Origin of the sequence: Cognatilysobacter bugurensis (assembly GCF_014652095.1) — a bacterium.
GTDB lineage: Bacteria > Pseudomonadota > Gammaproteobacteria > Xanthomonadales > Xanthomonadaceae > Cognatilysobacter > Cognatilysobacter bugurensis.
Genome location: NZ_BMYD01000003.1, coordinates 173,015 through 229,616, shown reverse-complemented (window position 1 = coordinate 229,616; position 56,602 = coordinate 173,015). Strand labels below are relative to the sequence as shown.

Here is a 56,602-nt window from a genome sequence, read left to right as displayed (position 1 = left end):
CGCGCGTGGCGCCGTGCGGCGCGCGCACCTCGTGCCGCTTTTTTGCCGCGTCGGGCGGCGTGGGAGCGGACGGCGGTGCGGCGGAAACGGAAGCGCTGGTCATAAGCAACGTCACAAGCAGAAGGGGGAAGGGTTTCATCGATAAGGTCCGGACGCGGTGATCGCAACCGCGACCGGTGGGCGCGGCGGTGAACCATCAGGGGAGAAAACAGAGCGCTCGGGCGTGGCCACTGCGTAGACGCCGGCGCTTGCAGGACCGGCGTGCGCCGCGCGAAGCATCACCGGCTGCACCTTCGGTGCAAGCCCATCGCCAGTCCCCGCTCGCAGGCGGGGACTGGCGCGTCGCAGAGAACGGATGGGCTTAGATCACGACGGATCGTTGAGCGCATTCCACAGGAACGTGAACGCAAGTGCGCTCATATGCGCGGCCTGGGCGTTGTTCGCCGAGCCGCCGTGGCCGCCTTCGATGTTCTCGTAATAGCGCACGTCCTTTTTGGCCTCGTGCATCTTCGCCATCATCTTGCGCGCATGGCCCGGGTGCACTCGATCGTCGCGCGTGGAGGTCATGAACAGCGTCGGCGGATAGTCTTTCTTCGCATCGAACAGGTGATACGGCGAGAACGTCTGGATGAACTTCCAGTCGTCGGTGTCGGGGTTGCCGTACTCGGCCATCCACGACGCGCCTGCAAGCATCTTGTGGTAGCGCTGCATGTCGAGCAGCGGCACCTGCACGACGACCGCACCGAACAACTCCGGGTACTGCGTGAGCATGTTGCCGGTCAGCAGGCCGCCGTTGCTGCCGCCCTGGATGCCGAGGTGCTCCGGCGACGTGATCTTGCGATCGATGAGGTCGCGCGCGACCGCCGCGAAGTCTTCATACGCCTTGTGGCGGTTCTGCTTGAGCGCAGCCTGGTGCCAGCGCGGGCCGTACTCGCCGCCGCCGCGGATGTTCGCGACCGCGTACACGCCGCCCTTCTCGAGCCAGCCCTTGCCGACGCTGCCCGAGTACCCCGGCGTCAGTGAGATTTCGAAACCACCGTAGCCGTACAGCAGCGTCGGCGTCGTGCCGTCGAGCTTGAGGCCTTTCGGCTTGACGATGAAGTACGGGACCTTGGTGCCGTCCTTGCTCGTCGCGAAGTGCTGTGCGATCTCGTGCTTGGACGCATCGAAGAACGTCGGCATCGTCTTGAGCACTTCGGGCTGCTCGCCGATCGTCGCAATCGACAGCGTGCTCGGCGTGAGGTAGTCGGTGACGGTGAGCCAGACCGCATCGCTCTCATCGGCATCGACGTCATCGACACCGATCGTGCCGAACGTCGGCGCACCGGTGAATTCGCTGCGCGCCCACTCGCCTTCGCTCTTCGGCGTCAGCACGCGCAGGCGGTTTTTCACGTCCTCCAGCACGTTGAGCACGAGGTGGCTTTTCGTCCACGTGAAGCTCGAGAGCGAGCTGTGCTCATCGGGTTCGAACAGCGTCGTGAACTCGCGCTTGCCGGCCATGAAGTCGTCGAACTTCGCGGCGATGAGGCTGCCGGCCGGGTACGTCTTGCCGCCGGCCGTGTACGGCTCGCGCAGCTCGAGCACGAGCCACTCCTTGTGGACCGACTTGTTCGCCGAATTCGGTGCGTCGACCTTCTTGAGCGTGCCATCGGCCGTGCGGAGGTACAGCTCGTCGTTGTAGAACGCGAGCGTGCGGCTGACGAAATCGCGCTCGAAGCCCGGCGTGTCGTCGTGGCCGGCCGCGATGTACATGTCATCCGGCTTGCCTTCGTAGACGGTCTTCGCCTGCGCGAGCGGCGTGCCGCGCCTCCATTGCTTGACGACGCGCGGGTAGCCCGATTCGGTCATCGAGCCGGCGCCGAAGTCGGTATAGACGTAGACGTTGTCGCGGTCGATCCAATCGGTGCCGCCCTTCGCCTCGGGTCGGAAGAAGCCGTCCTTGATCCACTGCTTCGTGGTCAGGTCGAACTCACGCGTGACGTCCGCATCCGCGCCGCCGCGCGAGAGCGCGATCAGGCAGCGCTCGGGCGCTTGGCTGCGGTCGGTCGGCTTGAGGCAGTTCGCGCCGTGCCAGACCCAGTTCTCGCCCTCGGCTTTGTTCAGGGCGTCGAGGTCGATCACCGTTTCCCACTTCGGGTTCGGCTTGCGGTACTCGTCGAGCGTCGTGCGCCGCCACAGGCCGCGCTCGTGCTGCTTGTCCTTCCAGAAGTTGTAGTAGTGCGGGCCGATCTTCTCGACGGCCGGGATCTTCGCGTCCGAATCGAGGATCTCGCGGATGTCGCCCTTGAGCTGCTTGAACTGGGGCGTCGATGCAAGCTCGGCTTCGGCCGCGGCGTTGCGCTCGCGCACCCATGCGAGTGCGCGGTCGCCGCCGACATCCTCGAGCCACAGGTACGGGTCAGTGGGGGTGTTCACAGTGGCCTCCTGGGCGCCGGAGGGCGACGGCCCCGCCGCGAACGACGGCGCGGCCGCGGCAAACGCGGCGACAAGGCCAATGCGGATCCAGACGGACAGGCGGGCCTGGGACTGCGGGGGCATGGCGACTCCGGCTACGGTGGAAAACCCGCAACCTAGCATGCGCCCCGCATCGGGCCGTGGCTCAGGCCGCCTGCGCGACACCCGCGCCGCGACGGCGACGGCGCGCCTGGGCAGGCCGCCGGGCGCTGTGCCGGACAGGCAGCAGGCGGCGCACGCCGGCGCCTGCTTCGGCCGGCACATGGAAGCGATGCAGTGCCCACCACGCGCTCGCCGGCATCGCCACGAGCCACAGCGGCCACCAGCCGAGCAGCGCATGGTGCCCGCGCGCCGCCGGCAGCAGCAGCACGAGCGCCACGCCGATGGCCACGAGTGCGCGCAGCGCTTCGTCGAGGCGCGCAAGCCGCGCATCGGCGGTCAGAGGACGGTCGGTCGGTGTCATGGGCAGCTCCGGCAAGGTCGGGGCAGCGACCTTCGCCGCCCGCGGTCTCACCGACTGCGACCTCGCTCCGCGGTGCGGAGCTGACGGGCTTCAGCGCTCGTAGTTGCTCAACGCGAGCGCGAGCAGTGCGCGGGCCTGTTCGCGCAGCACCGGCGGGTCGACGATCTCCGCGTCCGCGCCGTAGTGCATGACGTCCATGAGCAGCTCGCGTCCGGTGCTGTAGGGCACCTTGAGCTCGTAGCGGCCGTCGGGCAGGAAGCGCCCCTGCTGCTGCGAATGCCAGTGCTCGTCCGCGACCCAGCGCGCGGCCTTCGGACTGAACACGATCGTCGCCCAGCCCTTCGGGGGGCCCGAGAAAATGCCGTAGCTCGACGCGAGCTGGCGGTCGAGTTCTTCATCGGGCACGTCGCGCGCCGCGCCGTCGCCGAGCTTGGCGTTGAGGATGCGGTCGACCGAGAAACTGCGCAGGCCCTCGCGCTCGTGGTCCCACGCATCGAGGTACCAGTTGTCGCGGTAGTGAGTGAGCCGCTGCGGCGAGACGTGCCGGCGCGTTTTTTCGTCCGTCGAACGGGCGCGGTAATCGAACGTGAGCTGCTTGCGGTCGAGCACCGCCGTCGCCACTGTGCGGAACGAGACTTCATCGACGCTGCGCAGCCGGTGCGGCACCACGCGCACGCGCTCGATCGGCACGCGCCGCCCGCCCGCGTGCTCGTCGAGCAGCCGCTCGATGCGTTGCTGCAGCGGGGCCAGCGCGTTCGACAGCACACCGCTGCCGCTGCGCACGAGCAACTGCTGCGCGGCGATCAGCGAATGCAACTCTTCCGAGCTCAACCACAGTCCGGGCAGCTCGAAGCGCTCGCTCGTATCGTAGCGAAAGCCCGCTTCGCCGTTGCCGACGACCGGCGCCATCAGGTAGTCGCGCAGATAGGCGAGATCGCGGTAGACCGTCGCGCGCGAGCACTCGAGCTCCTCCTGCAACCGTGCAACCGTCACCGGGTAGCGGGCGGCGGCAAGGATGCGGTGCAGAGCGTGGATGCGTTCGATGCGTTCCATTTAGGGTCCGATGGCTGGCGTGAGCGACGTCCTGCGTTAAGCATGGCATTGGCCTTGTCGAGGCCGCCACTGCTTACGCCCCCGCGACTGCCCATGCTTGAGTTGGCTGCCCCGCCCCGCCGGCTTCGCCGGTGGCGGCTTTTGACCCGCCTCGTCGCGTGGCTCGGCGTCTGGCTGCCGCTGGCAGTCTGGGCGGCCGACCCGCGCGAGGAAGTGAACGCGGCCGTCGACAAGCTGCTCACCGCGCGCAGCTACCAGGCCGCACTGGTGAGCGCGGACGGCAGCGTGCAGCAACGGCTCGAGTTCGAAGCGCCGGGCCGTTACCGCATCCGCACCGGCGGCGAGGACCTAGTCGTGATCGGCGACGTGCTGCACCGCCAGCGCGACGGCGCCACGGCGCAGGCGCCGCTGCCGCAGGAAGTGCTGACGCGCTGGCGCGACCCAGCGCGGCTCGCCGAGCGCGTGAACGACATGGACATCGCGGTCGTCGGCGATGAGGCCGTGGCGGGCGTGCCCGCACGCAAGTACCGCATCGACACGCGCCCGCCCGCGGTCGGCGGCCTGGTGCTGTGGGTCGGCATCGACGGTTACCCGGTGCAAATCCTGGCCCGCGGCGCGCCCGGCGTGCCGGCCACGTTGATCCGCTATGCGCGCTTCAACGACGCCACGATCGACGTCGAGCCGCCGCGCTAGAACCCCAGCTCGACGAGCGCGAAGGTCTCGCCGCGGTTGCGGCCCCGGGTGCTCGCGTTCGACATGTGGCGCAGCCCGAGCCGCACCGGACCGATGTCGTAACCCACGCCGGTCAGGATCTGCGCGTGGCCGGACAGCACGTCGTTGTCGACGCTGACCCAGGCCACGCCCGCGCTTGCGGACCACTGCTGCCAACGGACCCGGCGGCCGAACGCGACAAACGCAGCCTCCGGCACGCGCGGCTTCGGGCCGTTGCGCTCGCGCTCGCGAATGAAGCCCGCCATCGTTTCCCACTGCCCGTGCGCGCCTCCCGACCACGCCAGCGTCGCCACGCCCGTGCGGCGCCCGTCGATCTCATCGGCGATGCCGCCCCCCACCCGCCACTCGGCCCAGACGGTCGGGGCCGCGGCCAGAAGCAGCAGCGCCGCGGCGGCACGTCGTAAGCCGGTCGACATCGGGCGGGCCTCCCTGCCGGCCGTGCCGGCGATGACGGTGCGACGGGTGACACGTGACAGACCGTGGATCGCGAACGTGAGCTGTCGCGCGCGTGCGCGCGGCGTCGGCCGTGGCCCGCGATCCGCTAAGCTGTCGACCGTTTGCCGTTCCCGACACCCGGCTTCCATGCGCGAGCCCGAGCTCGATCTCTCGCCGACTCCGGGTGACGAGGTCCGCACCACCACCTGTTACATGTGCGCCTGTCGCTGCGGCATCAAGGTGTGGCTGCAGGACGGCAAGATCCGCTACATCCAGGGCAACCCGGCGCACCCGGTCAACCAGGGCGTGCTGTGCGCGAAGGGTTCGGCCGGGATCATGCAGCACTACTCGCCGGCACGGCTTGAGAAGCCGATGCTGCGCGTCGGCCCGCGCGGCTCGGGCGAGTTCCGCGAGATCGAGTGGGACGAGGCGCTGTCGATTGCGGCCGGCTGGCTCGGAGACATCCGCGCGCGTGACCCGAACGAGCTCGCGTTCTTCACCGGCCGCGACCAGAGCCAGGCATTGACCGGCTGGTGGGCGCAGCAGTTCGGGACGATCAACTACGCCGCGCACGGCGGCTTCTGTTCGGTGAACATGGCCGCGGGCGGGCTGTACACGCTCGGCGGCAGTTTCTGGGAGTTCGGTGAGCCCGATTGGGAGCACACGAAGCTGCTGATGCTCTGGGGCGTGGCCGAAGACCACGACTCCAACCCGATCAAGCTCGGGCTGGGCAAGCTCAAGACACGCGGCGCGAAGATCATCACAGTCAACCCGGTGCGCACCGGCTACGGTGCGATCGCCGACGAATGGATCGGCATCCGTCCGGGCACCGACGGGCTGTTCGCGTTCGCGCTGATCCACGAGCTGCTGCGGATGGACCGCATCGACCTCGACTACCTCGTGCGTTACGCGAATGCGCACTGGCTTGTCGTGCGCAACGAAGGCGGCGCCGACGACGGCCTGTTCGCCCGCGACGAGGACGACGCGCCGCTGTGCTGGAACCGCGCGACGAACGCCCCGGCGCGCGCCGATGCGATCGACGTGCAGCCCGCGGTCGTCGGCGAGGTCACCCTGCCCGACGGGCGCCGCGCGGTGCCGGTGTTCCAGCTCGTCGCCGAGCGCTACCTCGATCCGCAGTACGCGCCCGACGCGGTGAGCGAGCGCTGCGGCATTCCCGCCGCGACGATCCGCCGCATCGCGCGCGAGCTCGCCGACACCGCATTCGAGCAGGCGATCGAACTGCCGATCAAATGGACGGACACGCACGGTCGCATGCACGCGACGATGACCGGCCGGCCGGTCGCAATGCACGCGATGCGCGGCATCAGTGCGCACAGCAACGGCTTTCACACCTGCCGCGCGCTGCACCTGTTGCAGCTGTTGCTCGGCGCAGTCGACACGCCCGGTTCGTTCCGCTACCAGCCGCCGTTCCCCAAGCCCATCCCGCCGCCGAACCGCCCCGGCCGCACGCGCCAGCCCAACGGCGTGCTCGACGCCGCACCGCTCGGGTTCGTGCACGGGCCCGAAGATCTCGTCGTCGACGAGCACGGCCACCCGCGCCGCATTGACCATGCGTTTTCGTGGGCGTACCCGCTCAGCGCGCACGGGATGATGCACACCGTGATCCGCAACGCGTGGGCCGGCGATCCGCAGCGCATCGATACGCTCATGATGTTCATGGCGAACATGGGCTGGAACTCGTCGATGAACACCGCCGAGACGATCGGCTGGCTCACCGACAAGGACGAGGCCGGCGAATACCGCATCCCGCGCATCATCTACGCCGATGCGTACGCGTCCGAAACCGTTGCCTACGCCGACCTCGTGCTGCCGGACACCACGTATCTCGAACGCTTCGATGCGATCAGCCTGCTCGACCGGCCGATCTCCGATGCCGACGGCGCCGCCGATGCGATCCGCCATCCGGTGTTCGACCCGGCCACGCAGCCCGGCCCGTCGGGCGCGCAGCGCGATGTGCGCGGCTTCCAGTCGGTGCTCATCGACATCGGCGCGCGGCTCGGCCTGCCCGGCCTGATCGACGAGACCGGCGCGCCGCGCTACCGCGATTACGCGGATTTCCTCATCCGCCACGAGCGAGCGCCCGGCGTCGGCCTGCTCGCCGGCTGGCGCGGCGAGGACGGCACGCTGGAAGCGAAGGGCGCGCCGAATCCGCAGCAGCTCGATCGCTACATCGCCAACGGCGGCTTCTGGCGCAGCGAGATCCCCGAGACCGCGCGCTATTACAAGATGGCCAACCGCGGCTACCTCGACTGGGCACAGCGCATGGGCTTTCTCGCCTCGGGCGAGCCGATCGTGCTGCAGCTGTATTCGGAGACGATGCAGAAGTTCCGGCTCGCCGCGCAGGGCCATGGCGCGCACGTGCCGCCGCCCGAACACCGCGAGCGCGTGGCCACGTACTTCGATCCGCTGCCGATCTGGTACGAGCCGTTCGAGAGCGCGCAGGTCGACGATGTCGACACGCGTTTTCCGCTGTCAGCGATCACCCAGCGTCCGATGTTCATGTACCACGCGTGGCATGCGCAGAACACGTGGCTGCGGCAGATCGCGGCGCGCAACTGGCTCTACCTGCACCCCGACACCGGCGCGCGCTTCGGCGTTGTCGATGGACAGTGGATCGCCGTGCGCTCGCATATCGGCGAGATCCGCGTGCAGGCGAAGTTCGCATCGAACGTGCAGCCGGACACCGTGTGGACGTGGAACGCGATCGGCAAGCGCCGCGGCGCGTGGCGGCTCGCGAAGGACGCGCCCGAAGGCCGCGAGGGCTTCCTGCTCAATCACCTGATCTCGGACATCACCCCGCGCGGCGATTACGCGAACGCCGACCCGGTGACGGGCCAGGCGGCGTGGTTCGATTTGCGCGTGTCGATCGAGCCGGTGGCCGCGGCCGACGCGAGCGCGCCGCAGTTCGCCCCCATCGCATTCACCGGCGCCGACAATAAGCCGCTTCGCTACGGCGCCGACCTGCGCCGCGCGCGTGCGCTGGGAGATAAATCGTGAACCCGCAACGCATCCTCATGGGCTGGACGTGCATCGCCTTGGCCTTCATCGCGATCGCGCTTGTCGCCACCGGCCTCGTCGAACCGCCGGGCCTGCGCGACGTGCGCGGCGGCGCGGACTTGCTCGCGGTGTTCGGCTCGGCCGTGCTCGTGCCGCTCGCGCTGTTTGCGTTCGGCTTGTGGCTCATCAAGGCTCCGCGCAAGCAATGACCGCGTTGCCGCCACCGTCGCCGAAGAAGCTCGGCCTCGTCATCGACCTCGACACCTGCGTGGGCTGTCACGCGTGTGCGGTCGCGTGCAAGCAGTGGAACGCGGCGGGATTCGCGGCGCCGCTCACCGATGAGCAGCCGTACGGGCGCGATCCGGTGGGCGTGTGGTTCAACCGCGTGCACAGCTACGAGCTTGCCGCCACCGACTTCGACACGCCCGCGCACGATCCCGGCGCGCACGACGCGCTCGGCATGTCGACGTCGAACACGCATGCCTGCGCATCGACCGTGCCGCTCGCGCAGCTCGACGCGCAGCCGGCGATGACGCTGCACTTTCCGCGCAGCTGCCTGCACTGCGAGACGCCCGCCTGCGTGACCGTGTGCCCGACCGGCGCGAGCTACAAGCGCGCCGAGGACGGCATCGTGCTCGTCGACGAGAGCAAGTGCATCGGCTGCAAGCTGTGCTCGTGGGCCTGCCCGTACGGTGCGCGCGAGTACAGCGCGGTCGAGGGCGTGATGAAGAAATGCACGCTCTGCGTCGACCGCATCTATAACGAGCAGCTCGACGAGGCCGAGCGGCAACCCGCCTGCGTGCAGGCCTGCCCGACGCGCGCGCGCCACTTCGGCGACCTCGGCGATCCGGAGTCCAAAGTGTCGAAACTCGTCGCCGAGCGCGGCGGTGTGGGCCTCATGCCCGAACTCGGCTACGAGCCGGTCAACCGCTATCTGCCGCCGCGGCCGCGCCGCGCGGGGCCTGTGGACGAGGCGCAGGCGCCGGCCGAAGAAACGCTTGATGCGAACGCATTGCCGCCCGTGCTGCGCTGGCTGGATCGGGTGCTGTCGCGATGAATCCTGCGTTCTCCGTGATCGTGTTCAGCACGCTGTCGGGCACCGGTTACGGACTGCTCGCACTGATCGCGCTCGCAACGCTGATGCAGGCCGCGCCCGCGCGCACGCTGCTCGTGCTGCTGCCGATTGCGCTCGCGCTCGTCACGATCGGCCTGCTGAGCTCACTCGCGCACCTCGGCAAGCCGCAGCGCGCGTGGCGCGCGTTTTCGCAATGGCGCACCTCGTGGCTGTCGCGCGAGGGCGTGTTCGCGGTCGCCACCTACGTGCCGGCATTCGCGCTCGCAGCCGCGCTGCTGCCGCAGGCGATCGACGGCGGCGGCGTCGCGACGGCGTCGCGCGGGAACGCCTGGGCGATGCTCGCGGCGGCACTGACGCTGCTCGGCGCGATCGCGACCGTCGTGTGCACCGCGATGATCTACGCCTCGCTCAAGCCGGTGCCGGCGTGGCGGCACGCGCTCGTGCTCCCGGGCTACCTGTTGTTTGCATTGCTCGGCGGCGCGGCCGTGCTGGTGGCCGGCCTCGCGGTGTCGGGCGGCGCCGTCGGGTTCTGGGCCGCGCTGCTCGCCCTCAGTGCGCTCGTCGCGCTTGTCATCAAACCGGCGTACTGGCGCGCGATCGATGCGTCGCCGCTGCCGCTCACGCGCGGCGACGCGGTCGGTCTGCCCCAGCGCGACGTGCGTGTGTTCGAGCGTCCGCACACACAGGGCAACTTCCTCACGCACGAGATGGGCTTCGTGCTAGCACGCAAGCATGCGCGACGGCTGCGAATGATCGCGCTGGTGCTGTTCGGCGCCGTGCCGCTGCTCGCGGTCGCACTCGCGCTCGCATGGCCGGCCAGCGCGCCCGCCGCACTGCCGTTTGCGGCATTCGCCGCATTGATCGGCACGTTCGTCGAACGCTGGCTGTTTTTTGCGCAGGCCAGGCATCTGGTGGCGTTGTACTACTGATCGCCACGGCGGTGGCGTCACACACGCCGCATGCGTCGAGATCCGCACGTCATTTCAGCATGGCGCGTTTGCGCGAACGCGCGGCGGCGTGCATGTCGCCGGCGGCACGCGGTCGTTGAAGTTCCTTCTTCGAAGGCTGGCCGACTTCGAGCAACCGGCGCGGCCACACGAAGCCGCTGGGCGACACCTGTGGTCGCCGGGCTTCGACTGCTTCGCATGATTGAAGCGACGTGCGCTACGCCACCGCGAGCTAATCAGGACCGAAACGGCCCGGTGTCGGGTTCGGCTTCGAGCGCGATCAGCGCTCCGGCCCCCTGCTCGAGCAGCGCGTGGGCAATCTCCGCGCCCAGCGCTTCGCCGTCCGCGGCCGGGGCCTGCGCCTCGGCGCGCACCAGCCGTCCGTCGCTCGCCGAGCCGACGAGCCCCTGCAAGTGCAGGCGCCCACCGTCGAGCCGCGCATACGCAGCGACCGGCACGTGGCAGCTGCCGTGCAACGCGCGGTTCATCGCACGCTCGGCCTCGCAGCGCGTGCGCGTCGGCGCGTGGTCGAGCGCGGCGCACAGCGCGGCGGTGTGCGCATCGTCGTCTTTGCACTCGATCGCGATCGCGCCCTGCGCCGGGGCGGGCAGCCAGTCGGGCGCATCAAGCCGCGTGCGAATGCGTGCGTCGAAGCCGAGCCGCTGCAGGCCCGCGCACGCGAGCACGATCGCGTCGTATTCGCCCGCATCGAGCTTGCCCAGCCGCGTGTTCACGTTGCCGCGCAGGTCGCGCAGCACGAGGTCGGGCCGGCGCGCGCGCAGTTGCGCCTGGCGACGCAGCGACGCGGTGCCGACGACGGCGCCCTGCGGCAGCGCGTCGATGCTGTCGAAGCGATTGCTGACGAACGCATCGGCGTGGTCCGCGCGTTCGAGGATCGCCGGCAACGCGAATCCGGGGTCGAGCTCCATCGGCACGTCCTTGAGCGAATGCACGGCGCAGTCGGCTTCGCCGCGTTGCATCGCAAGTTCGAGCTCCTTGAGGAACAATCCCTTGCCGCCGATCGCGGCGAGCGAACGGTCGAGCACCTCGTCGCCGCGCGTGCTCATCGGCACCAGCGTCACTTCAAGACCAGGATGGGCCGCGCGCAGGGCAGCGGCGACGTGCTCGCTCTGCCACAGGGCGAGCGGGCTCTTGCGGGTGGCGATGCGCAGGGTCGACATACGCCGATTATCGGCGATCGCGCTCCAACGCGGGCGCAACGCGCGCGACGTGGACCCCCACAACGCGCAACCGCCTGCGGTCAGATGCGCTGCAGTTCTTCGCGCAGCGCGGTCAGGCAGCGCCGGCTCACCTCGAGCGGCTGCTTCGCATGGCGCAGCACGGCTTGCACGTGGCCGTCCGGCACCCGGCGCAGCTCGACGAGCTCGTGCCGCGCGACGAGGCAGTTGCGGTGGATGCGCACGAAGCGGTCACCGAACTCGTCCTCGAGCGATTTCAGCGATTCCTCGATCAGGTCCTCGCCGCGCGCATGGTGCACGACGACGTACTTCTCCTCGGCCTGCAGGTAATGGATGTCCTCGATCGGGATCAGACGCAGGCTGCCGCGCAGCCGCGCGCACAGGTGCTTGCGTGGACCTGCGCCGTCGCCTTCGCGCACGCGGCCGGCCGCGAACCGGCGCACCCGCTCGATCGCGGCCGCGAGCCGTTCGGCGCGCACCGGCTTGACGAGGTAATCGATCGCCTCGGCCTCGAACGCCGACAGCGCGTGCGCGTCGAACGCGGTGCAGAACACGACGGCCGGGCGCGGCTCGAACGCGGCCAGGTGGCGCGCGGTCTCCAGCCCGTCCATGCCCGGCATCGAGATGTCGAGCAGCACGAGGTCCGGCCGGTGCGCGTCGCAAGCAGCGAGCGCGGCGGGCCCGTCGGCCACAGAGGCCACGACGTGCACGCCCTCGAGGTCGGCGAGCAGCGCGCGCAGGCGTTCGCGCGCGAGCGGCTCGTCGTCGGCAATCACCACGTTCATGGCCCGCCCCATCCACTGGAACGACTCGATACTAGCGCTGCCGTGCCGCGGCGGTCACCCGCCGTCGGTCATGGATCGATCAACCGGCCACGCGACGCGCGAACCACGCGCGCAGGTCGGCCACCTGCTCGGCGCAGACCTGGTGCGCCATCGGGTAGGCGTGCCAGTCGACATCGAAACCAAGCCCGCCGAGCACGTGCGCGCTCTGCTGGCCGGCGGCATACGGCACCACCGGATCATGCGTGCCGTGCGCAAGGAACACCGGCTGCTGCCGCGCGGCGGCCGGCACGTCGACCTCGGTCGGCACCGTGGTGAGGTAGGTCGACAGCGCAACGAGGCCGGCTAGCGGCGTCGTGCGGCGCAGGCCCGCGGCGAGCGTGACCGCCCCGCCCTGCGAAAAGCCGGCGAGCACGATGCGCTCCGGCGGCACGCCGCGCTCGCCCTCGCGCGCGATCAGCGCCTCGATCTGCGCGACTGATTCCTCGACGCCCTGCCGGTCGGCGCGGTTCGCGAGGTTGAAGTCGACGATGTCGTACCACGCGCGCATGCGCGTGCCGTTGTTGATCGTCACCGCGCGCACCGGCGCATGCGGGAACACAAAGCGCAGTGACGGCCACGCGCGGTCGATGAGTTCGGGCACGAACGGCACGAAGTCATGGCCGTCGGCACCGAGGCCGTGCAGCCAGATCACGGTCCATTGCGGAGACGGGCCGGTTTCGCGTTCGACGGTTTCAAGCAGAGTGCGGGTATCCATCACCGCATTGTCGACGCTGCGCATCGACGTGGCCAGCACCGCGGGCTGAATACCACGCGCGGATCTGGGCCCACCAGGATTCGAACCTGGAACCAAGGGATTATGAGTCCCCTGCTCTAACCGTTGAGCTATAGGCCCGTGCACGCATTCTAGCCGCGCCAACGCCGTTGCCCGCGCCTCAAATGACGAAGCCCGCCGATGGCGGGCTTCGCGGTGCGACGTACCGGCGAGGCCGGCGCGATGCTTACTCGATGTCGAGGAACGAACGCAGCTGTTCCGAACGGCTCGGGTGACGCAGCTTGCGCAGCGCCTTCGCTTCGATCTGGCGGATGCGCTCACGCGTCACATCGAACTGCTTGCCGACTTCCTCGAGGGTGTGGTCGGTGTTCATGTCGATGCCGAAACGCATGCGAAGCACCTTCGCTTCGCGCGGCGTGAGGCCGGCAAGCACGTCGCGCACGGTTTCGGTGAGATTGATGTCCGTGGTCGCGTCGATCGGGGACATCACGTTCGTGTCCTCGATGAAGTCACCCAGATGCGAATCCTCGTCGTCGCCGATCGGCGTCTCCATGGAGATCGGCTCCTTCGCGATCTTCATGACCTTGCGGATCTTGTCTTCGGGCATGTCCATTTCCTTCGCCAGCTCCTCCGGCGTGGCCTCGCGGCCGTACTGCTGGAGCATCTGACGGGAAATGCGATTGAGCTTGTTGATCGTCTCGATCATGTGCACCGGGATGCGGATCGTGCGCGCCTGGTCCGCAATGGAGCGCGTGATGGCCTGGCGGATCCACCATGTCGCATACGTCGAGAACTTGTAGCCGCGGCGGTACTCGAACTTGTCGACCGCCTTCATGAGGCCGATGTTGCCTTCCTGGATCAGGTCGAGGAACTGCAGGCCGCGGTTCGTGTACTTCTTCGCGATCGAGATCACCAGGCGCAGGTTCGCCTCGACCATCTCCTTCTTCGCCTTGCGGGCCTTGGCCTCCCCGTAGGCCATCGCGCGGCTGATGTCCTTGATCTCGCTGAGCGACAGCTGCGCCTTCTGCTCGACTTCGATCGTCGCCTGCTGCTCGGAGATGATCCGGTCCTTGACGTCGCGCAGCGCCGACGACCACTTCTGCTTGCGCTTGAGCAGTTCGTCGACCCACTCGAGGTTGGTCTGGTTGCCTTCCCACGCGCGGATGAAATCCTTGCGCGGCATGCGTGCCTGACGCGTGGCGAGGTCGAGGATGCGGCGCTCGTGCTCCTTCACCTGCGACACCGTCTCGCGCAGGCTGCGCACGAGCACGTCGGTCAGCGGCAGCGGCAGCTTGAAGTTCACGAAGATCGCGGCCATGTCCTCGCGAATCTTGACGACGTTCTTGTGGCCCGCGCCGTACTTCGCGAACGCCTTGACGAATTTCGCGTACTCGTCGGCGAGCGCCTGCATGCGCGTGGCGACTTCGGCCGGGTCCGGCCCGGTCGGTGCCGCGTCTTCTGCGCTGTCGTCGTCGCCATCGTCGGCGTCGTCGTCCGAGTCGGCATCGGCATCGACCTCCACCGCCGGTGCAGCCGCGGCAGCCGCGGCGGCCGCATCGGCCTCTTCGATGAGGTCGTAGAAGCCAACGATGATCTCGGCGAGACGCTTCTTGCCGGACTTGTGCTGCTCATAGTCCTCGAGAATCGAAGCGACCGTCGCCGGGAACGACGCAAGCGCCGCCTGGACCTGCGACAGGCCTTCCTCGATGCGCTTGGCGATCGCGATTTCGCCCTCGCGCGTCAACAGCTCGACCGTGCCCATCTCGCGCATGTACATGCGCACCGGGTCGGTCGTGCGGCCGCCTTCGGTGTCGAGCGCGGTCAGCGCGGCGGCGGCCTCTTCGGCCGCGGTGTCGTCGACTTCGCGGCCGCTGCCGCTTTCACCGGCGAGCAACAGCGTTTCGGCATCGGGCGCAACCTCGTGCACCTGGATGCCCATGCCGTTGATCATGCCGATGATGTCTTCGATCTGCTCGGGATCGACGAGGTCGTCAGGCAGATGATCGTTGACCTCGGCATAGGTCAGATAACCCTGCTCCAGACCCTTGCTGATCAGTTGCTTGATGTCGGACTGGGGGGCCTGGGTTTCTTTGGCCATGGGCTGCGCTACCGCTCGGGAAGTGGGACACTGAACGTTCCAGTATAGCAGGCGGGCGAAACCCACCGCCTTGCGGGTCTCAGGCCCGCAGCAGGAACGTCACCGGGCCGTCGTTGACCAGGCTGATCACCATATGGGCACCGAAGCGCCCGGTTTCCACCGGGGTGGCGTGCCGCGAGCGGCATTCGGCGACGAGCCGGTTGAACACGGGTTCAGCGAGTTCGGGGGCGGCCGCCGTGCTGAAGCCCGGGCGCATGCCGCTGCGGGTGTCCGCCGCGAGCGTGAACTGGCTGACCAGCAGCAGACCGCCGCCGGCGTCGACGAGGCTGCGGTTCATGCGCCCGGCGTCGTCGCCGAACACGCGGTAGCCGAGCACGCGCTCGGCCATGCGGGCGACCTGCGCCTCGCCGTCGCCGGGCTCGATCCCAACGAGCGCGAGCAGGCCGGGGCCGATGGCGCCGACGACCTCGCCATCGACGCGCACGCTCGCTTCGGTGACGCGCTGGATCAGGGCGAGCATCGCGGAGTCCGGTCCGAACGGGCGCCGATCGTCGGCCGCGCGTACGCCGGGGTCAACCGCGGACACGCTCGGGGCTGCGCGTACACTGCCGCGATGACCGACGCGACCGCCCGCGTGCTGCACGCCATCGCCGCGCTGCTGATGCGCCTGCCGTGGCGCATGCTCGTGGCGTGCGCCGGTTTTTTTTCCGCTCGCACGCTGCGTCGCAACGGGCGCAGCGCCTGCGTCGCGCGCCGCAACCTGGAGCTCGCGTACCCCGATCGCCTCCCCGCCGAGCGCGAAGGCCTGGTGCACGCGATCGTCCATGGCACCGCGCAGCAGGCGCTCGAGACATTCCGCTTCTGGACCCGCCCCCACGCCGAGAACCTCGCGCTGATCCGCGAAGTGCACGGGGCGGCGCGGCTCGATGCGGCGATCGCCGCCGGCCGCGGCGTCATCATCGCCGCGCCGCACTACGGCAACTGGGAATTGCTCAACCAGTGGCTCGCCGCGCGCACGCCGCTCGCGGTGCTGTACGCGCCGCCGGAATCGAAAGTGGGCGAGGCGTTCCTGCAGCGCGTGCGTGCGGCCCACGGTGACCCGGACCGCGTGACCCAGGTGCGCGCCGAGGCCAGCGCCGTGCGCGAGCTGCTGCGCCGGCTCAAGGCGGGCGGCGTGGTCGGCATCCTGCCCGACCAGCAGCCCAAGCAGGGCGACGGCGAGTTCGCTCCGTTCTTCGACGTGCCCGCGCTCACGATGACGCTGCTGGGGCGGCTTGCCGCAAAAACCGGCGCGCGCGTGGTGGTCGCCTACTGCGAGCGCATCGACGCGCGGGGACCGGGCTACGCACTGCATTTAGAAGATGCGCCGGAAGGCATCGACGCCGCCGATCCGGCCGTCGCGGTCGCCGCGCTCAACACCGCGGTCGAGCGTGTCGCGCGGCGCGATCCGGCGCAGTACCAGTGGACCTACAAGCGCTATTCGCTGCGGCCCCCCGGCGGCGGCGAAGACAACCCGTACTGGCCGGACTGCTATTGACCATGGACTCCGCTGCTCCCGAAGCCGTGCCGACTCCGGACGCCCCGCTGGCGCCCGACGACCCGCTGCACGCCGGCTGGCAGCCCTTGCCGCCCCGCGCACGCGCGCTGTTCGTGCTGTCGGTCGCGCCGTCGTTTGCCGTGCCCGCGCTCGCCGCCGGCTTCGTGCTCGGGCACCTGGCCGATCAACGCGTGCTCGGCGCGGGCATTGGTGTCGCGCTGGGCGCCGCATTTGGGCTGTGGCTCGGCTTGCGCCAGTTCGATCGGCTGCAGTGGCAGCTCGATGAAAGCGGCTTGGCGGTGCGCCGCGGGCGCCTGTGGCAGCGCGAGACACGCGTACCGGCGACGCGCGTGCAGCACCTCGACCTCAAGCGAGGGCCACTGCAACGCAAGCGTTCGCTGGCGACGCTCGTCGTGCACACCGCCGGCACGCGACACGGCGCGGTGACGGTGCCTCACCTCGACGGACGCGACGCCGAGGCACTGCGCGAACGGCTGTCGCGGCAGATCGACGATGACGGCGCCTGAGATCGCACCCGCCGTCGCGGCGGACGCAGCAGCGGCCGAGCGCCGGCTGCACCCGATGTCGTGGCTGTTCGTGCTGCTGCAGCAGCTCAAGCAGTTCATCGCGCCATTGATCGCACTCCTGCTGTTCGGCCAGGGCGATCGCAACGAGCTGTGGCCGCTGATCGGCGTCGGCGTGCTCGTGGTGACGTCGCTGTGGCAGTACTTCACCTACCGCTACGGCGTCGTCGGCGACAGCCTCGTCGTGCGCAGCGGCCTGCTCGAACGCAGCCTGCGCGTGATCCCGTTCGCACGCATCCACAACGTCGCACTCCAGCAGTCGCTGCTGCATCGTGTCTTCGGCGTGGCCGAGGTTCGGCTCGAATCGGCCGGCGGCACCAAGCCCGAAGCGCAGATGCGCGTGCTCAAGCTCGACGATGCGCTCGCGCTCGAAGCGCTGGTGCGTCAGCGCGGACAAGCTAATCCCGTCACGGCCGATTCCGTGAGCGAGCCCGTCCCGCCGCTGCTTGCGCTTACCACCGGCGAGGTGGTGCGGCACGGTCTGGTGTCGAACCGGGGGCTGATTGTCGTCGGCGCGGGCGTTGCGGCGCTGTCCCAGACCTCGCCCCGCGCGCTGCCGAACCTGTTCGAAGCCGCCGGCGAGCGCGTGCTCGGCTGGGTCAGCGATGGCGGCGCGGACGCACTCGCGTCGGCATCGCCCGCCCAGTACGCGGTGGGCGCCGCGCTGCTGATCGCCACGGCACTGATTGCGCTGCGCCTGCTGTCCATTGTGCTGTCGCTGTTGCAGTACCACGGCTTCCGACTGGACGAACACGGCCGCCGCATCACCGTCGAACGCGGCCTGCTCGCGCGCTGGCGCACGAGCGCATCGCGCCGGCGCCTGCAGGCCTGGACGCTGCACGAGGGCGTGACGCACCGCCTGCTGCGCCGGCGCAGCCTCGACGTCGACACCGCGGTCGGCGAAGACGCGCAGCAGCAGCGTGCGCTGCGCGAGATCGCGCCGATCGCGACGCCCGATGCCTGCGATGCGCTGATCGAGCACTTCCTCCCGGCTGCTCATTGGCGCGCGCTGCAGTGGCAGGGACTGCCGCCGCACGCATGGCGGCTGTGGTGGCCCGATGCGCTGCTCACGCTCGTCGCCGCAGCCGTGGCCACGTGGCATTTTGGCCCCTGGGGCGTCCTCGCGCTGGTGTGGCTGCCGATCTCCTGGGTCATGGCGCGTGCGCGCGCCGCGCGCGCCGCCTACGTCGTCAGCAATGCGCTCGTCGCGGTGCACGAAGGTCGCTGGTCGCGGCACTGGCGGTTTGCGCCGATCGACAAGCTGCAGGCGCTCGAGCTCACGCGCTCGCCGCTCGATCGCCGCTGCGGCACCGCGACGCTGTGGTTCGACACCGCGGGCGCGGGTGCTTTCTCACCGTCGCTGCGCATCCGCTTCCTGCCCGAAGCCGATGCGCGCGCACTCCATGCGCAGCTCGCGGCGGCACTCGCGCGGCGCTCGCTGCGGGCCTGAGCGTGCCTGTTGTGCACGGGGCTCTGCCAACCGGCGCTCAGCGCCGCTCCAGCCCTGCCCGGTAGAACGCGTCGATGCGCGGCAGTGCGGCGTCGATGCGGTATGGCGTCAACGGGTAGGCGACGCGTCGAAGCCCGGCACCGTGCGCCGCTGAAATCGCGGTCGCCATCGCGTCGACATCATCGACCGGCACCAGCGGCGCGCCCATTAGTCCGGCGAGATGTTGTGCGCCTTCACTGCGGGTCGCCACAATCGGCAGGCCCGCCTGCATCGCCTCGAGGAGCACGAGGCCGAACGGCTCCGAGCGCGCGCAACTCACGAACAGGTCGAACGCCGCAAGCCAGTCGCGTGGCGCGTCTGTAAAACCGGGCATCACCACCGACGCCGGCGCGCGCTCGCGCATGCGCTTCCATTCGTCGCCGTGCCCGACAATCGCGAGCCGCGCATCGGGCAACCGGGCACGTGTAAACGATTCGAGCAGGACGTCGTGGCCCTTGCTGCGCTCCACTCGCCCGAGAGTGCCGATCAGGAATGCGTCGTCGGCGATGCCATGCGCACGGCGGAGGCGTTCGCGCGCGCCTGGTTCGGCGCGGCAATCGTGTGTCCAGTTGTCGATCTGGACCGTCCGCTCACGCAGCGACATGGGGATCTCGGCTAGTTGCCAAGGCGCGATCGCGATCAAGCCGTCGAGGTGCGCGTGCTGCCGCGGCTTGTAGCGAATATGCAGCGTCGCCACGCGCAGGCATGCCTTGACGCTCTTGAGCGCACGACAGCCACCGCTGAGGTGCGCGTGCGCAACGTCGGGCCGCAGTCTGCGCACGAGCCCACTCGCCTGCCATCCGGAGAGCAGGTCACCGACGAGGTGCACCTTCACGCCGGGGTCAACGCGATGCGCGATGGCGTCCGGTCGCGACTGGGAGGCGGCGCCTCGCAGGACCAAGGAGACGTCATGGCCGGCCTGTGCCTGCGCCGCGGCGAGCTCCAGGACATGGCGCTCGGTACCGGCGAAGCGGCGGGTCAGCAGCAGGTGGACGATGCGCATGGCGATGGGCCCGTAAATTCGCGACGTTATACTCGCAGCCCGCCCGAAACGCTGCGCCGCATGCCCGGTTCGCTCCCGCTCTCAGGCGTGGTCATCACGTTCAACGAAGCCGACCGCATCGCCCGGTGCGTGCACTCGCTTGCGGCGGTCTGCCATGAAGTCATCGTGCTTGATTCGGGCTCGACGGACGCCACGGTCTCGATTGCCGCTGCAGCCGGCGCGCGCGCGGAGCACCGCGCGTGGGATGGATTTGCGACGCAGAAGAATGCAGTGATCGCGCTCGCCACGCAGCCCTGGGTGATGTTGCTTGATGCGGATGAATGGCTCGAGCCCGAGGCCCAGGTCGAACTGCGCGCGCTGTTCAGCTCCCGCATTGAGGAAGCCGACGTCTGGCAGCTGCAGCGGCGCACCCACTACCTCGGACATGCGATGCGCGGAGGCAGCTTCGCGCGTGAACCCGTAGAGCGATTGTTTCGAGCGCATCTGCGTCATGCAATCCGACCTGTGCACGAGTATCTCGACGTAGCCGGCACCCGCCAAGCACTGTCGTCGATCCGCCTCGAACACGACACCGCACGAAACCCTGCCGAATACCGCAGCAAGCTTGCGCGTTACGCACGGCTGTGGGCCGAGGAGCAAGCCGCGCGCGGACGCCGTGCCACACCCGGCCGCGGCGTGCTCGCGGCGATCGCGTACGCCGTCAAGAACCTCGTCGTGCGCGGTGGCTTCGTCGACGGCGTGCCGGGGCTCCGCTTCCATTGGGAGCACATGCGCTATGCGCACTTGAAGTACACCCTGCTGCGCTCAATGGCGCGCTGATTGCGTCAGCGAGTGCGCGGCCTCCGGTGAACCCGCCGTGCTGCAGCCGGGCCTCCAGACAAGTCTCGATGCAGCTCACCTGTGAGCAAGCGCAGCGGCGACGCGCCACGGTTCTTTCGTTGTCGATGAGATATCGGCGCGGCGGCGAGCGCGATTCATTTGATGCTCAGGCGCTCCGCCCTCGGTGCGTGACGCTCACCGCGGGAAGTCCACCGCTCGAAGTTCATCGGTTGAATTTCGTCGATGGAATCTCAGCGCTTTCGCAGCCGCGCGTAGAAAAACCCGTCGTGACCGCGCTCGCCGGGCAGGCGCTGGCGGCCCGCACCGGCTTGGCGACCGAACGTCTCGGGCAGCGCCTCGGCGTGCGCGTCGGTCGTGCGCGCGAGGAACGCGTCGACCTGCGCCGCGTTTTCGGCCGCCAGCACCGAACACGTGGTGTAGACGAGCACACCGCCGGACGCGAGCGTCGGCCAGAGCGCATCGAGCAGGCGCGCCTGCAGCGCAAGCAGCGCGGCCAGGTCGGACTCGCGGCGGTGCAGCAGCACGTCGGGCTGGCGCCGCACGATGCCGGTTGCCGAGCATGGTGCGTCGATGAGCACCGCATCGAACGGCGCGCCGTCCCACCATGCATCTGGCGCGGCGGCATCGGCGGCGAGCAGTTGCGCATCGGCACCAAGCTGCAGTCGCGCAAGCGTGTCGCGCACGCGGTCGAGCCGGCGTGCATCCACGTCGAGCGCGGTCATGCGCAGCGATGCATCGCGCTCGAGCAGGTGCGCGGTCTTGCCGCCGGGTGCGGCGCAGGCATCGAGCACACGCGCGCCGCTCGTCAGCGCGAACGCATCGGCCACGCGCTGCGCGGCCGCGTCCTGCACGCTGACGGCACCGTCGGCGAAGCCCGGCAACGCAGCAACCGCGATCGATTCGGGCAGGCGCAGCGCGTCGGGCAGCATGTCGTCGATCTCCGCGTCGATGCCGGCCTCGGCCAGCCGCGCGCGGTACGCATCGCGCGTGACCTGTCGCGGGTTGACGCGCAGCCACAGCGGCGGCTCGCGCGCGCTTTCAACGAACACCGCGTCCGCGTCCTCGCCCCAGTCGGCTTCAATGCGCGTGCGCAGCCACGCGGGCCATGCGATGCGTGCATCACCCTCGGGCAGGCCGTCGCGCAGCGCGCGCCGCAGCAGCGCGTTGACGAGGCCGGCCTGATGGTGGCGACCGAGTGCACGCGCCGCCTCGACCGTCGCGGCCACAGCGGCATGGGCGGGCAGGCGCATCGGATCAAGCTGCGCAAAGCCCACGATGAGCAGCGCGCGCAGGTCGGCATCGCGGCGGCCCAGCGGCTTGGCGAGCCATGCGGCAAGCGCGGCGTCGTAGCGCGCCAGACCGCGCAATGCGGCAAAGCAGATCGCCTCGGCGAGCGCGCGGTCGCGCGCATCGGGCAGCGCCGGCAGTGCGGTCGACAGTTCGGCCTTGAGCGAGCGGCCGCGGTGCAGGACCGCATCGAGCACGCGCGCGGCAGCGGCGCGTGGCGCGGCTCCGGTTGGACGCGGCGCAGCCATCAGGCGCGTGCGAGCAGGTCGCGGCGGCCGTTGAGGTAGTCGGCCGCGGTGATCGCCTTGCCGCCCTCGCGCTGCAGCACGCGGACGCGCAGCGCGCCGTCGGCGCAGGCGATGTCGAGCCCGTCGCGGCTGGCGGCGAGCAGCGTGCCGGGCGCGGCGTCGTGTTCGGTCGGCAGCGCGGCCGCGCCGTGCACGCGCACGCGCTCGCCCCCGATCACCGCCTCGGCCATGGGCCAGGGATTGAACGCGCGGACGCGGTTTGCGAGTTCGACGGCCGGTCGCGCGAAATCGAGCCGTGCCTCGGCCTTGTCGAGCTTGTGCGCATAGGTCACGCCTTCGGCCGGCTGCGGCCGCGGCACTGGGCGGATCCCAGCCCTCAACAGCCCGAGGCCGTCGGCGAGCACCTGCGCGCCGAGTTCGGCGAGGCGGTCGTGCAGCTGGCCGCCGGTGTCGTGCTCGCCGATCGCAAGCGCCTGCGAGAGCAGCACCGGGCCGGTGTCGAGACCCTTTTCCATCTGCATCAGGCACACGCCGGTCTCGGCATCGCCGGCTTCGATCGCGCGCTGGATCGGCGCCGCGCCGCGCCAGCGCGGCAGCAGCGAAGCGTGGACGTTCCAGCAGCCGTGCACGGGAATGTCGAGGACCGATTGCGGCAGGATCAGCCCATAGGCGACGACGACCATGACGTCAGGCTCGAGCGCGCGCAGCGCGTCCTTCGAGTCGCGCGTCTTGAAGTTCTCGGGCTGCAGCACCGGGATGCCGCGCGTGATCGCTTCGCGCTTGACCGGCGACGGCGTGAGCCCGCGGCCGCGCCCGGCCGGGCGATCGGGCTGCGTATAAACGGCGACGACCTCGCCATGCCGCGCGGCCGCGCGCAGGCACGGCACGGCAAATTCAGGGGTGCCGGCAAAAACGATCTTCATAGGCGACGGGCTTCGCAATCGAAAGGGGGATCAGGCAGGCGATGCAGCGGCCCAGGCCGTGAAGCGCCGCCGCTGCGAACCGCCGCCTCGAACCCGAATCGCGCACCGCGCGCCGCGCTTACGCGGCGTTGCGCTTCGCCTTCGCGAGCTTCTTGCGCACCATCTCGCGCTTGAGCGGCGAGAGGTAGTCGACGAACAGCTTGCCGGCCAGGTGGTCCATCTCGTGCTGGATGCACACCGCGAGCAGGCCGTCGGCATCGAGCTCGTACGGCTGGCCGTCGCGGCCGAGCGCACGCACCTTGATCACGTTCGCGCGGGTGACGTCGGCAAAGATGTTCGGCACCGACAGGCAGCCTTCCTGGTAGACCTGCTCGCCTTCGCGCTCAAAGATCTCGGGGTTGATGAACACCCGCGGCTCGCTCTTGTCGTCGGACAGGTCGATGACCATGAACTGCTGGTGCACGTCGACCTGGCTCGCGGCGAGACCGATGCCCGGCGCGGCGTACATCGTCTCGAACATGTCGTCGAGCAGGGTTTGGAATTCAGGCGTGGTCACCTGCGCGGGATCAACGGGCTTGGCGACGGTGCGCAGCCGCGGATCAGGGAACTCGAGGATCGTCAGCAGGGCCATGGCAGCGAAATGGGGGTGCAGGTCACATCCACAAGATGCGCAGCGATTGTAGCTCCGGAAAGCGTCGGAAATGCTTGCAAGCACGAGCTTTCTCTGGGCTATAGTGCCCTCGCCTGACGTATTGCGTCAGGTTTCGCTCGGGGATTTAAGGCTAAGGGGCCGCTATGTTGAAACCCATTCGCACGGTGCTGACCGCGGCGGTGCTGACGGTCGCGACGTTCACGGTCGCGGCACAAATGCGCGAAAGCCATCCGGACACTTATGTGGTCAAGCGCGGCGACACTCTGTGGGACATCGCCGACCGGTTCCTGCAGAAGCCGTGGCTGTGGCCCGAAATCTGGCAGGCCAACCCGCAGGTCCGAAATCCCCACCTGATCTACCCCGGTGACGTGCTCTCGCTCGCCTACCTCGACCGCGTGTCGGTGGCGGTCGAGCCGGGCGCTCGCACCGAAGCGCCGGTGCCGGGCGTGCCGCTCGCGCAGATCGAGCCGTTCCTGAAGAACCTGCGCGTTGTCGACTCGATCGAAGGCCTGCCGTACGTGGTCGGCATCGAGGAAGGCCAGCTGCGTGCGTCGCAGGGCGAGGTCGTTTACGTCAAGGGTCTTGAAAACGCGCAGCCGGGTCAGCGCTACGCCGTGGTGCGTCCGACGCAGCTGTACACGCGCCTCGACCGCACGAACTGCTGCGACGGCTTCGACGCGCGCGACCTCGATTTCCGCGGCCGCACCGACGCCGGCATCGGTCCGTACTGGTCCTACCAGGTCAGCCCGTCGAAGAAGAGCGAGCAACTCGGCATCGAACTCATGCAGCAGAACACCGCCACGGTCAGCCGCGGCGCGGTGGGCGGCATCGAGGCGACCACGCTCGTGCTCGACGCCTCCGCGCGCGAAGTGCGCGTCGGCGATCGCCTGATGCCGGTCGACGACAAGCCCTACGATCCGTACTTCATGCCGCATGCGCCGAAGCAGCCGATTGAATACGGCAAGGCCCGCGTGATTGCGGTTGCCGACATGCTGACCACGGGCGGCCCGCGTGACGTCGTCGCGCTGTCGGTCGGTGCGCGCGACGGTGTCGACAACGGCACGGTGTTCTCGAGCTGGCGCGTGGGCAACACCGCAGGCGATCGCGTCAAGCGCGGCGCCGAGCGCAGCGAAGACACGCTGGGCCGCGCCGACAAGGTGCGCCTGCCCGACGAGTTCGCAGGCCATCTGATGGTGTTCCGCACGTTCGACAAAGTCAGCTACGCGCTGGTGATGGACAGCATCCGGCCGACCCGCGTCGGCTACGAGCTCAAGCACCCGGACGCGCCGTACTGATCGATCGCGGGGTTTTCTGACCGCTTTACGCGACGGCGCCCGAGGGCGCCGTCGTCGTTTGGGCGCCACGCTGGCCCGATGGACACCACCGCCGCGCCCGCTTCCGATCTGTTCCCGCCACTCGAGCGTGCTTCACCCGACGCACCGGGTGACGACGAGCTTCTTGCACTGCTCGCACTCGTCGACGCCGGTGGCGCGACCGCGTCCCGCCGGGCATTGCTCGAGGCCACCGGCAGTGCCGCCGCCGCGCTCGCGCTCGGTCCGCTCGGCTGGCGCGAGGCCAGACTGACCGACGCTCAGCAGGCGCGGCTGCGCCGGCCCGACGCCGCCCGGCTCGACGCGCACCGGGCGTGGCTCGACACCCCGGGCCGTCGGCTCGTCGGCTGGTGCGATCCCGACTATCCGCCGCAGCTCAAACGCAGCCCGTCGCCGCCGCTCGCGCTCTTCGTCGTCGGCGAGCCCGCGCGGTTGTGGCATCCCACCGTCGCGGTGATCGGCAGCCGCGCCGCGACGCCGGCCGGACGCGAGAACGCAGCGCGCTTCGCCGATGCGTTTGCGCGGGCGGGCTTTGCGGTCGGCAGCGGGCTCGCGGCCGGCATCGATGCCGCCGCGCATCGCGCTGCGCTTGACCGCGGCGCGTTGACGATCGCCGTGCTCGGCACCGGACCCGACGTCGCCTATCCGCCCGGCAATCGTGACCTGCATGCCCGTATCGCGACCGAGGGCGTGCTCGTCAGCGAACACCCGCCCGGAACCGGGCCGCGGCGCGAGCATTTCCCGAGCCGAAACCGCATCCTCGCGGGCTTGTCGCTCGGCGTGGTCGTGATCGAGGCGGCCGAGCGTTCCGGCGCCCTGATCACCGCACGGCTCGCCGCCGAGGCCGGGCGCGAGGTGTTCGCACTGCCGGGCTCGATCCATAACCCGCTCGCCCGTGGTTGCCACCGGCTGATCCGGGACGGCGCGACGCTCGTCGAAACCCACTCGGAGGTGACCGCGGCGCTCGCGAATCCCGCCCTAGAGCTTGCAAGCAACTTGCGCGGGCGGCTGGCGACCCCCATTCAGCATCACGGCGTTGCCGGTTTGAGCTCATCGGCCGCTGCACGGCCCGAGGGTCTGGAGGGTAGCGTTTGGGACGCGATCGGCGACGATCCGGTCGGGATCGACACCCTTGCGCTGCGGACCGGATTGACGCCTGCCGCCCTGTCCTCCATGCTGCTGGCCATGGAGTTGGACGGCCGGATCGTAACCCAGCACGGCCGTTACTACCGCGTTCGGTGACGATCGCGACCGCTTGCCAGCAGGTTCCGCCACCGCGCCGCCATCGGCGCAGGCCGAGGGGCAATGAAAGAAAGCATCCTGGACGTCCTGCTGTACCTGTTCGAGCATTACTTCACGACCGACGAAGCCGATTTCGCACACGACCACGCGTCGCTGCGCAGCGGCCCGTTGCCGAAGGAGCTCGCCGAGGCCGGCTTTTCGTCCGCCGAAATCCAGAAAGCGTTCGACTGGCTCGATGCGCTCGCGCAGCAGCGCCCGGCGTCCGGGCCCACGCGGGCCGGCGGGCCCGTGCGCGTGTTCAACGGCCCGGAACTCGACAAGCTCGACGTCGAATGCCGCGGCTTCCTGCTGTTTCTCGAACAGCACGGCGTGCTCAACGCCGACCAGCGCGAACTCGTGCTCGACCGCGCGATGGCGCTCGACCAGGACGCGCTCGAGCTCGACGACCTCAAGTGGGTCGTGCTGATGGTGCTGTTCAACCAGCCCGGCAGCGAAGCGGCGTATGCCTGGATGGAGACGCAGATGTTCGAGGACGAGCCCGAGATCGTGCACTGATCGACAGTCCGGCGCGAGCCGCGCTTGACGCCGCGCTCGCGGCGTGATTTGACTAAAAAAGCGAACCCCGAACGCCCGCGCCCTTTCGTGCCGCGGGCGTTGCCTTCTCTGCGTGATGAAAGGCGGGCCCGATGCGCCCGCGGAGCTGACATGGCCAAGAACCTCCTGATCGTCGAGTCGCCGGCCAAGGCGAAGACGATCAACAAGTACCTCGGCAAGGACTTCACCGTCCTGGCCTCCTACGGCCACGTGCGCGACCTGGTGCCGAAAGAAGGCGCGGTCGACCCCGAGCACGGCTTCGCGATGCGCTATGACCTGATCGAGAAGAACGAAAAGCACGTCGACGCGATTGCGAAGGCCGCGAAGTCCGCCGACCACCTCTTCCTCGCGACCGACCCGGACCGCGAAGGCGAGGCAATCAGCTGGCACATCGCGGAGATCCTCAAGGAGCGCGGCCTGCTCAAGGACAAATCGCTGCAGCGCGTAGTGTTCACCGAGATCACGCCGCGCGCGATCAAGGACGCGATGACGCGGCCGCGCTCGATCGCCGTGCCGCTGGTCGATGCGCAGCAGGCGCGCCGCGCGCTCGATTACCTCGTCGGCTTCAATCTCTCGCCGGTGCTGTGGCGCAAGGTGCAGCGCGGGCTGTCGGCCGGCCGCGTGCAGTCGCCGGCGCTGCGCATGATCGTCGAGCGCGAGGAGGAGATCGAGGCGTTCATCGCACGCGAGTACTGGTCGATCGAGGCCGAGTGCCTGCACCCGTCGCAGCCGTTCACCGCGCGCCTGACCAAGCTCGACGGCAAGAAGTTCGAGCAGTTCACGATCACCGATGGCGACACCGCCGAAGCCGCGCGCACGCGCATCGTGCAGGCCGCGGGCAACGCGCTGCAGGTCACCGACGTCACCAGCAAGGAGCGCAAGCGCCGCCCGGCGCCGCCGTTCACGACCTCGACGCTGCAGCAGGAGGCCGCGCGCAAGCTCGGCTTCTCGACCAAGCGCACGATGCAGGTCGCGCAGAAGCTTTATGAAGGCGTGGCGATCGGCGAAGAAGGCACGGTCGGCCTGATTACCTACATGCGTACCGACTCGGTGAGCCTGTCGCAGGACGCCGTGGCCGAGATGCGCGATCTCATCGCACGCGACTTCGGCACGCGCGCCGTGCCCGACCAGCCGAACGTCTACAAGACGAAGTCGGCGAATGCGCAGGAAGCGCACGAAGCGGTCCGCCCGAGTTCGGCACTGCGCACGCCGTCGCAGGTTGCGCGTTATCTCGAGGACGATGCACGCCGGCTCTACGAGCTGATCTGGAAGCGCGCGATCGCCTCGCAGATGGTGCCGGCCACGCTCAACACGGTATCGGTCGATCTGGCCGCGGGCAGCGAGCACAGCTTCCGCGTGTCGGGCACCACGGTTGTCGATCCGGGCTTTCTCGCGGTCTACGAGGAAGGCAAGGACACCAAGACCTCGGACGAGGACGACGAGGGCCGCAAGCTGCCGGCCATGAAGCCCGGCGATCGCATCCCGCTCGACCGCATCCATGCCGACCAGCACTTCACCGAGCCGCCGCCGCGGTTCTCGGAAGCCTCGCTCGTCAAGGCGCTCGAGGAATATGGGATCGGCCGCCCGTCGACGTACGCGTCGATCATCGCGACGCTGCTGTTCCGCAAGTACGTCGAGCTCGACAGCCGCCGCTTCCGTCCCAGCGACGTGGGCCGCGCGGTCAGCAACTTCCTGTCCGGCCACTTCGCGCAGTACGTCGATTACGACTTCACCGCAAAGCTCGAAGACGAGCTCGATGCGGTGAGCCGCGGCGAGGAAGAATGGGTGCCGCTCATGGAGCGGTTCTGGCAACCGTTCAAGCAGCTCGTCGACGAGAAGAAGGAATCCGTCGATCGCAACGAGGCGACCGGTGCGCGCGAACTCGGCACCGATCCGAAAACGGGCAAGCCGGTCAGCGTGCGGCTGGGCCGGTTCGGGCCGTACGCGGCGATCGGCAGCACGGCCGAAGACGCAGAGGACAAGCCGACGTTCGCGTCGCTGCGCCCGGGCCAGTCGATGCACACGATCTCGCTCGAGGACGCGCTGGAGCTGTTCAAGCTGCCGCGCAAGCTCGGGCAGGACAAGGACGAGGAAGTCAGCGTCGGCATCGGCCGCTTCGGTGCGTTCGCCAAGCGCGGTAGCACGTATGCGTCGCTGGCGAAGGAAGACGACCCGTACACGATCGATCTGGCGCGCGCGGTGTTCCTGATCGAGCAGAAGGAAGAGATCGCGCGCAACCGCATCATCAAGTCCTTCGACGGCAGCGACATCCAGGTGCTCAACGGCCGCTTCGGCGCGTACATCAGCGACGGCAAGCTCAACGGTCGCATTCCGAAGGATCGCGAGCCCGCGTCGCTGACGCTCGAAGAGGTCACGCAGATGCTCGCCGACACCGGCAAGCCGATGCGCGGTCGCTTTGCGAAGAAGGCCGCGGCGAAAAAGGCGCCGGCGGCGAAGAAGGCGGCATCGACTGCGGCCAAGAAGGCGCCCGCAAAGAAGGCAGCGAAGAAGACAGCAGCGAAGAAGGCCGCGAAAAAGGCTGCGAAGAAGGTTGTCAAAAAAGCCGCGAGCTGAGCCCGTGAGCGCGCTGCACTGGCAGCGCGCGTCGTGCACTGCCGTGCGCCGGTCGGTGCCGCAGCACGGAGGGCGGTCGGTCGCCACGGCGCCTGCGTGGCGGCGATCGAGCCTGGCAACCAGTCGCGCAGGTGGGGTGGCCTTTCGATCGCGTTGCGCGCATGTGCCGCGTCGCGCAGTACGTCCGACGTCTGCCGGCCTCCACCGCACGGGGTGCATCGCACGCGCGTTTGCAGTGCGCATCGCCCGAATGACCCATCGGTGACCACGATGCGGTTCAGCACGCACGCGGCCTCGCGCTAAGCTCGCCGCATGACCAACGCGCCGCTGCTTGCACCGATCGATGCCGCGCCGCAGCTGCGCCGCGGCGCCGTGCTCGCCTACCCGACCGAGGCCGTCTGGGGCCTGGGCTGTGATCCGTTCGACGAGGCGGCCGTGCTTCGATTGCTCGCGCTCAAGGATCGCCCCGTCGACAAGGGGCTCATCCTCATTGCGGCGGCGCGTTCCCAACTCGACGGCCTGCTCGACTGGGACCGCGTGCCGGCCGCGCGGCGGAACGAGATCGATGCAAGCTGGCCCGGCCCGAACACCTGGGTCGTGCCCGCGACCGCGCGCGTGCCGCGCTGGATCAGCGGCGTGCACGCGGGTGTGGCGGTGCGCGTGAGCGCGCACCCGGTCGTCATCGCGCTGTGCAATGCGTTCGGCGGCGCGCTCGTATCGACCAGCGCGAACCCCGCCGGCGCGCCGGCGCCGTCGACACTCTCCTCGCTCGATCCGGACCTGCGCACGCGCCTGGACGGGATCGTCGAGGGCGAGACCGGTGGGCTCGACCGGCCGACCGTGATCCGCGATGCGCTCAGCGGGGCCGCGCTCCGGCTTTGAAGACCCACCGCGGCGGCGGACGTCACGCGGGACACGCGCCCGGGAGCATTGCCTGCCATCGCCTGCGCCCGACGGCGGCATCGAACGCGCCGCCGAGCTGAACCGAGATCGAGCCCGCCGCGGCCGCGCCAGCGCTGTCGCTTCCCGCCGACGCGCTGGCGGCGCAGGATGCGGGTATGACGTTCGCTCGCCCCGCCGCGCTTCTTACGCTCACGCTCGCCTGCGGCGCTTCATCGGCGGCCGACGTGATGATCTACCGCTGCACCGATGCGCAGGGCCGACTCACGCTGCGCGACACGCCGTGTCGTGCAGGCGATCGCCAACAGGTGCGTCCGATGGTGCGCCCCACCGATCCGCCCCCGCGTGCGCGGCCAACTGTCGCCCCGACATCGACACCCGCGACCGTTGCGCCGGAACGCACGCGGATCGTGGTCGTCACCGCGCCGCGCCCGCTGTATGAATGCGTGACGCCCGAGGGCGACCGCTACACGAGCGAAAGCGCCGACGGGCGCCCGCGCTGGGTGCCGCTGTGGACGCTCGGCGTTGCGCCCTGGTCCGGTTATCCGAGCGGCTACGCGCACCGCGCCCATGGCGGCGTGTACGGCCGCATCGAAGGCCGCGTCGGCAACGGCAGCCACTACGAGTTGCGTGCGGGCGGCCGCGCCGTGGAGCCCCCGCTGCGGCCGCCACTGCAACCACCGCACAACCCCGGACCGGGCGGCCCGCCGCTCGGCGTAGGCGTCGTCGCCGTGCCGGCCGGCACCTGGGTGCGCGACGCGTGTCACCCGCTGCCGCAGTCGGAGGTCTGCGCGCGCCTGCGCGATGAGCGCTATGCGCTGGACCGGCGTTATCACAGCGCGTTGCAGAGCGAGCGTGTACGCATCACGACTGAACAGCGCGGCATCGACGCGCGACTGGCCAGTGACTGCGGAGGTTCCTGATGCACCTGCCCCGACCGGCCCTGCCCTTGATCGCCCTGATCGCCTTCTCGGCTGCACTGGCGGCGGCGCAGGAGCGCATGGTGATCTACCGCTGTGCGGGCGCCGACGGCGCCGTGATCGTGCAGAACGACCGCCCTTGTCCTTCGGGCACGGACCAGCAGGACCGGCGTGTGATCCAGACGCCGCAGGTTCCCGCCAACGCCCCGGTGGCGCCGACGAGGCCGCCCGGGCTGATCCAGGGCGCGCCGCGGCCCGGCATCCCGCCCGCGCCGGGCGCGCCCGGGATCATTCCGCCCACGGTGAGCCCGGGCATCGTGCCTGCGCCGGGCGCCCAGGGCGTGGTGCCTGCACCCGGGCCCGCCGGCGTCATGCCGCTTGGACCGGCGGGCGCGCCCGCCACGATCACCGTCCCGCCGCAGACGCCGGTCGTGCCCGGGCCCGCCGCACTGGCCACCGTGCCGGGCGTTGCGCCGACGGAGGACGCCGCCCCGCCGCCGCTGTACGCCTGTCGGGTCTTCGATGGCACCGTCTATTTCGGTGAGAACCCCGAGCCGGCGCCGCGCTGTGCGCAACTGGCGACGGCCGGGATCGGCGGCGGCGCGGCACCGGCCGCCGGCGATGCGTGCCAGGTCGTGCGCGACGAATGCGCCCCCGTGCCGGCGGCCACGCTCTGCGACAGCTGGCGCCAGCGGCTGCGTGCGATGGAATCTGCGCTGACGTTCGGCCGGCTCGACGAGCGCGAAACCGCACGTGTGGAGATCGACCGCGTCCGCGCGATCGTCGACGACAGCGCCTGCGGGTCGTAGACGTCAGCCTGCGTGCTGCGGCGCCGTGCGTCGGGTGAACCCCCGCCGTCTGCGATCGACGCGCTCGCGTTCGCATAAGGGCGCCTTCACCGCGACTCTTCCGGTGAATAACCCGGCGCTGCCTACTGTCGACCTGGGTCCGCCGCGCATAAGGCGGCGGCCCGATGGGCAACGGACCGGATTGACGGGCCGCGCCTGTCACTCCCAGCACAGATCAGGAGCACTTCCGTGGCCAGTAATCAAAACAATCGCGGCGGCAACGCCGGCCAATCGAACCGCGGCTTCGCGGGCATGGACGAAACCCAGCAGCGCAAGATCGCCCAAAAGGGGGGCGAGTCGGTAAGCCAGAACCGCCAGCACATGTCCGCCATCGGCCGCAAAGGCGGCGAGTCCTCGCGCGGCGGCGGCGGCAATCGCGGCGGCAGCAATCGTTGAGCGCCGGTGCGGCAACATCCGCCAGAACGCCCGCACTCAGCGGGCGTTTTTAATGGGCCCAATGGCGCGTCAGAAGCCGTATTGCAGGAATCCGCCGTCCACCGCGATGCACTCGCCGGTGACGTACGACGCGGCCGGCACGCAGAGGAATGCGACCGCTGCGGCGACTTCTTCAGGCTCGCCCACGCGCCCCATCGGCGTGCGCAGCAGCACGTCGTCGAGATAGTCGGGATCGGCCAGCTTCGGCGATGTGCGGCGCGTGCGGATGTACCACGGCGCGACCGCGTTGACGCGGATGCCGTCCTCGGCCCATTCGACCGCGAGGTTGCGCGTCATCTGGTGCAGCGCAGCCTTGCTCATGCCGTACGGCGCACCGGTGCGCACGTGCGTCACGCCGGACACGCTGCCGACGTTGACCACGCACGATGCTGCGTGCCGCGTGAGCAGCGGATGCGCATACCGCGCGAGTTCGAACGCGGAGAACACGTTGACCTCGAAGATCTCGCGCCACTCGGCGTCGGCGTAATCGGTGGCCGGCTTGCTGAGGTTGCCGCCGGCGTTGTTGACGAGGATGTGCAGCCCGTCGCCGAAGTCCTCGACCCAGTCGAGCAGGTCGCGCCGCTGCTCGTCGATGCCGACATCGGCGACGAACGCCTGCACCTCGCGATCGGGAAACTCGTCGGCGAGCTCGGCGCGCGCATCCTCGAGCGCCGACGCGTCGCGCGCGGCGAGCAGCACGTCGGCGCCGAAGCCGAGCAGTTCGCGTGCGATCGCACGGCCGATCCCGGCGCTGCCGCCGGTCACCAGCGCGAGTTGTCCATCCAGTCGCCAGCGGCCCGCGTTCATCGCCTCTCCGTTGCCAGGGAACGACCGCACCGCGGCCGCGCACGGCGGTCACCGCGCGGCGCGTAGCATAGCCGCCGACATCCGATGGAGCCTGCCATGCGCCGTCTCGCCCTCGTGCTCGCCGTCGTCGGCCTCGCCGCCTGCGACCGCCCTCCGCAGCCGCCCGATAAAACCGCCCCGCCCGAGCCGCAGGTCGCCGCGCGCGCACTGCAGGCGCCGCTCGATCGCGCCGCCGCGGTGCAGCAGACGCTCGACACCGCCGCTGAAACACGCGAAGTGCTGACGACTGCCGCAGGCGGCTGAGCGGCGGGAAGCAGGCGCGTGGCTTGATCGAAGTCGTTTCGCTCGGCGCTGACGCGCGCGAGTCAACAGGCGAGCGGACGCTGCAGCGCGCCATGCCGATCACGACTCAGCGGGACACTCGCGGTATTAGCTCGGGGTTATAGGCCAGGCGCCACGGCTTCGAACAACGACGCCAAAAAGCACACGGCCGCATCTGCGGCCGTGTGGATCGCCATCAATCGAGTCGTAGTCCTGCGGCGAGCGTCAGAACCCGCAGAAGCAATGCGACAGCGCGGTCACCGGAGTGCCGGCGCGGCGTTCGCGCAGGGTGCGCTCGAGGAACGCGAGGTCGTCGGCGGCCTGCGGCAGCATGCGCATGACGAGGCCGCGGGCGAGGTCGGAATCGCGCAACCAGGCCTGGCCCACGCGCGTTTCCGCGAAGCCTGCGAAGAAGCGCTCGAATGGCGTTGCGGGCTTTTCGACGTAATGCACGCGCCACGCGTCGGCCTTGCCGAGCTTTGCGCGCGCCGCGGCGTGGTCCACCGCCGCCTGCAGGCCGCCGAGTTCGTCGACGAGGCCGCGTTCGAGCGCCTGCGCGCCGCTCCACACGCGTCCACGCGCGACGGCGTCGACCTGGGCGATGTCGCGGCCGCGGGCCTCGGCGACCTTGCCGGTGAAATCGCGATAACCCTTGTTGATGACCGCCTGGATCACCGCGCCGACCGCGGGATCGAGCGGACGCGTGATGTCGAACGCGCCGGCGATGCCGGTGGTGCTGACGCCGTCGGCGTGCACGCCGAGCTTGTCGAGCGCGCGCGGGATCGTCGGAATCAGGCCGAAAATGCCGATCGAGCCGGTAATCGTCGACGGATCGGCGTAGATGCGGTCGGCGTTCATGCTGATCCAGTAGCCGCCCGACGCGGCCAGATCGCCCATCGAGACGACGACCGGCTTACCGGCGGCCTTGAGCGCGACGACCTCGCGGCGGATCTGTTCGGACGCGAACACCTCACCACCGGGTGAATCCACACGCAACACGACGGTCTTGACGTTCTCGTCGTCGAGCGCGTCGCGCAGCAGCGCGGCGGTGGACTCGCCGCCGATCGTGCCCGGCGGCTGCTCGCCGCCGGTGATCGAGCCCTCGGCGACGACCACGGCCACTTGCGGACGCAGGTCGGGCGCGGTCACGGCGCGATCGAGATGCGCGAGGTAGCCGTCGAACGACACCTGGCGGAAGCCGCTGTCCTCGTCGAGGTCCGCGATGCCGCGCTCGGCAAGCAATTCGTTGACTTCGTTGCGGGTCTTCAGCCCGTCCACGAGCTTGTGCTGCAGCGCGTACTGGGCGAGGTCACCGTTCGCGGCCTGCACCTCAGCCGGCAGCGACTGCACGCGCGCCGCGAGCCACTGCGGATCGAGCTTGCGCGCCTTCGCGACGTCGGTCAGGTAGCGCTGCCACACGTCGTTCATCCAGTACAGGTCGGCCTGCTTGGCTTCGGCCGATGCCGAATCGAGCACGTACGGCTCGGCGGCGGACTTGAACTCGCCGACCTTGAACAGGTGCATGTCGACGCCGAGCTTGTCCTCGAGCGCCTCGCGGTAATACAGGCGATAGCGCGACAGCCCTTCGAGCAGCATGCCGCCCATCGGATCCAGATAGACCTCGTTCGCCTGCGCGGCGAGCAGGTACTGCTTCTGGTCCATCATTTCCGAGAACGCGACAACCGGCTTGCCGGCCGCACGCACGCGCGCGACCGCGTTCGCGACTTCGCGCAGCGAGGCCATGCCGTCGGCCTGCAGGCCGTCGAGGTCGAGCACGACGCGTTCGATGCGCTTGTCGGTGCGCGCCGCGTCGAGCGCGCGGACGAGATCGCGCAGCTGCACCTCGCCGGTGTTCTCGCCGAGCGTGCGGTTGAGCGCGCGCGTGGCCGGGTCGAGGCTGTACTGCTCGACGAGCCGGCCTTCGGGCGCGAGCACGAGCGTCGTGCGATCGAGCAGCGGCTCGGCGCGGTCGCCCGCACCGATCGCGGCGATCACGAGCACGAGCAGCAGCAGGAACAGCAGGTTGAAGACGAGGCGACGGGTGAAGTTCACCGTGTCCCACAGGCCGACGAAGAACCGCGCGACCGGGCCGCGGCGACGAACATCATTCATTTCTAGAGACTCCTACAGACGTGCGCAGCGTACCGGCCATGCACGGGTCGGTCACCCGCCATTGGTCACCGCTGAATGTGCTGCAGGGCGCGGTTCAGCGCGCGCAAGGCGGGCGTTCAGGCGCGCCGGCTCGCTGGAGCGGATCAGCCGCGTGCCGAGCAGCACCGCGGCGACGCTGAGGCCGGCAATGAGGCCCAGCCACATGCCTTTCGGCCCCCAGCCCAAACCGAGGCCGAGCCCGGCGCCGAGCGGCATGCCGATCGCCCAGTACGCGATCGCCGCCAGCCCCATCGGCACGCGGGTGTCCTGCAGCCCGCGCAGCGCGCCGGCGGACAGCACCTGCACGCCGTCGGGGAACTGGAACGCCGCCGCATACAGCAGCAGCGACGCGGCGAGCGCGGCCACCGCGGCGTCGCGGGTGTAGACCGCGACGAGCGCGTCGTTGAACACCAGCATCGCCGTGCCCGAGAGCAACTGCGTGCCGATGACGATCGCCAGGCCCGCCGCCGCCGCGCGACGCACGCCGGCCACGTCGGCGCGACCGAGCGCATGGCCGACGCGCACGGTCGTCGCCTCGGCGAGCCCCATCGGCACCATGAAGCTCAGCGTCGCGACATTGAGCGCGATCTGGTGCGCCGCGGCCGGCACGTCGCCGAGCCGGCCGATCAGCAGCGCCGTGACGATGAACAGGCTGCCCTCCATGAGCACGGTCACGCCGATCGGGAGCCCGGTCGCGAGCAGGCCGCGGATCGCGGGCCAGTTCGGCGCATCGAACCGCTCGAACAGGTTGAGATCATCGAGCCGCCGCGCGTGCCGCAACACGAGCGCAAAGCCGATCGCCTGCACCCACAGCATCGCCGCCGATGCAATGCCGAGGCCGCCCGCACCGAGCTCGGGCAGCCCGAAGCGGCCGAATGTGAGCACGGTGCCCAGCGGCAGCAACACGAGCAGGCCGGCAGCGCTCACGAGCATCGTCGGCAGCGTCCAGTGCACGCCTTCAGCGAGATAACGCATGCAATAGAACAGCGTCAGCGCGGGCACGCCCCAGCGAATGCCGTGGAGGAATGCGGTGGCGCCCGGAATGATTTCCGGTGCGATGCCCATCGGCGCGAGTGCGTGCACGACAAACGTGAGGAACGCGAACAGCACGACGCCGAGCGCGAAGGCAAGCCACAGCGCCTGCCTGAACAGCGCACCGACCTCGCCGCGCCGGCCCGAGCCGTCAAGCTGCGAGACCGACGGCGGCAGCGCCATCAGCGTGCCCATCGGCACCACGACCGGCAGCCAGAACAGCGCGGTGCCGACTGCGACCGCGGCGAGCGTCTGAGTGCCGTGGTGGCCTGCGATCACGTTGTCGACGAAGCTGATGAGCCCGGTCGCAACGTGCCCGGCCACGAGCGGCGCGGCGAGCGTGCCGGTGGTGCGGATCTCAGCTCGCAGGCTGCGGGCGGGTACGTCGACGGACATGGCGGGCACGCGGCAGCGGGACGCGCATCTTAGCGAGCGCGTGCGGGCGCGACCGCGTCGACGCCGGGCGGGCGGCGTGCTGCAATGCGCGCTGCCGTCGCTGGGATGGGGATCGCCATGCACGCCGCCGAATTGCCCGCCGCCTGCGAGAACTGCCGCACGACACTTCACGGCGCGTACTGCCACGCCTGCGGCCAGCACGCCGCGAATCCGCTGCGCAGCTTCCACCACGCGGTCGAGGACGTCTTCGAATCGTTCTGGCACCTCGACGGGCGCGTGTTCCGCACCCTGCGCGAGCTGTTCGTGCCAGGTCGCGTCGCCTGCCACTACCTCGACGGCCAGCGCGCGCGGTACGTGCCGCCGCTGCGCTTGTTCGTGGTGCTCACTGTGCTGACGTTTTTCATCGGCCAGCTCGCGGTCGGCCTGGGCGGACGCGAACGCCCGGACGAGGCTCAGACGCGCGCGGCGCCGACGGCGGCTGCCAGCGCGGGCGTGAAAACGCAGTTTCCGCAGTTCGACGCTGCGCGCAGCGTGGCCGATGTGCAGCGCGTGCTCGCGGAGGAGCTCGCCGACCTGCGCGCCGCGCGCGAGACGGTCGCGTATGTGCCGGGCGGGCGCCAGGGTTTCGACGTGATCGAGCAGCAATTGCGCGCGACCGCGCGTGAGCGCATCGAGGCCCTTGGCGGGGACACGGCCCAGGCAGATGCCCTCGTAGCGCGCGCCGCTGCACCGCGGTTGGCGACCGCCGATGCCCCATCGTCGCCCGCGTCGGCGAATCGTGCGATCGATGCCGGTAACGACACCGCGACCAAGCCCGTTGCCGGAAACACGGGGCGTTCCGACGTGTCCGCCTTCGCGCGAGCGCTGACGGGCGGCCAGTTGCAGAACCCCGACCGCCCCTGGCACGAACACGACAACCCCCTGGCCGTCGGCTGGTTGCCGGCGTTCGCGAACCAGTGGCTCAACCGTCGTCTGGCGAACGCCGAGCGCAATGTTGCGCGCATCGACGAAAGCGGCGGCTTGGCGATGGCGAGCCTTGCACTCGCGTCCGTGCCGTCCGCGCTGTTCGTGCTGGTGCCGGTGTTCGCCTTGTTGCTGCGGCTGATCTACGTCGGCTCGGCACGCGGCTACCTCGAACATCTCGTGGTGGCGCTCTACAGCCACGCGTTCATGCTGATCGTGCTGCTCGCCGGGTTCTTGCTCGCGATCGCAAACGCGCTGCTGCCGGGCACCGCTGTCGACCAGACGATCGACGTCCTGCACGGCGCGCTGTGGCTGTCGGTGCCCGCATACCTGCTCGTGATGCAAAAACGCGTGTATCAGCAGCGCTGGCTCGTCACCGCAGGCAAATACCTGCTGCTCGGCGGCGCGTACTTCATGCTCGTGCTCGCCGCGGTCATCTACACCATGTTCGCCGGGCTCACGAGCGGCGGCTGAGGAGCTTGCATGCTGATCTACGAAGTCAATGTCGACGTCGACGCCGAGATCCACGCGGCGTACTTGGCCTGGCTGAGGCCGCACATCGACGAAATCCTCGCACTGCCGGGCTTCACCGGCGCGCAGATGTTCGAAGTGACCGAGCCCGCGCCGTCCGAAGGGCAGCGCTCGTTGTGCGTGCAGTACCGGCTCGTGGATGCGGCCGCGCTCGATGCCTACCTGCGCGAGCACGCGCCGCGTCTGCGTGCGGACGGCGTCGCCCGCTTTGGAACGCGGTTCCGTGCGCAGCGGCGCGTCATGCAAACGCTCGAGCGCTAGGCCATCGCGCACGTTGCCGATGGGGCCGCGCGCGGCCGACCGGCGATTGGCTCAGCGCTGCAGCCGCGCGTACAGCCACGCGTCGCGCTGCGCGGCCGACGTCGAGACCAGTTCGCGGCGCAGCCCGCTACGCTCGTGCGGCGGCGTGCGCTGGACCAGCATCGCCAGGTCCATGCGCTGCAGCGGCGTCATCGCGCGCAGCGTGCGCAGCAGCGGCGCGTGCTCGTCCTCGGGCACCTGTGCGAGCAGCGGCTGCAGCCGTACGTAGTCGGCGCCCAGCGTGGGGCCGAGCCGCCAGCCGCGGTGCAGCGTGCCGTCGAGCGCATCGAACCGCGCGCGCAAGGCCTCGCGCTGCGCGGGCTCGATCGCGCCAAACGCCGCGCGCGCCTGCGTCAGAAGAGCCCGCTCGTCCGGCGGCAGCGCCTGCCAGGCGGCGTAACGTTCGCGGCGCGCGGCGCGTGTGGCCGCTGGCAAGGCCTCCCACGCGGCCACGCGCTCCGCATGCGCGGCCCGCTCGGACGCACTCCAGCGGCGCAGGGTCTCGACCCGCTGCTCGAGGCGCGCGCGCTCGACGGGCGGCAGCAGCGGCAGCACGCGCTTGAATGACGACAGCGTCGGCGCGGCGTTCGCGATCGCGGCGGTGGCCAGCGACACCGCGAGCAACGCCCCGACGGCGCGGCCGAACCGACGTCGGTCAGAGCCCATCGAACGTCTCCAATGCAGCCTCGGGCATCACCGGCGCAAGCGCCGGCGCGGTCGACTCGAGTTCGGGCACCGCCGTCGGGCCCGGCGCCCCGGCCGCGAGCCAGGCGTAGAACTCCAGATCGTCCAGCCAGGGGGCTGCGTTTGCGTCGACCAGCAGCGCGAAGTCGCGATGCACGATAAGGCCGTCCGCCGCGTCGTAGCGCGCTGCCGGCGCGCTTTCGGGCAGCGGCGTGAAGTGCGCGCCGCGATCGTCGGTCTTCTGCGGGAAGAACGTGGCGGCAAATGCGACGACGCAGCCCGCAAGCAGCGTCCACAGCACCGCGAGCAGCCGCCGCGGGCGTTCGGGCGCGGGCTCGGCAGCCTCCTCGGCGCGCGTCTCGGGCGCGTGCTGCCGCGCCGGCTCGGGCGCGGCGAGGCGCGTGTCGACCTCGGCGTGCAGCGCAGGGGCGTTGTCGCCCGCTGCGTCGAGCGCGTGCCGCAGCGCGAGCCGGAACGTGTTCGCGCTGACGCCGAGCGCCTGCGCGGCCGTGGCGTCGTCGAGGCCGCCGGCCCAGCGCAGCAGCAGCGCGGCGCGTGGGCCGGGCGCGAGCGCATGCCAGCCGGACGAATGCGTGGCCTGCTCGCGCATCGGCGTCGCGGCGAGCAGCGCAGACCAGAAGCTCTGCGGCCACTGTGCAAGCGGACGATCGGCCGCGTCGAGCGCGAACACGCGCGTCGCCTCGGCAAGCACCTGATTGCCGGCATCAGCGTCACCGGCCTGAAGTTCGGCCAGCACGCGGGCCCGACGTTCGACGCCGTGCACGAACGCGGTGAGCGCGGAGGACGGCCCGGTGCGGGCGACTCGCGCAGGTGCAACGGACATCGATCGACCCCTTGGCAGCGCCGCGCATGATAGCGGGCGCGGCCGCAGCGCCGGTCGTGACGCCGGGTTGACTTTTCCGCGGGGAGCACCCGCAAAACCGCCCTTGCCGGCTCAACCATGAAGGCGTTGTGCACAGCGCCCAAAACCACACTCATCACATGCCCTTCACTGTCAAGGGTTCATGTCGATCTCATGTCGCTACAAGCTAACCCATTGATCCTTATGGTCTTTATGCGCATGGCACTTTTTTGACCAACGCGGGCGAAAGCCCGGAATGAGTGTGTGTCGACGGATCTGCCAACGCCCCATGCACAGTGTTATCCACAGGCTGTGTGGATAAACCAGAAAACGCTTTACGAACGCTGACTTGCGGTTTTTTTGTGACGGCGGCCGCAACAACGGCGCCCATCTAAGCGCGACCGTGCAGCCGCCGGGGCCGGGCTAGACTGGGCCATGTCCACGCCGTCACCCCCCGTCTGGACCGTTGCACTCCCGGTGCCGTTGCCGCGGCGGTTCGACTATCGACCGCCCGATGGCGAAGAAGCAGGCGTCGACGCGATCGGGTGCCGCGTCCGCGTGCCGTTCGGACGGCGCGAACTGGTCGGCCTCGTGGTCGGCTCCGGTGCACCGGAGCTCGCACCCGACGCGATCAAGCCGGTAATCGCGCGGCTCGACGAGACGCCGCTGCTGCGCGGCGAACTGCTCGAGTCGCTGCACTGGCTCGCGCGCTACCTGCACGCGCCGCTCGGCGAGGTGCTCGCGACCGCACTGCCGACGCTGCTTCGGCACGGCGAGCCGGTGCCCGACACCCGCGCGTTCGGCTGGCGACTCACCGCGACCGGCCGCGAAGCGCGCTGGCGCCCGGGCCGGCCGCAACGGCTCGCCGCGCGCCTTGGCGCCGACACCGTCGCCGAGACCGAACTCGATGCGTGGATGGACGGCTGGCGCGACGCCGCGCGCACGTTGGCCGGGCGCGAGCTGGCCGAGCGCGTCGAAGTCGACGCCAGCGATACCGCGCCGCTTCCGCTGCCCGGCCCGGAATTGCACGACGAGCAGCAGGCGGCGGTCGATGCCGTGCTCGAGGTGCGCGATCGCTTTGCCACGCTGCTGCTGGACGGCGTGACCGGCAGCGGCAAGACCGAGGTCTACCTCGCGGCGATCGCCGACTGTCTGGCCCGCGGCCGGCAGGCGCTCGTGCTGGTGCCCGAGATCGGGCTGACCCCGCAGACGCTCGCGCGGTTCCGCGCGCGGCTCGGCGTGCCCGTGCATGTGCTGCATTCGGGCCTGTCCGACGGGGAGCGCGCCCGCACCTGGGCCGCCTGCGCGCGAGGCGAGGCGCGGGTGATCGTCGGCACCCGCTCGGCCGTGTTCCTGCCTCTGCCGCAGGCGGGCCTCGTCGTCGTCGACGAGGAGCACGACGGCAGCTACAAACAGCTCGACGGGCTGCGCTACCACGCGCGCGATTTCGCGCTCGTGCGCGCGAAGGCGCTCGGCGTGCCGGTCGTGCTCGGCAGCGCGACGCCGTCGCTGGAATCGCTGCACAACGCGCAGCTCGGCCGCTACGCACACCTGCGCCTGAGCCACCGTGCCGGCGCCGCACGCACGCCGCGCGTGCGCGTGCTCGACATCCGCAAGCGCGCTCTGCACGCGGGGCTGTCGAACGAACTGCTCGACGCCATCGACGCGACGCTGCAGGCCGAAGGTCAGGCGCTCGTGTTCAAGAACCGCCGCGGCTACGCGCCCGTGCTGCTGTGCCACGACTGCGGCTGGACCGCCGACTGCGCGCGCTGCAGCACGCCCGAGCGCGGCAGCCCGATGACCGTGCATGCGCACGGCCGGCGCCTGCAGTGCCACCACTGCGGCGTGCGCCGACCGGCGCCTCCAGCCTGCCCCGACTGCGGCGGTCTCGCACTGCAGCCGCAGGGCGCGGGCACCGAGCGCATCGAGGAGCTGCTCACCGAGCGTTTTCCCGAGGTGCCGGTGCTGCGAATCGACCGCGGCACCACCCAGCGCCGCGACGCGCTCGAGCACCACCTGGCAAAGTTCGGCGACGCTCCGGGTGTCCTCGTCGGCACCCAGATGCTCGCGAAGGGACACGACCTGCCCAACCTTACGCTGGTCGCGGTGGTCGGCATCGACGAGGGCCTGTTCAGCGCGGACTTCCGTGCGCCCGAGAAGCTCGCGCAGCTGCTGATCCAGGTCGCCGGGCGCGCCGGACGCGCGCGGCGGCCGGGCGAGGTCGTGCTGCAGACCCATCACCCGGGCCACCCGCTGCTGCATGTGCTGCTCGAAGGCGGCTACCCCGCATTTGCGCAGGCCGAGCTCGTGCAGCGCGAAGCGGCGGGGTTTCCTCCGTTCGCCCGGCTGGCCCTGCTGCGCGCCGAAGCGCAGCGCATCGAGCACGCCGATGCGTTCCTGCGCGTCGCCTCCGGGCTCCTCGACGGGTTCGACGTGCAGCGCTTCGGCCCGCTGCCGGCGCCGCTGCCGCGCCGCGCGGGCTACCAGCGCCTGCAGCTGCTCGTGTCGGCGGCCGACCGCCCGGCGCTGCATGCCGCGCTCGCGTTTGCGGTGCCGGCGCTGTACGACGCGCCCGAGGCGCGCCGCGTGCGCTGGTCGCTCGATGTCGACCCGGTCGACCTGTATTGATGCAGGCCGTGACGTGCGTCGCCAATCGGGGCATTGCGCGCGCTGAGCCTGTCTGCGTGCCCAACACCTGCAGGCGAGCTAACGCTTTTTGGATGCCGAACGCGGTTGAATGGGGGACGGCCGCCACACGCGGCCGCGAAGGCCGGCCGAGCCGGCGCGACAGTCAGACGGAATCCGATCGGATGTGGAGCAAGACCTGGGGCCTGTGGTTGTGTCTGGCGGTTGCCGGTTGCGGCAGCGCCGACCGCGCGCCGCCGGTGACATTCGCAAACGAATCCGACGGCACGGCCGAACCGGTCGTCGACCCCGCCCCGCAGGCGGCTCCGGTCGACGTCATGACGAGCACGCACTGGCCCGACGCGCGCCTTGAAGGCGGCACCGCGCGCATCACCTGCAGCTTCGACTACGAGGCCGACGGCGAAGGCGAGCCGCTGGAATCGCTGACGTTCTTCGCGCTCGTCGATGCGCTTTCGCCCTGCCGCGAGACCGGCCGCGTACGAGTGCGCTACGAAGGCAAGATCGGCGCGGGCTTCACCGCGCTCGTGCAGCGCGTCGCGGCGATGGCCGACCGGATGGAGATCCAGTCGCGCGTGCTCGACATCTCCTCGACCGGTGGGCACGTCGAAGAGGCGATCCGCGCCGGCGACGTCATGGCCGACACGCGCTGGGACATCTGGGTGCGCGAGGACGCGATCTGCCACAGCGCCTGCGTGCTCGTGCTCGCTGGCGGCGACACCCGCTCGGTCAAGGGCAAGGTCGGCATCCATCGCCTGTTCCGCGACCGATCGCGCGCGAACTCGCGCGCCGAACTGCGCGCCGAGCTCAAGCAGGTGCACGGCGACGTGACCGAATACCTCGAGCGCAACGGCGGCGCCGCCGCGCTTGCCGATCTCATGATGACGGTGCCCAACCGCGACCTGCGCCTGCTGACGTCGGAGGAGCTCACGCTCTTTGGCCTCGCCGGCGTGAACGCGGCGCAGGCCGACCTCGATCGCATCCTCGTGATGCGCCGCTGCGGCAAGCCGTTCGTGCAGCGCCGCGACGCATTCGCGTATGCGTTCGAGAACCAGTGCCTCAAGGACCCCGGCGACGGCTTCGAGGAGCAGCGCATGTGCGGACTGGCGCTGCGCAAGCAGTTCGGCTTCCCCGATGCCACGTGTCCGAACGACGGCCCGCTCGCCGACCTCATGGAACCGGACGGCGACTTACGTCTGGCCCGTAAGGACGACGAAAAACGCGACGCGCCGCCGCCATCTGCGACCACGTCCGGCTCGACCGTTCGCAGCCGCTGACGGCGTCTGTCGCGAGCGCGTTCGACACAGAACCGCGGCCCGCTCGCGGCAGCCACGAGAGCCGCCTGCGCGCTCTGTGATCAAGGACCCCATACGCAAACGGCCCGGAGAACCCGGGCCGTTTGAACACCGCAGCGACGCGCCTCAGGCCGTGAACAGGCCGCGCATCTTCTTGAGCGCGTTCGCCTCGATCTGGCGAATGCGCTCGGCCGACACGCCGTACTCGTCGGCCAACTCCTGCAGGGTGACCTTCGAGTCGCCGTCGAGCCAGCGACGCTTGACGATGTCGCGCGAGCGCTCGTCGAGGTTCGCCAGGCCGGCGCGCAGCACCTGCAGCTGGCTCTCTTCCTCGTCCTCGCGCTCGTAGGCCTGCGAGGGGTCTTCCTCGGCGGCGCGCAGGTACGCGGCCGGCGACGGCGGCGCGTGGTCGTCGTCCGCGTCGTCGGGCATGTCGAAGCCGATGTCGCGGCCCGACAGGCGCGACTCCATCTCCATGACCTCGCGCTCGGACACGTTGAGGTCACGTGCGACCGCGCTGACCTCCTCGGCGTTCATCCAGCCCAGGCGCGTCTTGCTGCGGCGCAGGTTGAAGAACAGCTTGCGCTGCGCCTTGGTCGTGGCGACCTTCACGATGCGCCAGTTCTTGAGGATGAACTCGTGCATCTCCGCACGGATCCAGTGCACGGCAAAGCTCACCAGACGCACGCCCTGGTCGGGGTCGAAGCGCTTGACGGCCTTCATGAGGCCGATGTTGCCTTCCTGCACCAGATCGCCCATCGGCAGCCCGTAGCCGTTGTAGCCGCGGGCGACGTGCACGACGAAGCGCAGGTGCGAATGCACGAGCTCGCGGGCGGCATCGAGGTCGTTCTCGTCGCGGTAGCGGCGCGCAAGCGCCTGCTCGTCATCGACGCTGAGCACCGGGATGCGGTGCACGGCGTTGATGTACGCGTCGAGCGAACCAAGCGACGACAGCCCCGTCAGGGCCGGCACGGGCAGGTTGTTCGCGATCAGAGCTGTGGCGGTCTGGGTCATGGGCATGATTTTAGCAGTCGCAACATACGACTGCTAAATGAGGTGAGAGATCCCGAAGTGTTGCGTTCATGGAACGATGCCGCGCCCCTTCGCCGACAGTATGTGGAAGCGAACGTGGCCACCGGGTCAACTCGGCCGTAACAGCAATGGGGATGGCGCCGCGGTCGCGCAAGGGCGTCATGCATCGAGCTCGGCACGTGGCGGCAGGCGCCAGTCGATCGGCGCCTGGCCGGTGCGGGCGAGGTACTCGTTCGTCGTCGAGAAATGTCCGCAGCCGATGAAACCGCGGTGCGCCGACAGCGGCGAGGGATGCGGCGCCTTGAGTACGCGGTGGCTGCGCGGGTCGATCACCTTGCCCTTGGCCTGCGCGTAGCTGCCCCACAGCAGGAACACGAGGTTTTCGCGCTCGGCGTTGAGCACCTCGACGACGCGGTCGGTGAAGCCTTCCCAGCCGCGACCCTGGTGCGCGCCCGCGCGGGCGGCCTCGACAGTCAACACCGCGTTGAGCAGCAGCACGCCCTGCCGCGCCCACGGCAGCAGGCAGCCGTGGTCGGGGCGCGGCAGGCCGAGGTCGCGTTCGAGTTCCTTGAAGATGTTCACCAGCGACGGCGGCACGTCGATGCCCGTACGCACCGAGAACGCCAGCCCGTGCGCCTGGCCGGGGCCGTGGTACGGGTCCTGGCCGAGGATCACCACGCGCGTGCGCTCGAACGGGCAGGCATCGAACGCGGCAAAGATGTCCGGTCCGCGCGGATAGACCGTGGCGCCGGCCGCCTTGCGCTCGCGCAGGAACGCGGCGAGCGCGCGCATGTCATCGCGCTCGAACCAGTCGCCGACGCGCGCCTTCCACGAGGGCTCGAGCTGGACGCGCTCCGCGTTAGCCACGGCTCAGGGCGCGGCGGGCGCGTCGAACAAACGCGCGAGCCGCAGCTGGAACAGGGTCTTGGTGATCAGCAGGCGCTCCTCGATGGGCTTGAGCACCAGATCGTTCGCGCCCGCGCGCAGCAGCCCACTCTGGTTGTCGGGGTTCGCGTCGCCGGTCATCACCAGCACCGGCAGGCGGCGCTTGCCGTAGCCGAAGTCGCCGCGCAGCCGGTCGAGCAGGTCGTGCCCGCTGAGCTCGCCCTTGAGGTAGACGTCGGTGAGCACGAGGTCGGCGCCCGGGTCTTCGCCGTCGCGGTGCGCCTCCAGGTGCACGAGCGCTTCTTCGACACCGACGAAATGCAGCACCTGCAGGCCGTGGCGCTCGAGCATGCGCTTGGTCGCGAGCGCGACCACGCGGCTGTCCTCGACGTACAGCACGCGCGCACCCGGCATCGACTGCGGCTGCACGTAGCCGCGGATGAATGCGGCGAGCGGCCCGAAGCCGAGGCTCTTGTCGAAGTAGTCGGTGACGTCTTCGGTGAAGCGGCGCGCCTCGAGGTGCGACTGTGCCTCGGCAGACACCACGATCACCGGCACGTACGCCTGCCCAGCGGTTTCGCGCACGGTGCGCGCGAGCGCGATGCCGTCGCCGTCGGGCAATGCGAGCGAGGTGGTGACGAGGTCGACCGGTCCGGCGGCGAGCGCGGCGCGCGCATCGGCGATGCCCGCGCACGGCACGACGACCGCGTTCGCGAGTTCCTGCACGAGCACGTCGCCGATGAGCTTGCGCACGAGCTTGGAGCCATCGACGACCATGATGCGCGGGGCGTCGCTCGCGAGGTGGCGCAGGTCGGTCGGGCCGGTCGTCATGGGCTCAGGTCGAAGTCGGCCGGGTCTGACGCAGATAGTGGCCGGTGACGAGCGCCGCGCCAACCCAGCCGAGCAGCGTCGAGGCCGCCACCGCGGCGATCGCGGTCGACGGCGTCAGGCCCTGCAGTGCGAACGTGCTGCCGTAGCTGCGCGCGAGTTCGGCAATCGGCGCGCACAGCGCGAGATCCGCCGCGGCGAGCAATGCAACGGCTAGCGCGCCGGCGAGCGCGCCGTACGCCGCGCCGAGATAGAGGAACGGCCGGCGCACGAAGCCGTCGGACGCGCCGAGCAGCTGCAGCACCTCGATCTCCTCGCGCCGCGACTGGATATCGAGCCGGACCGTGTTGCCGACGACGAGCAGCGCGCCGAGGCCGAGCAGCACGCCGAGCACCGCGGCGAGCCGGGCGCCGAGGCGAAGTACGTCGCCAAGGCGCTGCCGCCACGCGGCGTCGTGTTGCACGCGCTCGGCTTCGGGCAGCGCCTGCAGCGCGGCGAGCAGCGCGGTCTCGTCGCCGCGCGGGGTGATCTGCAGCAGGCCCGGGAGCGGATTCGCCTCGAGCGCATCGAGCGCTTCGGCGAAGCCGCGCGAGCGCAGCATCCGGGCGCCCTCATCGGGCGAGCGCCAGTCGACGCCTGCGACATCGCTGCGCTCGTGCAGTCGCTTTGCCAGTGCCCGTGCGCGCGCCTCGGGCAGGTCGGGCGCGACGAAGACGTCGATCGCGCGCGTGGCCTGCACGTCGCCCGACAGCCTCCCGAGGTTCGCGAGCGCCAGGCCAAGGCCGAGCGGCAACGCGAGGGCGATCGCGAGCACTCCGACGGTCAGCGCGGTGGCCCACGGCCGGCCGACGAGGCGACCGATGCTCGCGACCACGCTGTAGGCGTGATGGTCGATCCAGGTGCGCATGCGCCCACCGCGTGCGGGACGGGCCGCGCTCATGCAAGTTCCTCCGGCGCGATGTCGTCGACGAGACGGCCGCCGTCGAGCACGAGCACGCGCCTGCGCATGTGCCGCACGAGCGTGAGGTCATGACTCGCGACGAGCACGGCAGTGCCGCGCGCGGCGAGCGATTCGAGCAGCGCCAGGATCTCGGCCGACAGCGTGGGATCGAGGTTGCCGGTCGGCTCGTCGGCGACGAGCAGCGCAGGCTCGCAGACGATTGCGCGCGCGATGCCGACGCGCTGCTGCTCGCCGGCAGACAGTTCACGCGGACGCGCCGTGCCGCGCTCGCCGAGGCCGACCTTCTCGAGCACGGCGCGCACGCGCTTGGCGATCTCCGCACGCGGCGTGCCGCGCAGCAACAGCGGCAGGCCGACGTTGTCGGCCACGCTGCGGTCAGCGAGCAGGCGGTGGTCCTGGAACACGACGCCGACTTCGCGGCGGTGCATCGCGACGCGACCGCCGCGCACCTTCGCGAGGTTGCGGTCGGCAAACAGCACGGTGCCGCGCGTCGGTCGCTCGCTGAGGTGGATCAGCCGCAGCAGCGTGCTCTTGCCCGCACCGGAGTGGCCGGTCACGAACAGCATCTCGCCGGGTTCGACCGCAAAACTCACATCGACGAGCGCATCGCGGCTCGCGTAGCGCTTGCTGACCTGGTCGAAACGCAGAAGCGGCATGGACTCGGCGGACGGCAACGACGGCCGGGAAGTATCGCAGAAGCGCAGCGGCGGGCCGCGCGCCGTGTCATGGCTTTGGCGATGTCAGCGGACGAAGCCCGGTGCAGGTGCGGCGGCGTTTCGCGCAGATGCCGGGGCAGGAAGCCGCGTCCGTCATCGAAGATCCGCGACCGATGCTTCGGGGCGCCGAGCCATGAGCCTCGCGTCCGTGATGCGCACGACGGCGCGATGGGCTCCGTCGAAGGCGCCGCGGCGGCGACGTCTTCGGACCGATCGGTTGAGCGCCTCGTCGCGAGCGGCTCGATGCACGCCCATGGGTCCAGCGCCGCGCTGACCGCGGCGCATGAACCTCCAGGCGCCTCAGTGCTGCGAGCGCGGTCCGCGCGTCACCAGCGAGCGCAGACCGCGGCCGATGCGGCGCAGCAGGCCCGGCTTCGCATCCGTCGGTGCCGCTGGCGCGGCGTTGGACGCCGCGCCAGCGGCAGGCTTGCGCGGCTTTGCGGCAGGCTTCGCTGCCGGGGCCGCCTTCGGCGCGGCGTCGGAGCCACGGGCGTCGGCCGCAGCGGCCGGCTGCGCGACGCCAGCGGCGTCCGCGCCTTCGCCCACGCGGCGTCCGCCACGGCGGCGACGGCGCTTGCGCGGCGCGCGCTCGGTCGTCTCGAGTCCCGTCGGCGTGCCACCGGCGTGTTCGACGTGCACCGCCGTCACGGCCACGACCTCGACGGGTGCTGCCGCCGCGGCCGCGCCGTCCGTCGTTGCCTCTTCGCGGCGCGGGCGCGGCGGACGCGGGCGGTCGCCGTCGCGCGGCGCACGCTCGCTGCGCGGTCCGCTGCCGCTGCCGCTGCCGCTGCGCGAACCGGAGCGGCTCTTGACGCCACGGCGCTCGTCCTCGGCCGCGCGCTGCTCGCGCGCTTCCTTGAAGATCGAGCCGATGCTCTCGCCGTCGTCGCCCTCGGCCTCACCGACCACGGGCTCGCGCTTGGGGCGCGGCGTCATGACCAGCATGTCGGCCGTGACCTGCTCGGTCGGCAGCTTCTGCTCGATGTAGGCCTCGATGTCCGGCAGGCTCATCGCGTAGCGCTCGCACGCAAAGCTGATCGCATCGCCTTCGGCGCCAAGGCGCGCGGTGCGGCCGATGCGGTGCACGTAGTCCTCGGCGTCGAACGGCAGGTCGTAGTTGTAGACGTGCGACACACCGTCGATGTGCAGGCCGCGCGCGGCGACGTCGGTCGCGACGAGGATCTCGAGCTGGCCGGCCTGGAACTTCTTGAGCAGCGACTCGCGCTTCTTCTGCGGCACGTCGCCGCTGAGCACGCCGACGCGGTAACCGGCCTTTTCGAGTGCGCGCGCGACGCGCTCGACGAACGCCTTGGTGTTGACGAACACCATCGTGCGTGCGCCCTCAGAGCGCGACAGCAGCGCGATCAGCAGCGGCAGCTTTTCCTCGTCCGAAGGGTAGTACACCTTCTGGCGCACCTTGGCCGCGGTGATGAATTCGGTCTCGACGACGAGCTTCTCGGGCTCGTTCATGTGCTCGTACGCGAGTTCGAGCACGCGATGGCTCAGCGTCGCCGAGAACAGCAGCGTCTGGCGCGTGGTGCGCTCGGGCATGCGGCGCAGCAGGAAGCGGATGTCCTTGATGAAGCCGAGGTCGAACATGCGGTCGGCTTCGTCGAGCACGCACATCTCGCAGGCGTGCAGCGACACCACCTTGTGCTGCTTGACGTAGTCGATGAGCCGGCCCGGCGTGGCGATGATTACGTCCGCGCCCTGCAGCAGCAGCTCGCGCTGCTTATCGTAGTCCACGCCGCCGTAGACGAGCGCGAACTTCAGGCCGAGGTCGCTGCCGAACTTCACCGCGTCCTTGTGGATCTGGATCGCGAGCTCGCGCGTCGGCGCGAGGATCAGCGCCCGCGGGTCCTCGGGCTTGCGGTCGGCGAGCGCGGGCTTCGTCAGCAGCCGGTTCATGACCGCGACGAGGAACGCGAGCGTCTTGCCCGTGCCGGTCTGGGCCTGCCCGGCCACGTCGCGCCCGTTGAGCGCCAGCGGCAGCGTCAGCGCCTGGATCGGGGTGGTGCGGGAGAAGCCCGCGGATTCCAGCCCGGCGAGCAGCTCCGGATGCAGGGGGAACGAAGAGAAGGTGATGTCGGTTAAGGGCTTGTCGCTCATGGCCTGTTCGGGTCGGCGCGCGGTGCGCGCGTGGGTCTGGCTTGCGTGGGTAGCGGCGGCGACGCAGACTGCCGGGGCCGTTCGGAATGCCACGCGGGCAGGAAAATCGGGCGGCCGGCCAGGCGCGATTCGCCGGCCAGGGCCGTGCACACGACGTGTCACGGCGACCCAGTCTACCGTATGCGTCCGCGCCCCTTGCGCCGGTGCCCCGGACGTGCGCGCTTTGGTCCCCCAGGAGAATTTTGTGAGCGAGAAAGTCAAGCACGTCGGCGACGCCGACTTTGAAACAACGGTGCTGCAGTCGTCCGAGCCGGTGCTCGTGGATTTCTGGGCCGAGTGGTGCGGCCCGTGCCGCATGATCGCGCCGGCGCTCGACCAGCTGGCCGACGATTACGACGGCCGCGTCAAGATCGTGAAGGTCAATGTCGACCACAACAAGTCGACCGCGATGAAGTACCACGTGCGCTCGATCCCGATGCTGCTGCTGTTCAAGGACGGCCAGGTGCAAGCCACGCAGATCGGTGCGGTCGGCAAGGCGCAGCTCGCGCAGATGCTCGACAAGGCGCTCTGAGCACCTGCGGTCCGCGGCCCAGCGGCCGCCGCCGAGGGCGCCGCCCTGCGCCGCCGGACCGTGCGCCCGGCCCCGGACCCGTGTGAACCGCGCGCCGGCCGCATCGCGCGGCCGCTTGCGTATGTGACGGGGGCGGTGCTAGCTTCCTGCGGCATCCGGCGCGTGCGCGTTACGCCCGCCGCACCCCGTCTCCGAATTCTGCCTCCCTCCCTCCGCTCGCACACCTGCGAGCGCTCGCCGCTTAGCGAGGATTCCACGCTTGTCCGAACAGACCCCTGACGCCGGCGAAGTCGCCGAGAAGCGCGTGCGCAAGCCGCGCGCCCCGAAGTCGGAAACCGCGGCGGCCGATGCCCGCCCCGAACAGCTTCCGCTCGAGACGCCGCGCAACGACGCGCCGCGCGCCGAGACGCCCCGCACTGAAGCGCCGCGCAACGAAGCGCCCCGTGCTGACGCACCGCGCTCCGAGTCCCCGCGCTCCGACGCGCCGCGCGAGTCCGCGGCGGCCGGCGATGGCGGCTCGAACGGCTCGTCGAACGACGCGTCCGGCCAGGGCGGTGGCTCGTCGAACGGGCAGCCGCAACAGGGCGGCCCGCGTGAGCAGGGCGACGGCCAGCGCGGCAACCGCCGTGACCGGTTCCGTAACCGCCGCGAGCGCCAGCGCGGCGGCGGTGGCGGAGGTGGTGGTGGTGGCCGCGATGGCGGCATGAGCGACGACGGCGGCCAGGACACGTTCGTCCCGCGCGCGCATCCGCAGGTGCCGGAAGGCTTCCCGCAGTACTCGCTCGGCGACCTCAAGCGGATGCCGGCGCCGAAGCTGCTCGAGATCGCCGACCAGCTCAACATCCATGAAGGCGTCGCCCGCGCCCGCAAGCAGGACGTCATCTTCGCGCTGCTCAAGGTGCTCACGCGCCACGGCGAAGGCGTCGCCGCCGACGGCGTGCTGGAAATCCTGCCCGACGGCTTCGGCTTCCTGCGCGCCGCCGAGGCGAGCTACCTCGCCGGCCCGGACGACACCTACATCTCGCCGAGCCAGATCCGCCGCTTCAACCTGCGCACCGGCGATCACATCTCGGGCCGTATTCGCTTCCCGAAGGACGGCGAGCGCTACTTCGCGCTCAACATCGTCGATACGATCAACGGCGAGCCGATCGAGGCGAGCAAGAACAAGGTCCTGTTCGAGAACCTGACCCCGCTGTTCCCGCGCCGCAAGTTCCGGCTCGAGCGCGGCGACGGCAGCACTGAGGACATCACCGGCCGCATCCTCGACCTGATGGCGCCGCAGGGCAAAGGCCAGCGCGCGCTGATCGTCTCGCCGCCTAAGGCCGGTAAGACGATGCTGATGCAGCAGGTGGCCACCGCGATCACGCATAACCACCCGGACGTGCACCTGATCGTGCTGCTGGTCGACGAGCGCCCCGAGGAAGTCACCGAAATGCAGCGCACCGTGCGCGGCGAAGTGGTGAGCTCGACGTTCGACGAGCCCGCCGGCCGCCACGTGCAGGTCGCCGAGATGGTGATCGAGCGCGCCAAGCGCCTGGTCGAGCACAAGAAGGACGTGGTGATCCTGCTCGACTCGATCACGCGTCTGGCGCGTGCGTATAACAACGTCGTGCCGTCCAGCGGCAAGATCCTCTCCGGCGGTGTCGACGCGAACGCGCTGCACCGGCCGAAGCGGTTCTTCGGCGCCGCGCGCAACGTCGAGGAAGGCGGCTCGCTGACGATCATCGCCACCGCGCTGATCGACACCGGCTCGAAGATGGACGAGGTGATCTACGAAGAGTTCAAGGGCACCGGCAACTCGGAAGTGCACCTGAACCGCCGCATCGCCGAGAAGCGTGTCTACCCGGCGATCGACATCAACCGCTCGGGCACGCGCCGGGAGGACCTGCTCATCGAGCCGGAGCTGCTGCAGAAGATCTGGATCCTGCGCAAGCTGCTGCACGGCATGGACGAGATCGCGGCAATGGAATTCTTGCTCGACAAGATGAAGACCACGAAGTCGAACGACGAGTTCTTCAGCTCGATGAAGCGCTGAGCCGATCGCGGCACGCTGAACGAAAACGCCCTGCAATGCAGGGCGTTTTTTATTGGCGCGGCATCCGTGACGGACGGCGGCGTTTGCCGCTCGACCGGCGTGGTACGTCTGCTCGCAGGCCCACGACATCGGACGCACGCATGCCGAACGAAGCCCTGCACCTCGGCCCCGCCTCGCAACTGCGGTACGAGCTCGTGCGCGAAGGCGAAGCGCGCATGCACATGCGCCTGCCGGAAGACGTCGAGAGCTACCTCGTGTTCGTGCTCCATCGCCACCAGGGCGACGCGCAACTCGGCGGCCGCACGATGGCGCTCGAGTGCCTGCACGGGCTCGAATGCGTCGGCACCGCGCGCTGCGATGCACTGCGCGACGTCGGCGATCGCTGCCTGTTGATCGCGGGCCTGTTTCCCGCGCTCGCACGGCGACGCAATGTCGGGCCCGATTACTACGCGTCGCTGGGGCAGGCTGCGTACCCCGAAGTCGCCGTGCTTGCCCGTGCCGGCCAAGCGTCGCTGTTCGTACAACTGGCACACGGCTTCGTCGCGATGCGGCACGTGCTTGCTGGCGTCGCGGCGCAGGTGCGCACCTGCGGCAGCCCGTCGTCGCGCGCGGCCCTGCTCGAGTCGGGGCCCAGCGCCGGGCACTGAGGCGTTCGCGTCGAGGGCCCGCTGCGGCGGGCCTCAGTCGCGGCGCGCGGCTTGGCGCAGCAGCAGGTCGATCACCGCGCCCGTGCCCGGCGTGGTGGCGACGACGACGCGGTTGCGCCCGTCGCGCTTGGCCCGGTACATCGCACTGTCGGCGCGCGCGAGCCATTCGCTGGCCGTGTCTTCCGGGCCGAGTTCGGCCGCGCCAACGGACATGGTGATCGGTCGCCCGCCGACCTCGACCTGGTCGGCCACGCGCTGGCGCAGCGTCTCGCACAGCACCGGCAGCGCGGTCGCGTCGATGCCCGGCAGCAGCAGCACGAATTCCTCACCGCCGTAGCGGAACAGCCGGTCGCCACGGCGCGTCGTCGCAGCGATCACGCGCGCGAAATCAACGAGCACACGATCGCCCGTTTCATGCCCGTGCTCGTCGTTGACGTGCTTGAAGTGGTCGATGTCGAGCACGGCCAGGCTTACCGGCGTGTCGTTGCGCCGGCTCGCGGCGATCGCGATCGGCAGTTCCTGCTCCATCGCGCGGCGGTTCGCGGCCGAGGTCAGCGCATCGCGCGTGACGAGCTGCTCGAGCTGCATGCGCTGGTGCTCGGTGCGATGCGCAAAGATGTAGGCGAACAGTCCCACGACGAGACCGGTCACCGCGAACGCGACGCGCATGTACGCGCTGTCGAACCCGGTGCCGACCGCGGCCACCGTGAGCACCGTCACGACGCCGTAGGCGATGGCCGTGCGCTTGCCGACGATCAGAAAGCTGGCGACCACCACGGCGTACACCCACAGCAGGCCCGCGAGACCCACGAGCATGGATACGACGATGACCCCGGCCGCGCCAATGCCGGCCGCGATCCGGCCCGCGACTTCGACGCTGCCACCGCGCCACATGTAGACGACGCTGCCGGCGATCACGATGACCACGCCAAGGTCGATGAATCCGGTGGCCGTCGCGCCCGTCATGAAACGGTAGACCGCGATCGGCACCAGGCACAGCGTGGCCAACGTACCGAACAGCGTGATCAGCGCGAAGCGGAAATCGGTCTGAAGGCGCTGCCACGGCATCGGTAAGTCCCCGTCATCCCAAAGCGGTGCGATGGCGCCGCGGCGCCCGGACAGGGACGCTCGGAGTCGATATCGGCGGTCCGCGACCGGACTTGAATCGGAACGTTCAGGTGTCAGCCGGTCGCAGGCGCCGGTTGATCGATGACGGCGCGGTCGCGCCCCGCGCGCTTGGCGCGGTACATCGCCCGGTCCGCGCGCACGAGCCACTCGCGGGCCGTCTCGTCCGGTTGCAGCACGGCTGCGCCGATCGACACCGTGACCGGTTCGCCGCCGACTTCGAGCCGCGTTCGCGTGGCATCGCGCAGCGCTTCACACAGCCGCGCGAGCGCGGTCGCATCTGCACCGGGCAGCACGAGCAGGAACTCCTCGCCGCCGAGCCGGAAGAAGCGATCCGTGCGTCGGGTGACATCGCGCACGGCGTGCGCGAATTCGATGAGCACGCGGTCGCCCGCCTCGTGGCCGTGCGTGTCGTTGATGTGCTTGAAGCGGTCCAGGTCGAGCACGATCAACGATGCCGTGCCCGCGTCGCTGCGCGCGGCGTCGATCGCCCGTTCGAGTTCCTGGCCGAGCGAACGCCGGTTGAGTGCGCCGGTGAGCGCATCGTGGGTGGCCAGGCGGTGCAGGTGCGCGTGCTGCAGTCCCGCGCGCTGCGCGAACACGTAGGCGAACGCGGCGCTCAGCGCACCGGTCGTCGTGTGGACCGCCGCCTGCACCGCCGACTCGTACGCGCCGGGCATCAGAAGCAGCGCCGCAAGCGTGATGGCCGACAACGCAATCGCCCAACGCCGCCCGGTGAGCAGGAAAACCGCGAGCACGTATGGATACAGCCACGGCGCGGCGAGCGGGCCCACGAGCGCCACGGTGCCGAGCACGCCGGCCCCGAGCGCCACGCTGACCAGCCGCGCGGCCGGCTCGACCGCGCCGCCGCGCCACACACGCACGATGGCGCCGAGCACGACCGCGATGATCGCCGAGTCGAGCATCGCGACCGCGACCGGGCCGACCATCGCGCGGTAGAGCGCAAACGGCACGACGGCCACGACGAGGCACGTCCCGGTCAGGACGAGGACGGCAAACGAAAAATCGGTGCGCAGGCGCTGCAGCGACATTCCGGGCTCGAATGTGATGGCGAACGGGCGTTCCACGGGCCGCGTATCAGTCTTCGCCGCCGACTATGCCACCGTTCCGACCGCGAGCTTCACGCCCCGTGGCCGGGTGCGCCTCGACGATCGGCCGTCCCCGCTGCCGATCGAGGTCCGCCATGGCGATTCAACGTGTCCGCCCGCCGCTGCATGCACTCGCCGTCGGCGCCCTCGCGCTCGCACTG

53 protein-coding genes and 1 tRNA gene (2 of these 54 cut by a window edge) are annotated in these 56,602 nt (G+C 70.1%); 26 read left to right on the top strand and 28 right to left on the bottom strand.

Translation table 11 applies throughout. From position 1 onward, the window contains the following. From IE075_RS10480 to IE075_RS10465, 4 genes are all read right to left on the bottom strand, one after another. Positions 1-139: the beginning of a S9 family peptidase gene (locus IE075_RS10480; RefSeq protein ID WP_189456271.1), read on the bottom strand. It extends 2,012 nt beyond the left edge of the window; the window shows 139 of its 2,151 coding nt (coding positions 1-139); it begins with the start codon at positions 137-139; the stop codon falls past the left edge of the window. Between the two features lie 227 nt (positions 140-366). Then, positions 367-2,538 (bottom strand): prolyl oligopeptidase family serine peptidase, encoded by a 2,172-nt coding sequence (locus IE075_RS10475; RefSeq protein ID WP_189456269.1) that lies wholly within the window; start codon positions 2,536-2,538, stop codon positions 367-369. A gap of 61 nt (positions 2,539-2,599) precedes the next feature. Further along, a complete protein-coding gene (locus IE075_RS10470; protein WP_308427821.1) occupies positions 2,600-2,917 on the bottom strand; it encodes a hypothetical protein in 318 nt (105 codons plus the stop codon). Positions 2,918-3,007: 90 nt separating this feature from the next. Then, positions 3,008-3,970 (bottom strand): helix-turn-helix transcriptional regulator, encoded by a 963-nt coding sequence (locus IE075_RS10465; RefSeq protein WP_189456266.1) that lies wholly within the window; start codon positions 3,968-3,970, stop codon positions 3,008-3,010. A gap of 141 nt (positions 3,971-4,111) precedes the next feature. On the opposite strand from IE075_RS10465, the gene IE075_RS10460 reads away from it, so the two are divergent. Beyond that, on the top strand, positions 4,112-4,663 hold the full coding sequence (locus tag IE075_RS10460; RefSeq protein WP_189456264.1) for a hypothetical protein: 552 nt from the start codon (positions 4,112-4,114) through the stop codon (positions 4,661-4,663). Here the strand turns inward: IE075_RS10460 and IE075_RS10455 are convergent. Beyond that, on the bottom strand, positions 4,660-5,118 hold the full coding sequence (locus IE075_RS10455; RefSeq protein ID WP_189456263.1) for an acyloxyacyl hydrolase: 459 nt from the start codon (positions 5,116-5,118) through the stop codon (positions 4,660-4,662). The genes IE075_RS10460 and IE075_RS10455 overlap by 4 nt on opposite strands. Positions 5,119-5,284: 166 nt before the next feature. On the opposite strand from IE075_RS10455, the gene IE075_RS10450 reads away from it, so the two are divergent. Genes IE075_RS10450 through IE075_RS10435 form a run of 4 tightly spaced genes read left to right on the top strand, consistent with a single transcriptional unit; the run spans position 5,285 to position 10,159 of the window. Further along, positions 5,285-8,155, top strand: a complete 2,871-nt coding sequence (locus tag IE075_RS10450) for a molybdopterin oxidoreductase family protein (protein WP_189456261.1) — start codon at positions 5,285-5,287, stop codon at positions 8,153-8,155. Then, a complete protein-coding gene (locus IE075_RS10445) occupies positions 8,152-8,364 on the top strand; it encodes a hypothetical protein (protein WP_189456259.1) in 213 nt (70 codons plus the stop codon). The genes IE075_RS10450 and IE075_RS10445 overlap by 4 nt, the downstream gene beginning before the upstream one ends. Further along, entirely contained in the window at positions 8,361-9,212 is an 852-nt protein-coding gene (locus IE075_RS10440; RefSeq protein WP_189456256.1) for a 4Fe-4S dicluster domain-containing protein, read from the top strand. The genes IE075_RS10445 and IE075_RS10440 overlap by 4 nt, the downstream gene beginning before the upstream one ends. Then, the gene (locus IE075_RS10435) at positions 9,209-10,159 is read left to right on the top strand and encodes a dimethyl sulfoxide reductase anchor subunit family protein (RefSeq protein ID WP_189456254.1); all 951 of its coding nucleotides are present in this window, start codon (positions 9,209-9,211) and stop codon (positions 10,157-10,159) included. Before IE075_RS10440 ends, IE075_RS10435 begins: the two co-directional genes overlap by 4 nt. A 254-nt stretch (positions 10,160-10,413) precedes the next feature. Here the strand turns inward: IE075_RS10435 and hemC are convergent, their stop codons facing one another. The 6 genes from hemC to dtd form a co-directional block, all read right to left on the bottom strand. After that, a complete protein-coding gene (gene hemC, locus IE075_RS10430; RefSeq protein ID WP_189456252.1) occupies positions 10,414-11,358 on the bottom strand; it encodes a hydroxymethylbilane synthase in 945 nt (314 codons plus the stop codon). Between the two features lie 80 nt (positions 11,359-11,438). Continuing rightward, positions 11,439-12,161, bottom strand: a complete 723-nt coding sequence (locus IE075_RS10425; RefSeq protein ID WP_189456250.1) for a LytR/AlgR family response regulator transcription factor — start codon at positions 12,159-12,161, stop codon at positions 11,439-11,441. Positions 12,162-12,240: 79 nt separating this feature from the next. After that, entirely contained in the window at positions 12,241-12,915 is a 675-nt protein-coding gene (locus IE075_RS10420) for an alpha/beta hydrolase (protein ID WP_189456249.1), read from the bottom strand. 65 nt (positions 12,916-12,980) lie between these two features. Beyond that, positions 12,981-13,053, bottom strand: a tRNA-Ile gene (locus tag IE075_RS10415). 106 nt (positions 13,054-13,159) lie between these two features. After that, positions 13,160-15,031: an RNA polymerase sigma factor RpoD gene (gene rpoD, locus IE075_RS10410; protein WP_189456247.1), complete on the bottom strand. Its 1,872-nt coding sequence runs from the start codon at positions 15,029-15,031 to the stop codon at positions 13,160-13,162. Positions 15,032-15,110: 79 nt separating this feature from the next. Next, positions 15,111-15,551, bottom strand: a complete 441-nt coding sequence (gene dtd / locus IE075_RS10405; protein WP_189456245.1) for a D-aminoacyl-tRNA deacylase — start codon at positions 15,549-15,551, stop codon at positions 15,111-15,113. A gap of 93 nt (positions 15,552-15,644) precedes the next feature. Here dtd and IE075_RS10400 point away from each other — a divergent pair, with 93 nt between their 5' ends. From IE075_RS10400 to IE075_RS10390, 3 genes are read left to right on the top strand one after another with little or no spacing between them, the layout of a single operon-like run. Beyond that, positions 15,645-16,568 (top strand): lauroyl acyltransferase, encoded by a 924-nt coding sequence (locus IE075_RS10400; protein WP_189456243.1) that lies wholly within the window; start codon positions 15,645-15,647, stop codon positions 16,566-16,568. Positions 16,569-16,570: 2 nt separating this feature from the next. Next, the gene (locus tag IE075_RS10395; RefSeq protein WP_189456241.1) at positions 16,571-17,095 is read left to right on the top strand and encodes a PH domain-containing protein; all 525 of its coding nucleotides are present in this window, start codon (positions 16,571-16,573) and stop codon (positions 17,093-17,095) included. Beyond that, positions 17,082-18,602, top strand: a complete 1,521-nt coding sequence (locus tag IE075_RS10390; RefSeq protein WP_189456233.1) for a PH domain-containing protein — start codon at positions 17,082-17,084, stop codon at positions 18,600-18,602. The genes IE075_RS10395 and IE075_RS10390 overlap by 14 nt, the downstream gene beginning before the upstream one ends. A 37-nt stretch (positions 18,603-18,639) precedes the next feature. Here IE075_RS10390 and IE075_RS10385 read toward each other — a convergent pair whose 3' ends face one another. Next, complete coding sequence (locus IE075_RS10385) at positions 18,640-19,644, bottom strand: glycosyltransferase (protein WP_189456225.1); 1,005 nt, start codon at positions 19,642-19,644, stop codon at positions 18,640-18,642. A gap of 60 nt (positions 19,645-19,704) precedes the next feature. Here IE075_RS10385 and IE075_RS10380 point away from each other — a divergent pair, with 60 nt between their 5' ends. Beyond that, complete coding sequence (locus IE075_RS10380) at positions 19,705-20,463, top strand: glycosyltransferase family 2 protein (protein ID WP_189456223.1); 759 nt, start codon at positions 19,705-19,707, stop codon at positions 20,461-20,463. A gap of 251 nt (positions 20,464-20,714) precedes the next feature. On the opposite strand, the gene rsmB is transcribed toward IE075_RS10380, so the two are convergent. From rsmB to def, 3 genes are all read right to left on the bottom strand, one after another. Continuing rightward, positions 20,715-22,022, bottom strand: coding sequence for a 16S rRNA (cytosine(967)-C(5))-methyltransferase RsmB (rsmB, locus tag IE075_RS10375; protein WP_425489371.1), 1,308 nt, complete (start codon positions 22,020-22,022; stop codon positions 20,715-20,717). Then, positions 22,019-22,942, bottom strand: coding sequence for a methionyl-tRNA formyltransferase (gene fmt / locus IE075_RS10370; protein ID WP_189456219.1), 924 nt, complete (start codon positions 22,940-22,942; stop codon positions 22,019-22,021). Before fmt ends, rsmB begins: the two co-directional genes overlap by 4 nt. A 118-nt stretch (positions 22,943-23,060) precedes the next feature. Continuing rightward, positions 23,061-23,573 carry a peptide deformylase gene (gene def / locus IE075_RS10365; RefSeq protein ID WP_189456217.1) on the bottom strand — a complete coding sequence of 171 codons (513 nt, stop codon included), beginning with the start codon at positions 23,571-23,573 and terminating at the stop codon, positions 23,061-23,063. 164 nt (positions 23,574-23,737) lie between these two features. Here def and IE075_RS10360 point away from each other — a divergent pair, with 164 nt between their 5' ends. The 8 genes from IE075_RS10360 to IE075_RS10325 all read left to right on the top strand — a co-directional run bounded on the left by IE075_RS10360 (position 23,738) and on the right by IE075_RS10325 (position 32,399). Beyond that, complete coding sequence (locus tag IE075_RS10360; protein ID WP_189456215.1) at positions 23,738-24,889, top strand: LysM peptidoglycan-binding domain-containing protein; 1,152 nt, start codon at positions 23,738-23,740, stop codon at positions 24,887-24,889. A gap of 216 nt (positions 24,890-25,105) precedes the next feature. After that, positions 25,106-26,167, top strand: a complete 1,062-nt coding sequence (gene dprA, locus IE075_RS10355; RefSeq protein WP_229792460.1) for a DNA-processing protein DprA — start codon at positions 25,106-25,108, stop codon at positions 26,165-26,167. Between the two features lie 63 nt (positions 26,168-26,230). Beyond that, positions 26,231-26,722: a DUF494 family protein gene (locus IE075_RS10350; protein ID WP_189456211.1), complete on the top strand. Its 492-nt coding sequence runs from the start codon at positions 26,231-26,233 to the stop codon at positions 26,720-26,722. A 150-nt stretch (positions 26,723-26,872) separates the two neighbouring features. Then, positions 26,873-29,335 (top strand): DNA topoisomerase I, encoded by a 2,463-nt coding sequence (locus IE075_RS10345; RefSeq protein WP_189456209.1) that lies wholly within the window; start codon positions 26,873-26,875, stop codon positions 29,333-29,335. A 312-nt stretch (positions 29,336-29,647) separates the two neighbouring features. Next, a complete protein-coding gene (gene tsaC / locus IE075_RS10340) occupies positions 29,648-30,217 on the top strand; it encodes an L-threonylcarbamoyladenylate synthase type 1 TsaC (protein WP_189456207.1) in 570 nt (189 codons plus the stop codon). Between the two features lie 176 nt (positions 30,218-30,393). Then, positions 30,394-31,158, top strand: a complete 765-nt coding sequence (locus tag IE075_RS10335) for a DUF4124 domain-containing protein (RefSeq protein ID WP_189456204.1) — start codon at positions 30,394-30,396, stop codon at positions 31,156-31,158. Beyond that, a complete protein-coding gene (locus tag IE075_RS10330) occupies positions 31,158-31,964 on the top strand; it encodes a hypothetical protein (RefSeq protein WP_189456202.1) in 807 nt (268 codons plus the stop codon). The genes IE075_RS10335 and IE075_RS10330 overlap by 1 nt, the downstream gene beginning before the upstream one ends. Before the next feature lie 291 nt (positions 31,965-32,255). Next, positions 32,256-32,399, top strand: coding sequence for a hypothetical protein (locus IE075_RS10325; RefSeq protein ID WP_189456200.1), 144 nt, complete (start codon positions 32,256-32,258; stop codon positions 32,397-32,399). 69 nt (positions 32,400-32,468) lie between these two features. Here the strand turns inward: IE075_RS10325 and IE075_RS10320 are convergent, their stop codons facing one another. After that, positions 32,469-33,245 (bottom strand): SDR family oxidoreductase, encoded by a 777-nt coding sequence (locus tag IE075_RS10320; protein ID WP_189456199.1) that lies wholly within the window; start codon positions 33,243-33,245, stop codon positions 32,469-32,471. Between the two features lie 96 nt (positions 33,246-33,341). Between IE075_RS10320 and IE075_RS10315 the strand changes: the two genes are divergently transcribed. Next, the gene (locus IE075_RS10315; protein ID WP_189456197.1) at positions 33,342-33,548 is read left to right on the top strand and encodes a hypothetical protein; all 207 of its coding nucleotides are present in this window, start codon (positions 33,342-33,344) and stop codon (positions 33,546-33,548) included. 243 nt (positions 33,549-33,791) lie between these two features. On the opposite strand, the gene sppA is transcribed toward IE075_RS10315, so the two are convergent. Then, entirely contained in the window at positions 33,792-35,678 is a 1,887-nt protein-coding gene (sppA, locus tag IE075_RS10310) for a signal peptide peptidase SppA (protein WP_189456195.1), read from the bottom strand. A 51-nt stretch (positions 35,679-35,729) separates the two neighbouring features. After that, positions 35,730-37,145 carry an MATE family efflux transporter gene (locus IE075_RS10305; protein WP_189456194.1) on the bottom strand — a complete coding sequence of 472 codons (1,416 nt, stop codon included), beginning with the start codon at positions 37,143-37,145 and terminating at the stop codon, positions 35,730-35,732. Between the two features lie 117 nt (positions 37,146-37,262). On the opposite strand from IE075_RS10305, the gene IE075_RS10300 reads away from it, so the two are divergent. Next, complete coding sequence (locus IE075_RS10300) at positions 37,263-38,582, top strand: DUF3667 domain-containing protein (RefSeq protein WP_189456192.1); 1,320 nt, start codon at positions 37,263-37,265, stop codon at positions 38,580-38,582. A 9-nt stretch (positions 38,583-38,591) separates the two neighbouring features. Continuing rightward, entirely contained in the window at positions 38,592-38,900 is a 309-nt protein-coding gene (locus IE075_RS10295) for a DUF4286 family protein (protein WP_189456190.1), read from the top strand. 51 nt (positions 38,901-38,951) lie between these two features. Here IE075_RS10295 and IE075_RS10290 read toward each other — a convergent pair whose 3' ends face one another. Further along, entirely contained in the window at positions 38,952-39,605 is a 654-nt protein-coding gene (locus IE075_RS10290) for a DUF3106 domain-containing protein (protein WP_189456188.1), read from the bottom strand. After that, a complete protein-coding gene (locus IE075_RS10285; protein ID WP_189456185.1) occupies positions 39,595-40,467 on the bottom strand; it encodes a hypothetical protein in 873 nt (290 codons plus the stop codon). Before IE075_RS10285 ends, IE075_RS10290 begins: the two co-directional genes overlap by 11 nt. Before the next feature lie 453 nt (positions 40,468-40,920). Here IE075_RS10285 and IE075_RS10280 point away from each other — a divergent pair, with 453 nt between their 5' ends. Together IE075_RS10280 and IE075_RS10275 are read left to right on the top strand one after the other, a co-directional pair. After that, complete coding sequence (locus IE075_RS10280; RefSeq protein ID WP_189456183.1) at positions 40,921-43,113, top strand: primosomal protein N'; 2,193 nt, start codon at positions 40,921-40,923, stop codon at positions 43,111-43,113. A 182-nt stretch (positions 43,114-43,295) separates the two neighbouring features. Further along, a complete protein-coding gene (locus IE075_RS10275) occupies positions 43,296-44,405 on the top strand; it encodes a COG3904 family protein (RefSeq protein WP_189456181.1) in 1,110 nt (369 codons plus the stop codon). Positions 44,406-44,549: 144 nt separating this feature from the next. On the opposite strand, the gene rpoH is transcribed toward IE075_RS10275, so the two are convergent. The 6 genes from rpoH to rhlB form a co-directional block, all read right to left on the bottom strand. Then, on the bottom strand, positions 44,550-45,437 hold the full coding sequence (gene rpoH, locus IE075_RS10270) for an RNA polymerase sigma factor RpoH (protein WP_189456178.1): 888 nt from the start codon (positions 45,435-45,437) through the stop codon (positions 44,550-44,552). 177 nt (positions 45,438-45,614) lie between these two features. Further along, a complete protein-coding gene (gene ung, locus IE075_RS10265) occupies positions 45,615-46,322 on the bottom strand; it encodes a uracil-DNA glycosylase (protein WP_189456176.1) in 708 nt (235 codons plus the stop codon). Positions 46,323-46,325: 3 nt separating this feature from the next. After that, positions 46,326-47,171: a response regulator gene (locus IE075_RS10260; protein ID WP_189456174.1), complete on the bottom strand. Its 846-nt coding sequence runs from the start codon at positions 47,169-47,171 to the stop codon at positions 46,326-46,328. 4 nt (positions 47,172-47,175) lie between these two features. Next, positions 47,176-48,108 carry a permease-like cell division protein FtsX gene (gene ftsX / locus IE075_RS10255; protein ID WP_189456172.1) on the bottom strand — a complete coding sequence of 311 codons (933 nt, stop codon included), beginning with the start codon at positions 48,106-48,108 and terminating at the stop codon, positions 47,176-47,178. After that, positions 48,105-48,785 carry a cell division ATP-binding protein FtsE gene (gene ftsE, locus IE075_RS10250; protein ID WP_189456170.1) on the bottom strand — a complete coding sequence of 227 codons (681 nt, stop codon included), beginning with the start codon at positions 48,783-48,785 and terminating at the stop codon, positions 48,105-48,107. Before ftsE ends, ftsX begins: the two co-directional genes overlap by 4 nt. Positions 48,786-49,145: 360 nt before the next feature. Next, on the bottom strand, positions 49,146-50,954 hold the full coding sequence (gene rhlB / locus IE075_RS10245) for an ATP-dependent RNA helicase RhlB (protein ID WP_189456168.1): 1,809 nt from the start codon (positions 50,952-50,954) through the stop codon (positions 49,146-49,148). A 244-nt stretch (positions 50,955-51,198) separates the two neighbouring features. On the opposite strand from rhlB, the gene trxA reads away from it, so the two are divergent. From trxA to IE075_RS10230, 3 genes are all read left to right on the top strand, one after another. Then, complete coding sequence (gene trxA / locus IE075_RS10240; protein ID WP_189456167.1) at positions 51,199-51,525, top strand: thioredoxin TrxA; 327 nt, start codon at positions 51,199-51,201, stop codon at positions 51,523-51,525. Positions 51,526-51,784: 259 nt separating this feature from the next. Beyond that, entirely contained in the window at positions 51,785-53,560 is a 1,776-nt protein-coding gene (gene rho, locus IE075_RS10235; RefSeq protein WP_229792459.1) for a transcription termination factor Rho, read from the top strand. 140 nt (positions 53,561-53,700) lie between these two features. Continuing rightward, on the top strand, positions 53,701-54,207 hold the full coding sequence (locus tag IE075_RS10230) for a hypothetical protein (protein ID WP_189456165.1): 507 nt from the start codon (positions 53,701-53,703) through the stop codon (positions 54,205-54,207). Between the two features lie 33 nt (positions 54,208-54,240). Here IE075_RS10230 and IE075_RS10225 read toward each other — a convergent pair whose 3' ends face one another. Continuing rightward, positions 54,241-55,275 carry a GGDEF domain-containing protein gene (locus tag IE075_RS10225; RefSeq protein WP_189456164.1) on the bottom strand — a complete coding sequence of 345 codons (1,035 nt, stop codon included), beginning with the start codon at positions 55,273-55,275 and terminating at the stop codon, positions 54,241-54,243. 113 nt (positions 55,276-55,388) lie between these two features. After that, positions 55,389-56,420, bottom strand: coding sequence for a GGDEF domain-containing protein (locus tag IE075_RS10220; RefSeq protein WP_189456162.1), 1,032 nt, complete (start codon positions 56,418-56,420; stop codon positions 55,389-55,391). 116 nt (positions 56,421-56,536) lie between these two features. Between IE075_RS10220 and IE075_RS10215 the strand changes: the two genes are divergently transcribed. Further along, positions 56,537-56,602: the start of an alpha/beta hydrolase gene (locus IE075_RS10215; RefSeq protein ID WP_189456160.1), read on the top strand. Its footprint extends 1,176 nt past the window's final position; 66 of the gene's 1,242 nt are visible here — the first part of the coding sequence; the start codon lies at positions 56,537-56,539; the stop codon falls past the right edge of the window.

Coding starts and splice junctions, on each gene's coding strand:
- IE075_RS10350 (WP_189456211.1), top strand. CDS start 26,231: ATGAAAGAAAGCATCCTGGACGTCCTGCTGTACCTGTTCGAGCATTAC.
- IE075_RS10285 (WP_189456185.1), bottom strand. CDS start 40,467: ATGTCCGTTGCACCTGCGCGAGTCGCCCGCACCGGGCCGTCCTCCGCG.
- IE075_RS10230 (WP_189456165.1), top strand. CDS start 53,701: ATGCCGAACGAAGCCCTGCACCTCGGCCCCGCCTCGCAACTGCGGTAC.
- IE075_RS10390 (WP_189456233.1), top strand. CDS start 17,082: ATGACGGCGCCTGAGATCGCACCCGCCGTCGCGGCGGACGCAGCAGCG.
- IE075_RS10225 (WP_189456164.1), bottom strand. CDS start 55,275: ATGCCGTGGCAGCGCCTTCAGACCGATTTCCGCTTCGCGCTGATCACG.
- rpoH (WP_189456178.1), bottom strand. CDS start 45,437: ATGACCCAGACCGCCACAGCTCTGATCGCGAACAACCTGCCCGTGCCG.
- IE075_RS10420 (WP_189456249.1), bottom strand. CDS start 12,915: ATGGATACCCGCACTCTGCTTGAAACCGTCGAACGCGAAACCGGCCCG.
- IE075_RS10275 (WP_189456181.1), top strand. CDS start 43,296: ATGTGGAGCAAGACCTGGGGCCTGTGGTTGTGTCTGGCGGTTGCCGGT.
- IE075_RS10470 (WP_308427821.1), bottom strand. CDS start 2,917: ATGACACCGACCGACCGTCCTCTGACCGCCGATGCGCGGCTTGCGCGC.
- IE075_RS10325 (WP_189456200.1), top strand. CDS start 32,256: ATGGACGAAACCCAGCAGCGCAAGATCGCCCAAAAGGGGGGCGAGTCG.
- IE075_RS10380 (WP_189456223.1), top strand. CDS start 19,705: ATGCCCGGTTCGCTCCCGCTCTCAGGCGTGGTCATCACGTTCAACGAA.
- IE075_RS10440 (WP_189456256.1), top strand. CDS start 8,361: ATGACCGCGTTGCCGCCACCGTCGCCGAAGAAGCTCGGCCTCGTCATC.
- IE075_RS10455 (WP_189456263.1), bottom strand. CDS start 5,118: ATGTCGACCGGCTTACGACGTGCCGCCGCGGCGCTGCTGCTTCTGGCC.
- IE075_RS10280 (WP_189456183.1), top strand. CDS start 40,921: ATGTCCACGCCGTCACCCCCCGTCTGGACCGTTGCACTCCCGGTGCCG.
- def (WP_189456217.1), bottom strand. CDS start 23,573: ATGGCCCTGCTGACGATCCTCGAGTTCCCTGATCCGCGGCTGCGCACC.
- rpoD (WP_189456247.1), bottom strand. CDS start 15,031: ATGGCCAAAGAAACCCAGGCCCCCCAGTCCGACATCAAGCAACTGATC.
- IE075_RS10335 (WP_189456204.1), top strand. CDS start 30,394: ATGACGTTCGCTCGCCCCGCCGCGCTTCTTACGCTCACGCTCGCCTGC.
- IE075_RS10295 (WP_189456190.1), top strand. CDS start 38,592: ATGCTGATCTACGAAGTCAATGTCGACGTCGACGCCGAGATCCACGCG.
- IE075_RS10450 (WP_189456261.1), top strand. CDS start 5,285: ATGCGCGAGCCCGAGCTCGATCTCTCGCCGACTCCGGGTGACGAGGTC.
- IE075_RS10290 (WP_189456188.1), bottom strand. CDS start 39,605: ATGGGCTCTGACCGACGTCGGTTCGGCCGCGCCGTCGGGGCGTTGCTC.
- IE075_RS10345 (WP_189456209.1), top strand. CDS start 26,873: ATGGCCAAGAACCTCCTGATCGTCGAGTCGCCGGCCAAGGCGAAGACG.
- tsaC (WP_189456207.1), top strand. CDS start 29,648: ATGACCAACGCGCCGCTGCTTGCACCGATCGATGCCGCGCCGCAGCTG.
- ftsE (WP_189456170.1), bottom strand. CDS start 48,785: ATGCCGCTTCTGCGTTTCGACCAGGTCAGCAAGCGCTACGCGAGCCGC.
- IE075_RS10315 (WP_189456197.1), top strand. CDS start 33,342: ATGCGCCGTCTCGCCCTCGTGCTCGCCGTCGTCGGCCTCGCCGCCTGC.
- sppA (WP_189456195.1), bottom strand. CDS start 35,678: ATGAATGATGTTCGTCGCCGCGGCCCGGTCGCGCGGTTCTTCGTCGGC.
- IE075_RS10400 (WP_189456243.1), top strand. CDS start 15,645: ATGACCGACGCGACCGCCCGCGTGCTGCACGCCATCGCCGCGCTGCTG.
- IE075_RS10385 (WP_189456225.1), bottom strand. CDS start 19,644: ATGCGCATCGTCCACCTGCTGCTGACCCGCCGCTTCGCCGGTACCGAG.
- IE075_RS10395 (WP_189456241.1), top strand. CDS start 16,571: ATGGACTCCGCTGCTCCCGAAGCCGTGCCGACTCCGGACGCCCCGCTG.
- IE075_RS10320 (WP_189456199.1), bottom strand. CDS start 33,245: ATGAACGCGGGCCGCTGGCGACTGGATGGACAACTCGCGCTGGTGACC.
- hemC (WP_189456252.1), bottom strand. CDS start 11,358: ATGTCGACCCTGCGCATCGCCACCCGCAAGAGCCCGCTCGCCCTGTGG.
- IE075_RS10305 (WP_189456194.1), bottom strand. CDS start 37,145: ATGTCCGTCGACGTACCCGCCCGCAGCCTGCGAGCTGAGATCCGCACC.
- IE075_RS10260 (WP_189456174.1), bottom strand. CDS start 47,171: ATGACGACCGGCCCGACCGACCTGCGCCACCTCGCGAGCGACGCCCCG.
- dtd (WP_189456245.1), bottom strand. CDS start 15,551: ATGCTCGCCCTGATCCAGCGCGTCACCGAAGCGAGCGTGCGCGTCGAT.
- IE075_RS10300 (WP_189456192.1), top strand. CDS start 37,263: ATGCACGCCGCCGAATTGCCCGCCGCCTGCGAGAACTGCCGCACGACA.
- IE075_RS10360 (WP_189456215.1), top strand. CDS start 23,738: ATGTTGAAACCCATTCGCACGGTGCTGACCGCGGCGGTGCTGACGGTC.
- fmt (WP_189456219.1), bottom strand. CDS start 22,942: ATGAAGATCGTTTTTGCCGGCACCCCTGAATTTGCCGTGCCGTGCCTG.
- IE075_RS10435 (WP_189456254.1), top strand. CDS start 9,209: ATGAATCCTGCGTTCTCCGTGATCGTGTTCAGCACGCTGTCGGGCACC.
- IE075_RS10330 (WP_189456202.1), top strand. CDS start 31,158: ATGCACCTGCCCCGACCGGCCCTGCCCTTGATCGCCCTGATCGCCTTC.
- IE075_RS10465 (WP_189456266.1), bottom strand. CDS start 3,970: ATGGAACGCATCGAACGCATCCACGCTCTGCACCGCATCCTTGCCGCC.
- ftsX (WP_189456172.1), bottom strand. CDS start 48,108: ATGAGCGCGGCCCGTCCCGCACGCGGTGGGCGCATGCGCACCTGGATC.
- IE075_RS10475 (WP_189456269.1), bottom strand. CDS start 2,538: ATGCCCCCGCAGTCCCAGGCCCGCCTGTCCGTCTGGATCCGCATTGGC.
- rhlB (WP_189456168.1), bottom strand. CDS start 50,954: ATGAGCGACAAGCCCTTAACCGACATCACCTTCTCTTCGTTCCCCCTG.
- IE075_RS10425 (WP_189456250.1), bottom strand. CDS start 12,161: ATGAACGTGGTGATTGCCGACGACGAGCCGCTCGCGCGCGAACGCCTG.